Source organism: Microbulbifer maximicatervae (SeqCode) (genome assembly GCF_052467385.1).
Map to the genome: position 1 here is coordinate 956,362 of NZ_CP174311.1, position 57,671 is coordinate 1,014,032.

Below are 57,671 nucleotides of genomic sequence, written 5' to 3' on the forward strand. Positions count from 1 at the left end.
CCGAAGTGGAGTTTATCGAGCTGCGTTCAAAAGCCGAGGAGTCCCATTGGTATCGCTGGCATGCCCAATGGGTGGGTTCTGCGCCAATGGAGTGCCATGGCGACCTGGTGACCAGTGAATCTAGCCGACGCTACTTAGCCCAGGCACTCGAAAGCGATATGGCCGCCGCTTAAATTCATTTGTTCAGGCGCTGGCTTTAGTGGCAGCGCCGTCACCCTTGAGCAGGTCTGAGAGGGCCTGCTCCAGAGTTGGAAATTGGAAGGTATAGCCGGTTTCCAATGCTGTACAGGGCTCGACCCTATCACTGGCTAGCAGTAATTCATCAGCCATCTCTCCAAAAGCTATCTTTAAAGCCCAGGCCGGTGAGCGTAAAAACGCCGGGCGATGCAGCTCTTTGGCCAGGATCCGGGCAAAGCTGTTGTTGGTTACAGGTTCTGGTGCACTTCCGTTAAATGGACGGCAAAGTTGATTGTCGATGGCGTGTAATATCAGCCCGACTTCGTCTTCTTCGTGAATCCAGCTCATCCAGTGCTCGCCCGAGCCCATGGGGCCGCCAAGCCCGAGCCGAAATGGTGGCAGCATTTGGGGAAGGGCGCCACCGCGCATGGAGAGAACGATAGCTGTGCGGATAATGCCTACCTTAACGCCAGAGTGCTGCAGCGGGAGCGTGGCGGCCTCCCAGTCCCGACACAGCTGTGCGGCAAAGCCCCCCCCTGGAGCGCTGTCTTCTTTCAGTAACTCCCCTCCGCGATTGCCGTAATAGCCGATTGCGGAGCCGGACAAGAAGTAGGATGGCTTGTCTCTTTGGCCCAGGGTCCAGCGAACCAGCTTCTCTGTTGTGTCCAGGCGTGAACCGCGAATTTCAGTGCGATATTTTTCTGTCCAGCGACGGGAGATGGGGGCCCCGGCAAGGTTCACAATAACATCTACGGGCTGGTTTACCTCTGCGGGATCGCGGCAGGCGTTGGCTGATTCGCCACATAAGTTTCGAACCCTGTCCGGATGTCGGCTTAATACCGTAATAGTATGGCCTCGCTCCAGCCAGCGCCGACAAAAGAGTCTGCCTATAAGCCCGGTGCCACCGCTAATCAAGCAATGCATGGGGAATCACCTTGCCTTATATTCGCTAGAAAATTGAATGGAGCATAGCAGTGATATTCAGTGGCGGTAGCTTACCGATGGCCACCCCGGCAGGGAGTGGCCACAGGGCTTGTTTTAATCGGGTAGCTCGCCACTGAGAGGGGAGTTGGATTGGGGTTCCACCCTACGGCGTAAAAACAGGGCCAGGGCCAGCATTGGGAGCGCCAAGGCAAATACCAATGAGATGCCGGCTAGCATAAACGGAGTGGCGCCACTCATCGCTCTGATATCCCCGGTCATATTCGCGCGCTCGAATTGGGGGAGTTTTTTAATAATCCTCCCCTTGGGGTCCACAATTGCCGTCACACCAGTATTTGTCCCTCTCACCAGGTAGCGACCAGTTTCCAAAGCGCGCATCTGCGCCATTTGCATATGTTGTAAGGGGCCAATAGAGGTCCCGAACCATGCATCATTGCTAATGGTCAGCAAAACCTGGGAAGACAGTGCTGAGTCGGCAACCAGCCTGGGATAGACAACCTCATAGCAGATAAGCGGCGCCCAGCTTGCACCAGCAGCATTGAGCGGCGATTGTTCGTCCGGGCCTGAGCGGATAAAGGAAGTGGGGAGATTAAAAAACTCGATAGTGCCCCGAATAAAATCCTCCAGAGGTACATACTCACCAAAGGGGACCAGGTGGCGCTTGTGATACACGCTGGGGCTCTGGCCAAAAACTGCGGCGGAGTTGTGAATACTCCGCCCCTCCTGTGTCGAACTCCGGGTGTCATAGAGAATACCGGTGATCAAATCGATGTTGGTAGTCTCAGCATTGCGTTGCAGCGCCTGCATAAGGTTGGGGGCTTGCCCGTAGAGCATGGGCAGGGCGGCTTCGGGCCAGATAATAACGTCTACATCCTGATCGCTAAGGGCGCGAGTGCCCTCCTGGTAGCGACTGATAGTTTCCCCGCGAAACTCTGGCAACCACTTCTTTTCCTGAGGAATATTAGCCTGCACCAGCCCAACGCTGATAAGAGGACCTTTTGCGGAGGTCCACTCCACTTGGGAGAGGGCAGCTCCTATTGGCCAGGGGGCCAGTGCCGCAGTGAGTAGAATGATATGGCTGTGACGCTTGAGCGGGGATAGGCGGCCGCTGACAACCAGGGCCAGCACTGCGCCGGTAAATGCCAATAGCAGGCCTATGCCGTAGACACTCAACATCGGCGCCCAGCCCGCTAGCCAGGTTTCCGTATGGCCATAGCCGGCGAAGAGCCAGGGGAAACCGGTAAAGGCCCAGCTGCGCAGCCATTCACTGATAAACCACAGTGCGGCAAAAGCCAGGGCGAAGCTGAATTTATTATCTGTGAAGCGGCCCAGAATGTAGAAGGGCGCGGCTAACAGCAGCGCCATAATAACGACGAAGCTTCCGGTGAGGGCTAGTCCTAATGGCACCGATGAGTTGCCAAAACTTGTAATCGAAACGTAGACCCAGGAAGCCCCGCTGGCGAAGAGGCCCAATCCATAGCAGAGGGCGAGCCAGAAGCTTTTGCGGCCCGGTAGCACCTGCCCTTTGGCTGCGGAGAGCAGAATCCAGGCGAATAGTGTCAGGGACAGCAGGCCGCATACCCAATAGTTAAATGGGGCAAATGAAAGTGTCATCAACCCGCCAGCTACAACGCTGGCGAGAGGAGAAAATAATCTACGCATAAAGTTGTTGTCAGGATACCCCGTTCTCTAAGGGTATCAGTGTGTTAAAGCTTGCAGTGCTCAGCTGTCTTCTTCTGGCGGTTTGCGCATATGGGCAACCCGCAAAAGGTGTATCTGGCGGCTGTCTGCATAGAGTACCCGGAACATAAAGTCACCCAGTCGGGTGACTTCGTCGCGGCCTGGCAAATGGCCGAATGACTGCATAATAAGACCGCCGACAGTGTCGAATTCTTCATCACTAAAGGCGCTCTCGAAAAATTCATTGAACTCCTCAATGGGAGTCAGAGCTTTAACGATAAAATCGTTTTCCCCAACTTTACGGATATAGCTATCCGCTTCTTCCTCGTCGGTCTCGTCTTCGATTTCACCGACAATTTCCTCGAGGATATCTTCGATAGTCACAACACCGGATACACCGCCGTACTCGTCTATCACGACCGCCATATGGTAGCGGTTCTCACGGAACTCGCGCAGGAGGATATTGAGGCGCTTGCTCTCGGGAATAATATTGGCGGGGCGGATCAGGTCTTCGAGCTGAAATCCGTCGAAACCTTTCAACAGGAGAGGGAGCAGGTCTTTGGCGAGCAATATCCCGCGTATATCATCGACACTTTCGCCGACGACAGGGAATCGGGAGTGACCTGAATCAATAATTTTGGGGAGGAACTCTTCCGGCTTATCGTGAAGGCCTACCACAACCATTTGCGAGCGTGGAATCATAATCTCGCGGACTTGCTGGCTGGAAACGTCCAGTGCGCCTTCGATAATAGAGAGCGCTTCAGCATCTACCAGCTGATTTTCAGCGGCGTCCTTGATGATGTCCAATAATTCGTCGCGAGACTTGGGTTCAGCTGAAAAGGCGCTGAACAGCTTTTCCAGCCAGCTTTTTTCACTCGCGCGGGATTTGCTCGCTGAGTGACTACTTGGGGGCTCGTCTGTGGTCATGGAAGTGGCCATGCTCCGGGGTTCTCTCGTTTGTAGATAAAATTCAGTAGCAGTTTGCCATTACTTCGGTGGTACAGCGGCTATCATCCCACTTCATCCAGTGGGGCGTAGGGGTCTGCAATGCCGAGGTTGGCGAGCAACTTCGTTTCCAGGCTTTCCATAACCTGAGCGTCTGCATCTTCGATATGGTCATAACCTAGAAGGTGCAGTGTGCCATGGACCACCATATGTGCCCAGTGCGCCGATAGTGATTTGCTCTGTTGCTCCGCTTCCAGTTCAACTACTGGGGCACAGATCACAAGATCTCCAAGCATCGGGAGATCCAGCTCCGCAGGAAAATCTGTAGGGAAGGATAAAACGTTAGTGGGTTTATCCTTGCCACGATACTGGTGATTAAGTTCCTGGCTCTCACTTTCGTCCACGATTCGCACCGACAGTTCCGCTTCGTTGCGGTGGCCGGTCAAAGCCTTGGATACCCAGTTGCTGATAGCCTCATCGGAAGGGATGTCGTGGCAGCGGCTGACCCGCTGCACATCGAGTGTTAAATCAGTCATAACTCAGGTGCGGACTCTAAGCGGCATTCTCATCGGCTTTATTGGAAATTCGATCTGCCGAGGCCATTTCCAGCTCAGCTTCATGAATATCGTAGGCCTCCACAATGCGCTGCACGAGGGGGTGGCGAACCACATCCTTGGCTCCAAAGTGGGTAAAGCTGATTCCATTAACCCGTCCCAGTACTCCAACAGCATGGCGCAAACCGGAAGCTTGGCCACGGGGCAGGTCGACCTGGCTGGGGTCACCGGTAATTACGGCGGTTGAGCCAAAGCCAATCCGCGTGAGGAACATTTTCATCTGCTCGCGGGTGGTATTTTGACTCTCATCGAGAATAACAAAGGCGTTATTCAGGGTGCGCCCGCGCATATAGGCAAGGGGAGCCACTTCGATAACGTTGCGCTCGATCAGCTTGCCAACAGTTTCAAAACCGAGCATTTCGTAGAGGGCGTCGTAGAGTGGGCGGAGGTAAGGATCTACCTTTTGGCTTAAGTCACCGGGCAGGAAGCCCAATTTCTCGCCGGCTTCAACGGCGGGGCGGACCAGGAGGATTCGCTCAACTTCATCCTTGAGCAGAGACTCCACAGCACAGGCTACCGCCAGGTAGGTTTTACCGGTACCGGCGGGTCCGATACCGAAATTGATATCATTGGTCTGCACAGCGCGAACGTATTTACGCTGATTGAGCCCTCTGGGGCGTACCGAGCACTTCTTAGTGCGAATCAGTACTACTTGGTCAGCTTCGCTGGAGTCACCGCTACCATCTTGGCCGGTGAGTTCTTCGACCCCCGCTTGCTGCAGAGCCAGGTGAATCTCATCTGGAGTGAGATAGTCCTTGGTACCGGTTTCCTTGTAGAGCCTACTGAGTAGTTCGCCAGCGGCACGCGCCGATTTGGCATCGCCGAAAAATGAAAACTGGTTGCCGCGATTTCGAATTTCGATATCCAGGCGCTGTTCTATTTGGCGTAGGTGTTGGTCGAACTGACCGCAGAGATTGGCGAGACGGCGTGCGTCGTTGGGCTCGAGAGTGATGCTGTGAGCGAGGGTTTGTGTTTCCAAATTGGTTTCCGGCACCTTTAATCCAGGGGTTATATTGCTAGGGTATACCCATTTTCCCTAAAGGGGAAAGAGGTGATTCCTACAAATAGGTTCTAACTTTACCTGATTTTAATTACGGGGCGTAATTTGGGGGGTAAGTTGAGCCTAATTTGGCGGCAGGATGTGCTTTCGAAGTACATCTTGCCGCTATTTGAGGTAATCACAAAGTCTTAGAACAGGTCTTCTTCCAGCTCAGATGTGACTAAAGTACCGCGCAGGGAGTTTGGCAGGGCCTCTTCAATCACAACATCGGCAAATTTACCGATCAGGGCGAGGTCGTCCGCACGGAAGTTGACTACCCGGTTGTTCTCGGTGCGGCCTTGCAGCTGTCCGGGGTCCTTTTTGGAAACGCCGGTTACCAGTACACGCTCGGTGTTGCCAACCATGCGGCGGGCAATAGCTGCAGCCTGCTGGTTAATCCGCGCTTGCAGCAGCTGTAGGCGCTGCTTTTTCACCTCTTCCGGGGTGTCATCGGCCAAGTCGGCAGCCGGGGTGCCTGGGCGGGGGGAGTATATAAAGCTGAAGGAGATATCGAAGCCCACGTCCTGGATCAGGTTCATGGTCGCTTCAAAGTCCCTGTCAGTTTCGCCGGGGAAGCCGATAATAAAGTCTGAAGACAGGCAGATATCCGGGCGAATTTTCTTCAAGCGGCGGATCTTGGATTTGTATTCCAGGGCGGTGTGGCCGCGTTTCATTGCCATCAGAATGCGGTCGGAGCCACTTTGTACGGGCAGATGAAGGTGACTAACCAGTTCTGGCACCTGTCCGTAGACATCGATCAGCGCATCGGAGAACTCTACCGGGTGAGAGGTCGTATAGCGGATACGGTCGATTCCATCAATCGCTGCCACATAAGTGATCAGCTCGGCGAAATCCACTTCGTGGCCATCTTCTCCAGTAGCGCGGTAGGCGTTTACGTTTTGCCCAAGCAGGTTCACCTCGCGGACACCCTGGTCTGCCAGGTGGGCGATCTCTTCGAGTACATCGGCCACAGGGCGGCTGACTTCTTCGCCACGGGTGTAGGGAACCACGCAGAAAGTGCAGTACTTGGAGCAGCCCTCCATAATAGAGACAAATGCGGTGGCGCCGTCGGCCTCTGGCTGGGGCAGGCGATCAAACTTCTCGATCTCCGGGAAGCTCACATCGACGATAACTGCGCCGCTTTTTTGCTCTTTGGTCTCCATCATCTCCGGCAGGCGATGCAAGGTCTGGGGACCAAAGATCAAGTCTACATGGGGTGCGCGCTTGGCAATCGCCTCGCCTTCCTGACTGGCTACACAGCCGCCAACACCAATCACCAGGTCGGGATTTTTTTCCTTCAGGTGCTTCCAACGGCCCAGCTGGTGGAACAGCTTTTCCTGTGCTTTCTCGCGGATAGAACAGGTGTTGACCAATAGTACATCCGCCTCGTCGGGATCGTCGGTAGGTACCATGTCGTGGGACTCGCCGAGCAGATCGCGCATCCTCGCGGAATCGTACTCATTCATTTGGCAGCCGTGGGTCTTAATATATAGCTTTTTCACCGATGTTTCGGACATATCGCGCCTGGTTAAAAACTGGTCAACAATTAGGGTGGGGCATTATAGCGATACGACCCGGCACTGCATAGATGGCTATATTAGCTGTTGCGAACCTGTGCTATTCTTGCGCGCTTTTTCGGGCTTTGCCCGTTCTTTGATCAATTTGAGCTTCGGGGTCATCCCCATCCTGAGAGACTTATGGCCAACCCGATTTATAAAGTTATTTTCCACAATCAAAACCAAGTGTACGAACTCTACGCTCGGGCCATCTATCAAAGTGATATGTACGGCTTTATCGAGGTGGAGGAGTTTGTATTTGGGGAAAAGGCTCAGCTTGTGGTCGATCCCAGTGAGGAAAAGCTGAAAACCGAATTTGCTTCGGTAACCCGTTCCTATATTCCGATGCACAGCATCGTGCGTATCGATGAAGTGGAAAAAGAGGGCACCGGCAAGATTGTTGAAGTAAAGGGTGACAAAGTTGCCAAGTTTCCTTTTGCTCCGCCTATCCGTCATCCCCAGGACACAGAGTAAGCTTTATTTTTACTCTGAATCAGGCCGGGCTCTATGCCCGGTTTTTAGCGCCAAAATCATCCGCTGCACCTTTTTTTCCTCTGCAATATAAGCTTCAATAAAAATCCTCCTGACTGTCATCAAATCGCTGCAAAGTGGTTGCGCTGACGATCAACGACGTTCTGTATTTAGTTGATCTCAATTTGCTAGCAAGAGAGCAAATACGGATTTATCGATTTTTCTCAAGTTAGCTCAAGCGACGACCTACATTTTTGCCGCGTATCTGCCCTGATTTTTATGGGTTGATAACTGGTACAGACTGGAACTTTGCTATGAGCAATCGCTATCGCGCACTGTGGATTTCCGATGTCCATTTGGGCAGCAGAGACAGTGAGCCCCATCGACTTGCAGATTTTCTGGCTCAGAATCGCGCCGATACGGTCTATCTGGTTGGGGATATTTTTGATATGCAGGCACTCGCTCAAGGACGAGGTACATGGTGCCAGGCCTCTTCGCTGCTACTGGAAATGCTTTCCGAATTAAGTAGCCTGACGCCTGAAGTCATTTATATTCCTGGAAACCACGACGCTCCAATGCGCAGCTGGGCCGGAAAGCGGCTCGGCAATATCCGAATTGAAAAAGACTATATCCACACCGCTTCCAATGGGCGCCGCTTTTGGGTGACCCACGGCGATCAGTTTGAACACCGAATTAAAATAAATCCAATCAGTTACCATATCGGCGATCGCAGTTATTACCTGATGTTGCGCTTTAATCGCTGGATCAATTATTGGCGCAATCGATTTAATAAGCCTTGGTGGTCGCTGGCCAGCCAGATAAAAAATCGTGTGGGTGCAGCTCGACAAATGATGAGTGATTTTGAGGATGTCGCCACCCGTGAAGCGATATCGCGGGGATTTGATGGTGTTATTTGTGGCCATATCCATAGGCCTGCCCTTAGAAATAAAACAGTGTGTGGGGATGCTGTGACCTATGCGAATTGTGGTGATTGGGTCGACTCTATGAGTGCGGTTGTAGAACAACAAGATGGCAATTTAGATCTTTTACATTGGTATCGGACTCCAAAAATTGCCAGCATAATGACAGAGGTGGTTGCGGCATGATTCATCTTGAGACTCTTTTGCAGAAAAACGCCTGGTACAGCGCGGCACCACAAAAAACCACGCGAAAATTGGTTTCTGCCACAGTAAAGAAAATCTGTTGTGAGGAGCAGCTACAGGAATTTACCAGCAGTTACCCCCACCTTGGCGGCCTGGATTTTATTCGCCAGGTATTCGATGACTTGAATTTTCGCTACGAATTAAATCCATCAGAGTTGGCTCGGGTTCCCACTAGTGGGCCGCTGGTGATTGTGTCTAATCACCCCTTAGGAAGCCTGGATGGTCTCGCTCTGATCGATATGGTGGCGCGGGTACGGAAAGATGTTCGAGCTGTCGCAAGCCAATTATTATGGAACATAAAATCCCTGCGCCCCTGTTTATTGCCCGTAGATAACTTTAATGGGCGTACCCGTCGAGCCGATATTGAAGGTATCTATAGCCATTTAGGTGACGGGGGAGCGATTATCATTTTCCCGGCGGGCGAAGTATCCAGGCTCACCCCCCATGGGGTTCGGGATGGACGCTGGAATTCAGGCTTTGCTCGTTTTGCGGAAAAAACCAATGCGCCGATATTGCCGGTGCAGGTTTTAGGGAGGAATTCCTGGTGGTTCTATGGCCTCTCAATGTTGAACAAGCCTCTCTCGACTTTATGGTTGATTAGGGAGATGTTTAAACAGGCCAGCCGCAGTATCGATATTCGTATAGGACGCCCCCTGGAAGCGGAACACTTTCGTAGCTGGCCGCTAACACCCCGCGCCAAGGCTGCCCTGTGGCGTAAACATGTCTACCAATTACATCGTTCGCCCGCCCCTCTGGGGCCGGAATTAATTGTTGAAGCTGAGCCAAAAGTCGATGTAGCGCGAGTGGTTGAGTCCTGTGTATCACTCTCTGAACTGGGTAATTTTTCTGTGCGTTTATATCGGCAGAAAGCAGATTGCCCCGTCATGCGGGAATTGGCCAGAGTGAGGGAGATTGCCTTTCGCTCAGTGGGGGAGGGGACCGGCCAGAGTCGGGATTGGGATGCGTTTGATGCTCATTACGACCATCTATTGTTGTGGGATGCAGAAAATCGACAGATTGCAGGAGCTTACCGCATAGCAGCGACCGAGGCGCTCTCGGATGATCAGATATACAGCAGTACGCTATTTAATTACCCGCAGCCTCCTCGGCAGTGCCTGCCAGATTCTGCTGAGCTAGGGCGTAGCTTCCTACTGCCAGAATATTGGAGAGGGCGCGGGTTGGACCTGCTCTGGTGTGCTATTGGACAGTGGGTATTGCGCAATAAGGTACGCTACCTATTTGGCCCAGTGTCTATGCCCGGTACATTTTCCGTGAGAGCGAAGTCCGTTATTGTGCGCTATTTTTCCCATTATTTTGCTCCTGAAAACTCCTTGGGGGATGCTCGACTGCCATTTCCGGAAGCACAATCTGAACTGCCTGAATTACTTGGGGATTCGGTGTCAGATATGCGTCAATTGAAGCATATTTTGCGTGAGGAGGGCGTTATGCTACCTCCCCTATTTAAAAAGTATGCCTCTGTTACTAAAACGGGAGGGACCAGTTTCCACGCCTTTAATATTGACCCGGATTTTTGCGATGCTGTGGATGGGCTGGTCGTTGTTGATTTATCAAAAGTGGACGAGAAGTTTGCTAAACGTTATTTATCCAGCTGACTTAGAAGCGACTCTTTATGAAAAAGGCAGCGTAAAGCTGCCTTTTTTGATGATTCAGGAAATCTCACCTGGAATTTTTGGATGGTTAAATTTTGCCAAGCTTTTTACGTAGACTCACCAGTTTGACACAGAGGACGAAAACAGACATTGCGGTATCCAGTTCTTCCAGCGGTGGGAAACTGGGTGCAATACGAATATTGCTGTCCTCAGGGTCCTTACCATAAGGGAAGGTAGCGCCGGCAGGTGTTAATTTTACTCCTGCATCTGCAGCCATTTTAACCACTGCTTTTGCGCAACCGGGAAGGGTATTAAAGGAAACAAAATAACCCCCTTCAGGTTTTTCCCAAGTACCCATATCTGCATCGGTGAGGGCATTATGTAAATGCTCCAGAACACACTCGAACTTCGGGCGAAGAATATCTGCATGTTTATGCATGTGTTCTGTCAGACTGGTGTGTTCGGTAAAAAATCTCGAGTGACGCAATTGGTTGACTTTGTCAGGACCAATGGTCATTGCCTGCATTTGGCCTTTGAGGGAATCGAGATTTGCCTGGCTGGCGCTCACAAACGCAACGCCTGCGCCAGCGTGGGTGACTTTTGAAGTTGAGGCAAACTGTATTACGGAGTCTGCAGTATCATTTTCCAGGGTTGCTGTGCGAATATTTGGCAGATTTACATAGTTGCCAATGTCGTGCACCGAATAGGCATTGTCCCAAAATATCCGGAAGCTAGCGCCGGCAAATTGTCCCAACTGTGCCAATCTTTCTACAGTTTCCTTGCTGTAAGTGGCTCCTGTTGGATTTGAAAACTTGGGCACACACCAGATACCAACAATCTCTGCATCTTCGCGCACGAGCTTTTCCACAAGCTCCATGTCGGGCCCCTGCTCTCCCATGGGCACGTTAATCATCTCGATACCCAGCTGCTCACAGATCGTAAAATGGCGGTCATAGCCGGGAACAGGACAGAGAAATTTGGGAGCTTTTAATTCGCGCCAGGGGGTAGTGCCCGCAAAGCCGAACAGGTAACCGGTGACTAGGGCGTGATACATCAGTGTGAGAGAGCTGTTGCCTCCGGCAATCACTTCGTTGACCGGCACTTGAAGCATTTCGGCTCCCAGCTCCCTTGAGCAGGTCAGGCCGATTAAGCCACCGTAGTTGCGAGTGTCGGTACCGTCTGCCGCTCGATAGTCACCGGAGAGAATTCCATCAAGTTTATCGGAAAGTTTTAATTGCTCCGCCGAGGGCTTTCCACGTGTGATATCCAGGCTTAACTCGTGTTGACAGATCTTGTTGTAGTGAGCGCTTAATTCTTTTTCCCACTCGATCAATTGTTCCTGTGTGGCGGATTCGATATGCACTTGAATTCCCCTGGCTGGTAATGTGAGTTGGCGAGCTTATCAGCCTTAGGTCGCTTTCGTCAGCAGGAAATCACACATGATTATTAGTTTCTCTTGAATCTATTGGGTGGAATTTATCCTGGATACGCTAGATTTTTGAGGTGTCATGTCGTTCATTAGTTCGGCGGTGGTGTTGGGATCTGGGTGTCTGATTATTGGCTGGCTAGAGAGCGGAAGTCCTGGGCATAGTCGCGCAGAGTTTTGCTTAGATGACGGCGTTGTGTGGGGCTGGTACTGGATAGAATTTGTTCTCCCAGTTCGCGAGCTTGGGTTTTGCGCTGCTCTTGCGCCTTGCGATATTCGTCAGACCAAAGTTGGTCTGGGTTTTCCAGCAGACCGCGCAACTGTTGTTGGTATCCATCAGGCTTCTGTCGGAGAAGCTCAATGGCATGTTGCTGCCAAATCATATGTTGTTCGTTACGTAAAACAGGGTTGTACTCTACCTGCTTTACCCAGGCTGCGATCAGCTGCTTTTGTTGCTCGGTTAAACTTCCCAGCCATCGCCTGCTCTCCCGGCGAATTTGCCGATCGCGGTGTCGTTGTATTTTCCACGGCGAGCGCTGCCATTTTTCCAGTGTTTTCTGCTGCTTTTTGGCCAAGTTGTGTTGCAGGCGATCAATCTGTTGTGGCGTTAACTGCGCCACAATGGGAAGCATTAAGTTGAAGGCGTTGTTACTGGCGCTTTCGATGAAGTGGTACACCTCTTTTTCAACTGGGGCCAGCTGAGGATTCTCAAGTTGGCCTTGATCTACTTTATCTGCCAGTTGGCTCAGGAAATCGGCATATTTTGGTAGCTGTGTTTGGCGGTGCCAGTGAAAGAAGCTGTTTAGAGCCCCTTGAAACTCCAGCTCTTGCTGGGAATTTAAGTCGACATAGTCACGAAGCTTCCAGCGAATCCAATAGTCAATGTTGTTATAGGCGAATTGAATGCTGGAGCAGCTGCTAAGTAAGCTCGCAACTACAAGGAGAATGATTAAACGCCATTTTTGTGTGGTGCAACTGCCCGGGGTTTGGGGCATTGATCCTTCCTGTAGATATGGTCGGCAGCGACTGATAGGGGTGCCTTAAGCATAGATTAAAAAGGTATACCCAATTCCAGTTTTGTTGTGACAGTAATGGGGTTTCGGGTTGGCGAGCTAGTGGACGTTTGAAAACAAAGCAGGACGATTAATGGCGTCAATTAACCGAGGTGAAGTATTGCTGGGCATAGACTGATTGATGGAGCTCGGTATTAATGTGAGAACTGGGTTCATATTTTGAGTGAGTCAGGTAGGAAGTATTATGGTTACCACGGTCATGGAGGCTGAGGCTCGTGAGGCGCCGGATAGGATTGCTGAACAGCTGCATTCCAATGCCAATATAATGTCTCATCTGGGAGAGCGGCTGCGCCAGAAGCCTCCTCGTTTCGTGATGATTGTGGGGAGGGGGTCTTCTGATCATGCGGGCGTCTTTGCCAAGTATCTGATAGAGATTGAAACTGGTACCCCTACTTTTGCTGCCGCACCGTCGGTCTCCAGTGTTTATGGTCGCAAATTAAAGCTCGATGAGGCCCTGGTTATCGTCATTTCCCAGTCTGGGAGAAGCCCAGATATTCTGACCCAGGCCCGCATGGCGAGAGAGCAGGGGGCTTATACCGTCGCTTTACTTAACGATGAAGATGCGCCGATTAAAGATGTGGTTGACTTGGTAATTCCCTTAAAGGCTGGCCCGGAAAAAGCGGTTGCAGCTACTAAAAGTTACCTGGCGACCCTATCTGCGATACTGCAGATGGTCGCCAACTGGACGCAGGATCCCGCTCTTTGTAGTGCTCTGGAAAAGTTGCCGGAAACTTTGAGAACTGCGGTGCGGGCTGAAATTCAATTGCGTCCGGAAAACCTGGCCTCGGTACAAAATCTGGTAGTTTTGGGGCGGGGTCCCGGTTATGGGATTACCCGGGAACTGGCGCTGAAGTTAAAAGAAGTCTGCAATATCCATGCGGAGTCCTATTCCAGTGCGGAATTCTTGCATGGCCCCGTTACGCTGGTGGAAGGGAAATTGACAGTGGTGAATGTTCCAATCGAGGATGAGTCATTCCCCACACACAGCCAGCAGATCGATGAAATTCGACGGCGTGGGGCGGCTCTGATTAATTTGCATGTGCCGAGTAAGGGGGTTCACCCGAGGGTGGCTCCACTGGCGCTGTTGCAGCGTTTTTATATCGATGTGGCCCACGTGGCGGTAAGTCGGGGGATTAATCCCGATGAGCCGGCGGGTTTAAAGAAAGTTACTCAGACAGTCTGAATAAAACAGAAAATAATATTTGGGAGGGGGAAGTGGGGGTTATCCTGATTGCTGAAAAGCTATTTGATGGCGAGCGCATACTTGCAGATGTTGCTATCACCATTGGAGATAGCGGACTGATTTCCGCAGTGGGTGGGGGAGTGAGTTCCGATGCTGAGCGCTTACCGGGTTTGTTGGTGCCGGGCTTTATTGATATCCAGGTCAATGGTGGTGGTGGTGTACTGTTTAATCAGGAGCCCTCAGTTAATGCGCTTCAGAAAATAAGCGAAGCCCATAGTCAGTTTGGTACCAGTGCTTTCCTACCCACCTTGATTACGGATAGCTTTGCAGTGATGCAGCGGGCAGCCGATGCGGTAAGTGGGGCCTTGTCCAGCGGTGTTCCGGGTGTGATTGGAGTACATTTTGAGGGGCCGCATTTAAGTGAGGCCAAAAAGGGTACCCATGAAGGAGGGTTTATCCGCTCTTTGAGTCATGAGGAGCTTTCCCTCTACGCCCGGGAAGACCTGGGAATCCGCTTGGTCACTCTGGCGCCAGAGTGTGTATCGGTATCCGATATCCGAAAGTTGGTTTCCCTGGGGGTTCATGTTTGTCTCGGCCATTCGAATGCGAGTGCTGAAATTGTTGAAGCTGCGTTGGATGCTGGAGCGACAGGATTTACCCACTTATACAATGCAATGTCCCCGCTCCATTCGCGTGAGCCGGGTATGGTGGGGACAGCTCTGATCCGGGATGATGCCTGGTGTGGATTAATTGCCGATGGCCACCATGTCAGTACCGGCGCTATGGCGTTAGCTTTGAAAGCAAAACCTCGCGGTAAGTTGTTACTGGTAACCGATGCAATGTCGCTAGTGGGCAGTGATGCCACCAGTTTTCCCCTATTTGATCGAGTGGTTACACGAGAAGGGGATAAACTGACCTCCAGTACCGGAGAGTTAGCGGGTTCTCACTTGGATATGATCGGCGCGGTTAAAAATATCCGCGACTGGTGTGGGATTGAATTGCCGGAAGCACTGCGCATGGCAAGTTTGTATCCGGCGCAGTTCCTTGGTCTGGGAGCAGGTGTAATCACTGAAGGGGCCCGAGCGGATATGGTTTTATTAGGTGAGGATCTGCAAGTGAATAGGACCTGGAGCCTGGGGCGTGAAATTTATCGACGAAATTAACTTTCCAGATCTCTCTTAAGCTGAAGGGGTTATTTGGGTGCGGGGCCAGTGGATTGTCGAATAATTAACTCGGGGGTGAAGCTACGGTATGTTTCACTCTCTTGCCCAGAACCATTGAGTTCTTTTGAACTTTTACACTGAATTTTCTCAAGCAGTAATTCTGCTGCCGAGCGGGCGATTTCCTGGTTGGGTTGGTGTGCGGTTGTAAGTTTGGGCCAGGTTTGTCGAGAAAATGGGCTGTCTTCAAATCCTGCGATAGAGACTTGCCCGGGAACATCAATCTTTAACATACGGGCGGCAAATAGAGCGCCCGCTGCGATTTCGTCATTAGCGGCAAATATTGCTGAGGGAGGTTTGTCGCTGTCGAGGATCTTTCTCGCATTGATCTCGCCCGATTCAAATGAATATTTCCCTTCAACAATCAAATGTCGGTCTACTGCTATTCCTGCATCTTCGAGTGCCTGGCTGTATCCATTTTGACGCCCCAATGTGGAAAGGTGCTCCTCGCCTCCGCTTAAATAAGCGATACGTTTGTGCCCGAGTGAAAGTAGGTGCTGGGTAATATTGTAGGCGGCCTGGCGGTCATCAATCTGTATAGACTTTCCCTTTGCTTTCTCTGTATTGGTGGAGGAAATAATTCGCACAAATTCCACATTCATGGATTGGAGCGTATCGATAAAAGAAGGTGACTCTGAAAAAGGGGGGGTCAGGACCAATCCGGCTACTTTGCCGTGCTCGACCAGTTTATTCAGGTCGCTGTGGATAACTGGAGATTTCGAATTGCAAGGATGGATAAGTAGCTCATACCCTTTTGCTCTGCAGGCCTCCAATATGCCGTTTTGCATATCGATAACGTAGTGGGCATTAGGGTTGTCATAAATAAATGCGATGGAATAGGAGTGTGTCCCCGCCAGATTCCGCGCTGCCAGACTGGGTGTGTAGTTCAGGCTTTTGACTGCGTCGAGCACTTTTTGCCGAGTGGCTGCGCGTACAGAGGGCTCATTATTGATCACCCTGGACACTGTTTTGATAGATACGCCGGCGCGCTCGGCAACATCGTTAATTGTGACTTTCATGCATCAACTAGTTCTATCTGAGCCTTGGCCTTGCTGGCATCGACAAGTAAGTATTGCTGGAAGGTGGGATTTTAACAGTTATGAGTCTGCAATTAGCTTATGGGGTGCGCCTCCTTTCTTAATTTGTGGGTAATTTGTAGTTTTTTATCCCAATTCTTTGAGATTCCTAGACCTTATCATTTGTCTGTAAAAATCCTACACTTAAGTAAGGCCAATCTTTCACTTTGTGACTGAATGAAGGCATTAAGTTTCCCATTATTAAAGAAAATGATGGCTTTTACGCCAAATACTTCCTATATGCCTATCTCCTCTGGTCAACATCTTCAATCACTATTTGAAGCCTCTTGAAAATTTTTGTAGTTTTACTACATAATGCGCATCAATAAGATTGAGTGGCTACAGATTGGGTGAATTACTCAAGCCGGGCGTCCAAAGTCTCTACCACCTCAGTGGGGAGGAGGTTCCGGCATTGTTGGATCACTAATATTCAGCTCTAAGAGCGGGAAGAGGTTCGGAAGTGAGATTTCTACCCGATAACAGGATTTCCCATGAGTCTCCATAAGCAGTCTTGCCGTGGGCTGAAAGGTTGTCCGCTGGAATGATTGGGTTTCCAGCGATCTGATAAAAGCAACTTTGTTCCTCCTGCTTCAGATTTACGATTGGGCAATAGGACATTGATGGCACTACAACCAAAGGGTTGCAGTGGGAGCCATTCCGCCGAAAGGCGCTCCACGGAAAGATAATCACAGGTGGCTGATGCCACTGAAATGTGACCCTGGTGGTTTTTGTAACTAGAGACCACCTCAACAGAGTTATTACGGAATAGTCATGGTTCACAGCAAGCTTCAGACCGTTACCGAACGCATCATTAAGCGCAGCGAAGAAACTCGTGCAGAGTATCTGGCGCAGGTTGAGAAAGCGCATATTGAAGGGCGGGCAGCGGCACATGTGTCTTGCGGAAACTTAGCCCACGCAATAGCTGCATCTCCGGAAGGTGATAAGCAGTTGATCGCCTCTGGGCGGGGGCCGAACCTGGGTATCGTCAACGCCTACAACGATATGTTGTCCGCTCATCAGCCTTATGGTGCCTACCCTGCTCAATTGAAAGAGGCAGCTGCGCGCAATGGCGCAACGGCCCAGGTTGCCGGTGGCGTTCCGGCAATGTGCGATGGGGTGACTCAAGGGCGTGCAGGGATGGAACTCAGCCTGTTTTCGCGGGATGTGATTGCCATGTCTACAGCAATCGCGCTTTCGCATGATGTTTTCGAAGGAGCCATATTCCTGGGTATCTGCGACAAAATTGTCCCCGGCCTGGTTATTGGTGCTCTTTCTTTTGGCCACTTGCCTTCAATTTTTGTTCCTGCGGGTCCAATGCCCACAGGCCTGTCCAATGCGGAAAAAGTCCGGGTTCGCCAGCTGTATGCTGAAGGAAAAGTAGGGCGGTCTGAACTATTGGAAGCCGAGAGTGCTTCATACCATAGTGCCGGCACCTGCACCTTTTACGGCACTGCCAACAGTAACCAGATGTTGGTAGAAATTATGGGGCTGCAATTGCCCGGCAGTTCCTTCGTAAACCCCGGTACTGATTTGCGCTCGGCATTAAATGAAGCTGCCGTGGCGCAATTGGTAAAAATTACTGAACCTAGCCAGCACACTTCGGTAGCTAAAATTCTCACCGAAAAAGCATTCGTCAACGGAGTGGTGGGACTGCTCGCTACCGGCGGATCCACAAACCACACATTGCACCTTATTGCGATGGCGCGTGCAGCAGGTATTCAGTTGACTTGGCAGGATATGGCCGACCTCTCTGAAGTGGTGCCGTTGCTTTGTCATGTGTACCCGAACGGCACTGCGGATATCAACCACTTTGCCGCAGCCGGCGGTATGCAGTTCCTGATTCGCGAACTCCGCTCCGCTGGCCTTTTACACGATGATGTGCACACAGTACTCGGTAATTCCGGTCTCGAACCTTACTGTGAAGACCCCTTCCTCAACAGTGATGCTGGCGGTGGTGTGGTTTGGAAACCCACTCCAGAAGAGAGCGGTGATACGACGGTCATTCGTCCAGCCACAGACCCTTTCTCCCAGCATGGTGGTTTGCAGTTGCTCGAAGGAAATCTTGGGCGCAGTGTAATCAAAGTCTCTGCGGTTAAATCTGAGCACCTCAAAGTGAAGGCTCCGGCCATTGTTCTGGATAACCAGGACGACCTGCTCAAGCGATTCAAAGCCGGTGAGCTAGAGCGTGACTTTGTCGTTGTAGTGAGATTCCAGGGACCTCGTGCCAACGGTATGCCGGAACTGCACAAGTTAACACCGACGTTGGGGGTGCTGCAGGATCGTGGCTTTAAAGTGGCGTTAGTCACTGATGGGCGTATGTCCGGCGCTTCCGGGAAAGTCCCTGCTGCCATTCATATGTCACCGGAAGCCGTAGAAGGCGGTGCGATTGCCAAGGTGCAAGAGGGCGACATGATTGAGCTCGATTCAGAGGCCGGTATTTTACGCGTGCTGGTAGATGAAGCTGAATTTAATGCCCGCCAACCGGCCCAGTGTGATCTGTCTGAAAGTGCCCGTGGTACGGGCCGTGAACTTTTCGCTAATATGCGCGGGCTTGCCAGCGGTGCAGAGACCGGTGCAAGTATTCTTTATTGATTATTACGGAGCCAAACAGGCTCCGAGAAAAGAACGATCTCAGAGCAAAATTTATGATTAACCCTTTTGATATGGTGTTATTTGGTGGAGGCGGAGACCTTGCACTGCGCAAGTTACTACCGGCACTTTACCGAGCATTTAGAGAGGGCAGCTTGGTTGAGGGCTGTCGCATCCTTCCGGTGTGTCGCCGCCAATCAGATGTTGATCAATATATCGATACAGCCCACCAGGCACTGCAAAAATATCTCCGTGAGGGTGAGTACAGTGCTTCGAGCTGGGACCAATTTAGCCAATTACTTTGTCCGATCGCACTGGATATTGCCGTACCGGATAGCCAGTGGGATCACCTGGCAGAAATTCTCGGTTCCGACTCAGAGCGGGTTCGTATTTTCTATTTGGCAATACCGCCCGCGGTATTTGGCCCCTGCTGCGAAAACCTCTCCGTAAAAGGCCTTATCACTGGAAATTCCAGGGTCGTGGTAGAAAAACCGCTGGGCTATAACGCCCAAACCTCTGATGAAATTAACAGTAAAATTGCCAGTTACTTCCCGGAAGATAGTATCTTCCGTATCGATCACTACCTGGGTAAAGAAACTGTCCAAAACCTTCTTGCACTGCGTTTTAGCAATGTATTGTTTGAGCATCTTTGGGATGCAAAAACCATTGATCATATCCAGATCAGTATTTCAGAAACCGTAGGCCTGGAAGGGCGTGCGGGTTTTTATGATGAAACTGGTGCTATGCGGGATATGGTGCAAAACCATCTGCTGCAACTGCTGTGCCTTATCGCCATGGAATCTCCCAACAGTATGTCGGCGAAGAATATCCGTGCAGAAAAAATTAAGGTGCTTGAGGCTTTGCGCCCGCTTACCGGTAATTTGGTCGATAAAAACGTTGTGCGTGGCCAGTATATAGCTGGTCAAATAAATGGCAATGATGTTCCTGGTTACCTCGATGAACTCGACGGTGGAACCAGTTCAACCGAAACCTTCGTTGCCATTCGAGCACATATCGATAGTTGGCGTTGGGCAGGGGTGCCGTTTTACTTGCGTACCGGCAAGCGCATGGAGAAGCGTTGTGCCGAAATTGTAGTGCAGTACAAAAATGTTTCTCATCATGTATACGATGAGTCAGCCGGAAAGGTTGTTCCCAATCGCTTGGTTATTCGCTTACAGCCGGAAGAAAGTATCAAGCTGGTTTTGATGGCGAAAAAAATGGACAGTCTCACCACTGAGTTGCAACCGGCCGAATTGAATTTAACCCTTTCTGATACTTATGACAGTTTCCGCAGCGACGCTTATAAGCGCCTGATGTTGGATGCTGCAGCAAATAATCCCGCGCTTTTTATCCACCGTGACGAAGTTGCCGCTGCCTGGGCGTGGGTGGATCCAATTATTGAGCATTGGCGCGAAACGGCTAATCAGCCGCAGCCCTATCCTGCAGGTAGCTGGGGGCCAGAAGGGGCAGAAAAACTGCTGTCACGCAGTGATCGTCATTGGTTTAACGCTCAGTAATAATCTGGAAATCCGGCGCAGCTATTGAATTTACCGCGCCGGTTTCCACTAAGAGAAATGGAAGAATCCATGGCTGAAGAAAAATTTTTCCAAGATCGCGAGCGCCTGGTGCAGGCTCTAGCCCACGATTGTGCTTGTGAACTGCAAAAAGGTATTAAAGAAAAAAATCACGCAAGTTTCCTGGTATCTGGCGGCAGTACGCCGGAACCAGTTTATCGCGAGCTATCCAAACGCCCGCTTCCGTGGTCACAAATTACAGCTGCTCTCGTTGATGAGCGCTGGGTAGAAAAAACCGAAAGCGGTAGTAACGCAGCTTTCATTGAAACGTCGCTCTTACAGAACTTTGGCGCTGAAGCCAATTTCCTGGGTATGAAAAACTCACATGCAACAGCCGCTGAAGGTGAAGAGGCCTGTGAGCGCGCATATAGCGAGTTGCAGAAACCGTTTGATGTTTGTCTGCTGGGTATGGGCAGTGACGGCCACACCGCATCACTATTCCCCCATGCACAGGGCTTGCAGGATGCACTAAATCCTGAATCACAAAAGTTGTGCAAGGCAATTACTGCTAATCAAAGTGAAGTTACCGGCTCCAATACCGAGCGTATGACTTTGACCCTGAGTGCAATTTTGCAAGCGCGCAATATCAAGTTATTGATCACTGGCGAAGAGAAGCTAAAAGTTTATCGCGAGGCGTTGCTCGGCAGTGATGAGTTGGAAATGCCGGTGCGCAGTATTCTTAAGCAGGGGCTGAAACCAGTCACTGTTTACTGGGCGCCTTAACGAAAGATTTGGAATTATCTGATGCAGAAAAATATCGCCGAGATTTTGCAGGTAGCTGGCGTTGTCCCAGTACTGGTTGTAGATAAAGTTGAAGATGCCCTCCCTCTTGCCGGCGCTTTGATTGAAGGTGGCCTGAAAGTACTTGAGGTAACCCTGCGCACTGAGGCAGCTCTGGAAGTTGTTGAACAAATTGCAAAACACCTGCCGGAAGCCCATGTGGGAACTGGCACGGTGCTCAATGGTGATGATCTGCGTCGCTCTATCGAAGCCGGCGCTAGCTTTATGGTGAGCCCCGGCGCAACCGACCGCTTACTGGATGTTGCTGAAGGCAGTGAAGTACCGCTGCTGCCTGGTGCTGCCAGTGTTTCAGAAGTGATGCGCCTCTACGAGCGTGGTTATCGCTACCAGAAATTTTTCCCAGCCCAGGCGGCAGGGGGAGTGCCAATGTTGAAATCCATTGGCGGTCCGCTACAGGACGTTCGCTTTTGTCCCACCGGTGGTATAGGGCCTCAAAATGCCCCGGACTTTCTGGCTCTGAACAATGTGGTTTGTGTCGGTGGTTCCTGGATGGCGAGCAGCACTCTGGTTCGTGAAAAGAACTGGGCAGAGATTACTCGTCTGGCAAAACAAGCTGCGGAATTGAAATAACACACACTCGGTATGGTGCTCTCGCAAGCGGGTGCCACTTGAAAAACCAGAAGCATATAAAGAGGGTAAAGCGAGATGAAAATTAAAATTGCCATTAATGGTTACGGTCGTATCGGTAGAAATGTCACCCGAGCTATCTATGAATCAGGCTACAGCGATCGTGTTCAATTGGTTGCGATTAATGATCTCGCTCCGGTAGCTTCTAATGCTCACCTGACTCGCTTCGATACTATTCACGGTCGCTTTGGTACAGACGTCAAAGTCGATGGTGATGCTCTGGTTATTGGTGGTGATCGAGTTCAGGTTTGCCAGGAGCGCGATCCTTCTAAATTGCCTTGGAAGCAATTGGGTGTGGATTTAGTCCTGGAGTGTACTGGCCGCTTTACCGATCGCGCTTCCTCTTCTGCCCATATTGAAGCCGGTGCCGCTGCAGTGCTGATTTCTGCACCCTCAAAAGATGCGGATCTCACAGTTGTTTACGGTGTAAACGACAGCAATCTCACTGCGGATCACCGTGTGGTATCCAATGCATCCTGCACTACCAATTGTCTGGCACCTGTAGCTCAAGCACTGCATCGTGAATTGGGTATTGAGCGCGGCTTTATGACCACCGTGCATGCCTATACCAATGACCAGAATACCCAAGATGCAGTACACGCAGATATTTATCGTGCCCGTGCGGCGGCGGATAATATGATCCCTACCAAAACAGGTGCGGCTGCAGCGGTAGGTTTGGTATTGCCTGAGTTAAAAGGTCGCCTCGATGGTATGGCCGTCCGTGTACCGGTAAGCAATGTGTCTCTGGTGGACTGCCAGTTTATTGCCGGCCGTGACACCACCGCCGAAGAAGTTAACCGCATTATGCAGGAAGCTGCTCAGGCCAGTGGCGGTGTACTGACTTACTGCGATCAGCCCTTGGTATCTGTGGACTTCAATCACACCAGTGCCTCCAGTCACTTTGATGCGAATCACACCCGTGTGAATGGTAACTTGGTGAAGGTCATGGCTTGGTATGACAACGAGTGGGGCTTCTCCCACCGCATGTTGGATACCAGTTTGGCGATGGCTGAAACGCTTCAGTTGAACCAGCCTGTTGCTGAATCCGCCTGATTCCCCTCATTTACCATATTTTGGTAATTCAATTACTGAGGGCCATTAAATGGACATAGAATTCCTGTTTGATAGCCCTCTGAACCTCCTTCTCAAATTATTAGATGACGGGATCTTATGATTCGCCATACAAAAATCGTAGCAACCTTAGGCCCGGGTACGGACAAGCCTCGCGTAATCGATGAAATGATTCGCGCTGGGGTGAACGTTGTACGTCTGAACTTTTCTCACGGATCGGCAGAGGATCACCGACGCCGTGTTACAGAAGTGCGCAACGCCGCCGAAGCGCAGGGAAAAATTGTTGCGGTTTTGGGGGACTTGCAGGGCCCTAAAATCCGCATTGCCCGTTTTGCCAAGGGCAGTGTACAACTGGAAAACAATGACGAATTTACCCTCGACCTGGATTGCCCGGTTGAAGGGGGAGATGAACACCGCGTTGGAGTGGATTATCCAAGCCTGATCAGCGACTGCCAGTCCGGCAATATCCTGCTGTTGGATGATGGCAAGATTCGCCTTGAAGTAACCGGCACTACGCCAAGCAAGCTCTATTGCCGAGTTTTACAAGGCGGTAAGCTGTCGAATAACAAGGGTATCAACTTGTTGGGCGGGGGCCTGTCTGCACCGGCACTGACAGAAAAAGACTACCGGGATATCAAGCTGGCAGCAGATCTCGAAGTGGATTTCCTCGCGGTCAGTTTTCCGCGCTGTGCGGAAGACCTGGATACGGCTCGCAAAGCCATGGCAGAGGCTGGCAGCCAAGCGGCGATCGTTGCCAAAGTTGAAAGGGCCGAAGCTGTTGCCGATGATGAGCAAATGGACAGCCTAATCCTGGCTTCCGATGCGATTATGGTAGCTCGAGGTGACCTGGGGGTAGAGATCGGTGATCCAGCTCTGGTCGGGGTACAAAAAAAACTGATCAACCGCGCAAATGCTCTCAATCGCGCCGTAATCACTGCGACACAAATGATGGAGTCGATGATTACCAGCCCGACTCCCACCCGTGCCGAGGTGATGGATGTTGCCAATGCGGTGCTGGACGGTACCGATGCAGTTATGCTGTCGGCGGAAACAGCAGCGGGCGATTACCCGGTTGCCGCTGTGGAATCTATGAGTGAAGTGATTATCGGCGCTGAACAGTATTTGGGCAGTGTTCCCTATACTGCAGAGGACCACGGTTCTTCAGCTTTAATCGATACTGTGATTGCCCAAGCGGCGATTGATGTTGCAACGCGAGTGGAGAATCTCTGTGCTGTAGCCGCACTGACCGAGTCAGGCCGCACACCGAGAATGATGTCCCGTGCAAATACTCGCTTGCCGATCTATGCACTAACCCGGCATCCTAAGATCGCGCGCCAGCTGATGCTGTTACGGGGAGTAGAGACAGTGAGCTTTGATCCGGCTTCAGTTCCCCTGGGACATTTAACCGAAGCGGTTATCGAGGTATTAAGCTCTAGAATCGATTTGCAGAAAGGGCAGCGGGTACTGATTACCCAGGGGGAGCGCCTCAATATGGGTGGGCATACCAACTCCATGCGGATCAAAGAGATCGAATAGACTTTCTAAAAAGGCCCAGGCACCTGATCATGAGGTTACTGGGCCTACCTCAACCCATACCGCGCTTTAATTGCAGTTCCAGGCAATCCAGTCTGCTGACTTCCCCCGTTCACCCTGCTTGTAACTGGGATATCCTTGTGATGAATGTCACAATTTTAAAGATCCAATTTCGCAGCCTGCCAAAAGCTATTCAATTAGTTACTTTTATCAATTACGGAATATTGATACTCGCTGTAGAGAAATTATCCAATTACGGTAAACAAATGAATAATAATTGTTCATAGGATTTGTATTACGGGATATTTTTTTAATACACGGGTACTATTTTTATTGGTTTATCAAAAATTAATCGACGATAACTTTGGCTCGGTTTTGTGTTATCGAAGTTTTAATTTCTGCTACCGAAAGCTTCGCCACTCAGCTTAACACTTGCTATCTACCGTATTTACCTAATTTGCGGTAACCTCGCGAAGTAGATCTCAGTCCCATGTTTTATTTGGCGCCACCTAGATTCTTAATTTCTTAAGAGTGAAAAGGAAGATAAGAATCTAGTCGTTAGTATTCTTCTAGCACAGCAGCCCTTAAGCTCCCTTTTTTGGATAGAGAATGTTCTTCTCAGCGGCTTCGTTGTGTAATGGCGTGGTATTGGCTGGTCTTGCGATTTCGATTTTAATCGACGCCGACAAAGCTCGGAGGAATCACCAGTTGAAGTCTGGTTGACTTCAGCTTAAGGGTATTTTGCTCGAAAAATAGACGGAATCGAAAACTTACCGGAGTTCTTTGGGGGTTCCCTAATGTTCGCGGGTGAGAATTAACTGAATTAGGTCCCCACTAGGTCCAGATAGGCGTAAGTGTTTAAAGGATTATCATGCAGCTACGTGTTGAAAATAAGCAAGGCATCCAGTACGAAGTGAGAGTAGGGTGGACGTACCCGCTGGGGATCCCTATGCAGGTCGATGCCGGCCACTTGCTTTCGATGTTCGACGATGCGGTTATTGAGAAAATTTACCAGCACTTTTTCAGCCTGGGAGGTAGCTCCTGCAATTTGCTCAGTACCAGTATTCAAGCGGGTACCTCGGGCACAATCTTCCTGGGGCCCCTATCTGAGCCGCCCGGCCATTTGTCCTCTTCTGAACGAGAGATTTATCGCGCTTTAATCCAGAATCGTCTGATTATTGAAGAAGCTCCAACAGCAGCTACCGTAATTGCTGACAAACAGGCTGAGTTGATTGCCAAGATTCGTATTGGCCTACAGCAAATTATTGCCCAGGAGAGGGCAGAAGCGGCCCAAATCCAGCAGCAGCATGGGAAGCGCTCAACGCTGGAAAAAGTGGGTGCCTATATTGAAAGTGGCGCGACCGGTTTTGGCAATGCCGCCTGGGGCTTGGCGGTATGGACAAAAGATGTGCTTGAAGTGGCGCAAATGCTGAATCCCATGCGCCAGTCTCAAAGGCTGGGTGTTGCCACAGCAAATTACTTCTGGAATGACAAGAGCTTTACAGAATCTGGCCAGGAATACGTCACAGACTTACAAAAAGAAGTGGTGGATGTACTCGGTTTTGACCCTTCAAAGATCACGAAACAGCAACTGGATTTGGCATTTGACGTTGCTCAAATTATTTATGATGATCCGGCTCTGCGCGAGATTATTTTCCGCTTTGCCCAGGATTATGTAAAAGCACAGCACAGTCTGGAAATTACCGAAACAGCCGGCGGTGGTGCCTTTGAAATTATCCTCACTATCGTCCTAGCGGCGATTACGGGGGGCGTTGGCGCCGCTGTAGCTATGGCTAAAAATGCGCGCTTGCTGAAGTCCTTTAAAAATGTCGGCGAGCTGATGTTGGACTTGGCCAAACTGAAGAAGCAGCAACAGCTAGTTTCCAAGAAAAAGGGTGGCAACGCTAAAGGAGGGGAAAGTGCTAACTTCTCCGATTTGAGTTCCTCTGAAGCGGCGGCTCCGCCAGCCAGTTCTGGTGGCTCAGGGGCCAGCAGCACTGCCTCAAATTCCAATCAAAGCAATAGTGGTTCCAATAATAATTCAAGTGAGTCGCAAGGTAGCCAAGCGAATAATAGCAACGAGCCGGACAATACCAATAGCGACACCGGGGAAAACCAGAACGGTGACACCTCCCAGTGCAATGCCAGTGCCTGTGAAGGTGGTGAACCGATCAACTTAAAAACAGGTGAAGAGCGTCTGACTTTGGTGGATACGGTGCTGGATGGCCCGCTGCCACTAACTCTGGCGCGAACTTACCGCAGCAGTAACGCCAGGGATTTCGGTTTGGGCCACGGCTGGACCCACACGTTGAATGAGCGCCTGGTATGGCGTCCAGGCAAAGCGGTACAGTTTCATGATGCCGAGGGCCGGGTAATTAGCTTACTTGCACCGGGTAATAGCGGCCGCAGCCACAATGTGGTGGAAAATTTATCGTTAACTCGCGTTAACGATGAGCACTGGGTTGTAACTCCCTACGGAGCCCAAAATGGTGTGCAAAAACACTTCAAGGCGACAGGTACTAAAGGGGCTCTAAAACTCTCTGAAATCCGCGATGGCTACGGTAATTATTACCTCTTCCACTATATTGATGAGCGCCTGATTTGTATCGAGAGCAGCCTCGGTGAAGCTCTGCATATCAGCCCGCCCGAAGGACAGTCCAATAGCCTGCGTATTGGCGAGTTAAAGAAAGAAACTCGCGATGGTCGCATTAAAATACTGGCTCAGTACGAATACAGTGATGAAGGTGATCTGATAAAAGCCACCGATGCGGATGGCTACAGTGAGCAATATGAATATCACCAACATGTTATTTCCAAGCGCATCCTAAAAACCGGTTACCGCTTTTACTTTGAATGGGATAAAGAAGGCCCATCTGCCCGTTGCGTACGCCAATGGGGTGATGCTATCGACGGGCAGGCTACCTACAACTACAAATTTGCCTGGGATGAGGATGGCCACGGCGTTACCGTAACGGATACTCGTGGGGGACAGGAACGTTACCGCTTTAATGATCGCGCCCTACCGATTTATCACCGCGCTCCTGAAGGTGCAGAGACCCTCTACAGCTACAACGATCTGGGCCAAGTTACCAAAGTACAATTGCCCAGCGATGATGGCAGTCGGCGAGAAGAACTCTATAAGTATGATGACCAAGGTCGCTTGATACAAAAGACCGATGCCGCCGGCAATAGCCACCGTATCGAATACAATAGTGAAGGCCTGCCAGCCAAAGTCACAGACCCCAGTGGTAACACCTGGCAGCGTGAATACAACCAGAAAGGCCAGATCGTCACCACCAAAGACTCCCTTGGTAGTAGCACCCGATATAGCTATAACCCGGTGGGCTTGATAGGTAGTGTTACAGACCCATTAGGTAATGCCACCCGCTATCTATGGAACCCCGAGGGCAAGCTGGCAGCGGTCAAAGATCCCATGGGCCGTACCCAGCACTATCGCTATGACGATGCCCGTCGTCTGGAAGAAGTGCAGCATGCCCCAGGCCAGATTACTCGCTATGAATACGATGCCCAGGATCGTATCCACGCAGTTATTACCCCAGATGGAGCTAGGACTCAGTACAGCTATAACCCCCAAGGGTTGCTTGCGGAAGTTATGGACTCCGAAGGCCGCAGCACCTGCTACGCCTACGACGGCCTCAGCCAGGTTAAGACACGCACCAACCCGGATGGCTGCCGCCTGGAATACCACTACGACGGCGAGCGCAACCTGGTGGGCCTCACCAACGAAAATGGTGAGCGGTACCAGCTCAAATACGACCTGAACGAACGCCTGATTGAAGAAGTGGGCTTCGACGGACGTGTAACTCGCTACGCCTATAACCGCGCCGGGCACCTGATCAGTTCCAGGGCAGTCACGGATGCTGATACCGGCAAAGGTGTGGACACCATCTTTGAACGCGACCCCTTTGGCCGCCTGTTGGAAGAAGTCACCCCGGATGGTGTAACCAATTTTCGCTATAACCGCAGTGGCCAGTTAATCGAAGCGGAAAACACCCACCGTAAACTGCGCTGGGAATACGATGCTAATGGCCGTGTAACTGCGGATTGGCAGGGCAAAGATAAACTCACCCATAACTACGATGCCGCAGGCAACCGCATTGCCACCACCTTGCCTGATGGTGAAGTGCTCAACTTCGCCTTTAACCCCGCCGGCCAATTCGAGAGCCTGCACCGCCGCCCAGTAGGCAGCAACACCGATCAGCTGATTACCAATATCAATCATGATGAGCAGGGCAGGGAGAGTCAACGCCAGCACGGTAATGGACTGAAAAGCCAGCGGGACTATGACCCTCAAGGGCGCCTGCAAAAGCTGAGCCTGGGCAAGGCCGGTGGTCCGGTATCAGATCCAACCCAAAGTACAAACTCAATCCTAGAGCGCAGATACCAGTACAACAAAGCCGGCCAGATTGCCAAAATCGAGGACAGTCTACGTGGCACCCGCAGCTACCACTACGACGCTCTGGATCGCCTTACTCAGGTTGATGGGCCCAACCCCGAATATTTTGTGCACGACCCTGCCCACAATATTCTGGCCGCCGCTAGATCAGAAGATGAAGCCAAACAGCAGGCCAGTGCCACTCAAGTCAAGGGCAATCGCCTAGCCTTCCGTGGCGATACTCACTATCGCTACGATATCCACGGCAACCGTATCGCCGAGCTGCGTGGTAAAGGACAGAAGCTTCAAACTCGCTACCAGTACAACAGTCGCCAGCAGTTGGTGCGTGTTGAAAAGCTCAAGGTAGAAGAGGAGGTAGAACAGCTTCAACAAGGAATTCACTACCAGTACGATCCGCTCGGCCGTCGCATTGTTAAATCCACTAACAGTGAACAAACCAGCTTCCTCTGGGACGGTGATGTTCTGCTTCGTGAAAACAAGACTGATATCCACACCCAGCAGGACCTGAATACCCGCACCTACTACTTTGAGCCGAGTACTTTTAAACCGGTTGCGCTAAAGGAAGATGAGCAGGTTTACCATTACCACCTGGATCATCTGGGAACTCCTGATACTCTTACCAATCAGGAGGGTGAAGTGGTATGGAGCGTTGCTTATAAAAGCTATGGCAATATTGCTTTGGCCCATAAAAACCAGGTAGAGCAACCGATTCGCTTCCAGGGGCAGTACTTCGATGAGGAGACCGGGCTGCACTACAATCGGTTTAGGTATTATGATCCAGAGGTTGGGGAGTTTACTCAGCAGGATCCGATTGGGTTACTGGGTGGGTCGAATAATTACCAGTATGTTCCTAACCCTGTAACTTGGATTGATCCATTCGGGTTGACTTGTAAAGAAATACCGGAAAACTATGATTTGCTTACCGGTGAGTATATAGATCCAGTCAATAAGGTTCAAAAAAATCACAATGAACCAATCGTAACTTATCGTGGGGATGCTCGTGAGCCAGAAGTTATTTTTGAGGAAGGCTTCCAACCTAGGGGAACCAATACAGATCTTCAAAATTATGCTGCTACAAATACCCCCAGTATTTATGTGAGTACCTCTACAGACCCAGCGGTAGCAATTGAATTTGCTACTAACTATGGAACCAGAAGTGGAACGGTCTATTCGGTAAGAACTTCGAATGGAATAGATGTAAATGAAACTTTGGGTAGCAAATCTCCATTTCCTGAAGAGCAAGAAATTGCCGTCCCGGGTGGTGTTTTAGGCGACCAAGTTTTAGGGGCGACACCTGTGAATCCTGATGGGTCTTACGTAGGATATACGATACTTAATCCAAAGGTTTATAAATAATGGAAACCAAATCTGTCAAAGCAAAAATTAAAGGAAAACTTTTTTTTGCCGATTTTTATTATACGGCGAGCTCTCCTTGGAGATTAAAGATAGAGGTCCCCCAGATTTTTAATTTTTCAGTAGAGGCCGAAGATTTGTTTGAGGCGTTTAAGTTGGCTAGAGATGAGGCAGATAATATAGGTTTAAGGTTTGTTTGTAATGGATCAAGAAAAAACGTTTATCCCTCTCCAATGTCAAGAGATATGAGTGGTGGTATTGTCGCTTACGAATTGACTATGGGGCAACAGGCTCTCAGAAAAGATGTTGTTAGAATTTTTGATGAGACAGATGAAGAACTTTCAAGTACAACTGACCAAGAGAAATATTATAAGGATTGGCTAGCCTCCTTATGAAGCTGTGTTTCTAGATAACCAACGAAAAATCAAACAGATACGTTAAACAGTCGGCAGTTAGCAGCAATGAAGCTCTCATTGCGACTTTAACTCATGAAGCTTATGAGGTTGATTTTTTTCTGGACACCCACACTTTGAAAAAGAGTTCTGACTTTGTTATCAGTACTATAACTAATATAATTTCTAATCGATTTAGCACTTAGGTATAATGAAATACCGAAAATGTAATACTTGAGACGCATCCCACGTGGTTTTGGATAAAAGCGGGAAGAGGTAGTATCAAGAGATTGAATTGAAATTAGCAGTGTATAGTGGAAAGTAAGTGCCGACAGTCGCTGATGCCGTGTACCCAGCGCTTATTGAGCTGGGTACAGGCTTGCTGCACGCACCCTCTCGACTGATCCTACCAAGCCTTTAAAGCGACTTTCAAAGTTTCGATTGAAGTATAGCCAGTATTTTGGTGGGATATTCAGGCTCTTGGAGATGGGTGGAGTGTTTTCGGCAATACAACCCCGTTTTCTGGGATCAAAATTTCGGCCACTCCAGTCCACCTACTCCAAATAATAATCTAACTGAAAGGGCAGCCCTTCTGGCCTGTTCAGACGCTCGTTGCCTGTGAATTTCAGAAGCACTTTAGGTTATCGACCTGAGATTGCTGCGCGAATACGTTGTTGAACCGAAGTGTGGTCAGACTCTTCTGGGGCTTTCGGCAGGGATAGGGTTGAGATCGATATAGGCTATACAGGCGGTAATAGCTCTTGATACGACCTTTCCAGAAATAGCCTGTACAGTTATCTTCAGCGGGCGATAGATTCGTTTAAACAGCGCATAAACCAGCTGATATTCGTTAAGTGTTCCCGCTATTGGGACAAGAATTCTTTTAGTCTGTTTACTTCAGCGTGATTGAGGCTATCGCCTTGAATATAGCGCTGGGCAAAGCTAGAGGCTTTGAAGAGCTTTTGCCAACGAGTAATTACCTCTACGACCACTTATCATCACATTCTGTGTCGATGTATAGCATTGTGTGGTAGTGATTACTTATTACCGCATAGGCAGCAATATCTAGCGCAAACGCCTCGACCAACTTATGCATATGGCTTTCAATCCATTCGTGCCGATGCTCGTAATCTTTTCCGGATTCAGCATCTCTGACACAAAGAAATGCACGCAGCACACAGATGGCAACACTTAAAGATAGAAAAGTATCAGGAAGGAAAAACTTGTAACCTGAATTTGACCTGATGAGGCACCTTTTTAAAAGCTGATAACTGTCATAACAAGTCTGAACTACTACATTTTATACAGCCCCTTTAAGTCGATTTAAAGTCTCCGCTGCCTCCAAGTAATAAAGCAGTTTAGTGTGTCCCTGCCAAACAGTTTTGATGCCAGGCTCACCACCGCTTCTTCGCCCTAGAAAGCCTCCAGTTTCTACCTGCATACGATTTATATCTCTCATATTTGGAGGTCAATTTGGTGAGGAATTTTTATCCATGCCATATGCCACTCTTTTCAGAGTAGATATTCGTCCACAGCTCATCAATTCATTCTTTTCAGCTTAAAATAGTAATCCAACTGAGAGGGTGGGTTGTCAAGCTGTTCAAGTCTTAGTCGTCTGTGAGAGATTTCTCTCTAGTATATTTGTAAAAAAATAACTCTGTATTTCATATGGTGTTACTTATGTTAGCAATCTAGGCTTTTGTAGCTTATTGGTCTCTCTTCCTAGAGCAATGATGAGAGATGGTATACCTTTCATCTCAAATTTTAACCAAAAAAATTTAAATAAAGAGTTTGCTAGGTGTGCTTGACTGTATGATGGTTGCAATAGTCAATAATGTTGTCTTTTATCTGTAATAGAACTTTTTTTCATGCGAAATTGAGTCTCAGTTTCTCTAAGGTTACATAACCATTTTTTGTGAGATTGTTCATCAGGTTTTAAATCCATTTAATCCTGATTTGAAATGTGGATGAAAAATTCCTCAATTGAGATTTTGTGGTTTTTTTTGTGTTTTGTATGACGCTTGTTTCGCAGGCCATAGTTTTTTTACTTGTCTTGATTACGGTTTTGCTCGAATGAGAGGGTGGTAATGAAGATTGGATTTAAGTCGCTTAAATAGATTTTATTTTCGTTGATCTAATTTTATTTATCTGTAACCATTAAAAGCAGGTGGGTTTTATTTGAAAAGAATAATCTTAAATTTGTGACCGCATCTTGATGGTGTGGTCAAAAAAATAGATTCTCCAACCTTTGATCGATAAGGAATGTGATGAAAACTGTTCAGTTTGGAAAAGTGATAATTCATAAAAAAGAACAAGCCAGTGGTAATGAGGCGATCCTTTACGCACATGGTTCATTTGATAACGGCTCTTTTGGTAAGGCTGAATTGCCAGAGAATTTGGCTCTATACTTCTACTCATTTCATGGTTCGGCGTCTTCTGATCATGCAGTCAGGAGTTTGACAAAAACAGGTAAGCCTGCCAATGAGGAAAATAGTAAAGAAAAATTTGGAACTTTAGAGTTCCTAAATATGGGGTCAGGAAAAGTTCACTCGATAGCTGGTGGTGGTGCGAGTGTTTATAATTATAATCTCTCATATAATGAAAAAAGCCCTGGTCATGTGGATAATATTAAGAAGGCTTGGCAGAGTGGTCTTCATGATCATGATTTGATTTTGGTTGAAGAGGGGGCCCATATTCATTTAGATGATGTTCTAAAAGTTATTACTGAAAATAAGCTAGGTTATAACAAGCTTCACTTTACCGCCTGTCGCTCGCCGAGCAGTGGAAATGATCTTAGCTCTCAAAAACAGTGGGGTTAATTTAGGGTAGAGTGTTCACTCTAGTTTAAAAACTGTAGAACTTATAAAGGCCGCTTACCTCCATGGCCACAGAAGGTAAGTGGCCTTTGTTATTTGTGATTGGCCTTTTGAATTAGGTGCTCTAGTGGCTGGAATATCTTTTTATTGTTAACCCCAGTTGGCGCGAGCTGTTTTTGCGATGATGTATCATAAAAATATAACTGCCCGCTTTGTTGGAATAAAATTCGGTATTTTTTATTGGAATTTTACCTGTCAGTAATTTCAGATTTCTCAATTTTTTGTTCGTATTTTTAAGTGAGTCGCACCTTGTGTTTTTCGTGAATAAATTTCATATGTAACTAATTTCAGAGAGGAATGTATCTGCATTTTGTTTTTTTTTTTTGGGGGTTTTTATTTTTTTATATTTACATTTTTCTTGTTGAACGTTACGCCTTATTAAAGAGTTTGATGTCATTATCATCAATTTAAGAATTGGTGCTATTGACAAAAGTTTATGGAAGCGTGGAAAGTTGGCGGGCTCTTATGGGAGTGTAAATAAATAATAAAATTAAGGCTTAGGTTATGAGAAAGACTGTTTCCAATATCTCGATAAAAACTGCTCTATCATTGTGCGTGCTTGCGTCATCAACTATAGGTTTTGCTCAAAGTGTTTCTTCGATTGAGGCTGCCAACAATAGCGTTGGGCTGAAGCGCTGCGGTACAGACCACCCATCAGTTCAGGAAGCTGCATTAAAAGAGCAGCATTTTTCTACTCTGCGTGGTATATCAAGTGATAGAAGTGTGGCGCACACATTGCGCCCCGCAGGTTCTGTAGAAGTTGATGTTTACTTTCATGTAATTACTGACACTGCTAATAATGGAGCGCTTTCTAATAGTGAGATTAATGCGCAAATGGATGTATTGAATGATGCTTACGCAAATACTCCATTTACCTTTAATTTAGTTACAGCCACTGTTACAGCAAATAATTCTTGGTATAACGTTGGTTACAATTCTTCGGCTGAGCAGTCAATGAAATCTTCCTTGCGAGTTGGCGATGCCGGGGATTTGAATATCTATGTAGCTGAAATTAGTGATGGCCTACTTGGGTGGGCTACATTCCCAAGTAGTTACTCCTCTGATCCACTTGATGACGGCGTGGTAATTTTAACTGGTTCTGTGCCTGGAGGTGATGCTGCGCCCTACAATGAGGGGGACACTTTAACTCACGAGGTTGGCCACTGGTTGGGTCTTTATCACACATTCCAAGGAGGATGTTTTGGCCGGGGGGACTACGTCTCAGATACCCCTGCGGAGAGATCGGCTGCTTATGGCTGCCCTGTTGGTCGGGATACCTGTACCAGGGGAAGAAATGCTGAAGGGGAAGATCCGGTAACTAACTTTATGGATTACACTGACGACAGTTGTATGTACGAGTTCACTGAAGGTCAAGCCACTCGCGCGGATGAACAAAGCGCGACTTATCGTGGTCTTTAATGGTTAAGGGGGGCTTGCCCCCCTTCTTTAATTATGAATAAAGAACATTATTTATTTTTAGTGCTGAGCTTATTTGTTTTTGCTAGCCCGAATCTTTTGGCTCAAAGGCTAGCTGTTCCAGAGTACGTAACTTGTGATCGAAACCAATTAACTTCATGGCAGGGGGAGATTACAAAACTTGTGCGGGTGAAAGATGGAGTTAAGCTTTGGGTTGCTACTGACCATGGAACAAATGAGTTTCTAAACCTGACTATGGCAAATTGGAAGGAGGTTCTCGGGCAGTTCCGCATCCATGGCTGTTCTTTTCATTCCAGCGATTGGGAAAAACTCATTGATACTAAGGGGAAGCTTAAGGTTGGCATAAAAGCGATTGTTTGGTTATGTAATACTGAAGGAGTAAGCCCGGTAATCAATTGGCAGCCACCCTCAGGGTGAAATCTTACTATAGGCGGAGAAAGAAATTTTTTGAATCTTATGCTTAAGCGATTATTTTGAGTGCATAAAGTTCTGAGATCAAAAGTATATTGGTGTGATTTTATCTGTGACATAAATTGCAAGAAAAAGAGCTATAAAAGTGCCCATTATCCATATACTCGATTCCATTAAAGATAAAGAATACATCTCCATTTTAGGCGTTTCTGCTTGTGAGATAGCCTGGATGTGCGGTGCTGAATTTGAGGCGCATTCATGAGAGCAATGACCAAAATTGGGCGCGACTCCATCTTTTCCCGGGAGGGTCATACAGCCATGTTTTAAGTGATTTTTTACCAGCCAATAGTTAATAGGGTAAGCAATGATGCCCCCAACAATGGTTGCCAAGCTCATACGAAACCAAAAGGTAGCATTTGTTGGGTCTTCAGAATTTGGCCATATGGAAGTCAGTATTACCATAGCGGGTATCATGCCAGCCATAACTATATTCATAGATACAGTTTCAGCAAAGAAAGTTTTACCCACTGCTTTTAAGTAGTTTCCCTGATACATACTTCGCATCATCAATGCCTGAAAAATAAACAAACCACAAACAAAGCCAGCCAAGTACTCAATTATGGAATCCCATCCATTGGTGAGGCCCAGTGTGGGTACAATAGATGCTGCGATAAGGATCCCAGTTGCATCACCTGCAAGACAATGCATTTCGCTATTTACACTTTGCTTCCATGTCGCTCGAGTGAATTGATCGTGGCCGCCTGGAAAGGGGCGGCGACAGGTGAGCAGGTAGAAGATTAAGCCGATAACACCGGTATAAAGAATCACTAATATCCAAGCCAGGCGCTGAACCCAGCTGGTTGGCGCATTAGTGATTGAGTCCCAAATAACAAAAACTAGGCTGAGACCGGTAAGAATAAACCAAACAAGCATTGCTCCGGTTAACATATAGGCTACCCATGATTGAGGGGGCGGGGTCCGTGTATATAAAATAATTATATCTTCTGAGCAATCAAGTAGGCGTGTAATTCTGACGGTTGATCGTACTCCAGATGTCTACAAATACAACCAGATGAAATAAGGAGTTGTACAAATTTATTTGTGCCTAAGGTGGAGTAATATAATTTCGGTCCCATCGCATCATTCGTATGATAGTCCTCTTTATCTGTTCCACCAAAGGAAAATAATAGAACGCCTTCCTTGTTTAAGTAAGACGCTAGATTCCTTATTGTTTCCTCTTGTTTTTCAATTGGTATATGCCAGATGCTATCCCACGCACTTATAAAGTCATATTTTCTTGTGGCTTTCCACTTACATATATCCTCTAGATAGAAGTTGACATTAGGGTGCTTATCCCTGGCGATCTCTATCATTTTCTCAGAAACATCAATTCCCTCGGGAGAAAATCCTTCAGTTAGCAGAAGCTCGATATGCCTTCCTGTGCAGCCACACCCTACATCTAGTGCGGAGCCTCTATTTTTTACAAAGCCAAGTGCCCGCTTATACTGGCTAATACCGTTGTTCCTGTTGAACTCTTTACGTTCCCATAGATGTGTGATGGTATCGTATGCTATCCCGGTTTGTTTCGGTTCCATAATTGTAAATTCTGTTTATGAGTTTTATTTAATGATTGCTGCACGCTTTTTGTTTTGTAGATTCGTTAGAGTTTGATTTATTTGAGGCGAATACTTCAACACCTATAATTATAACGGTCGCCACGAGTATCCACACGAGCCACTTTATGCCATTTTAAGCTAGTGTAACTTGTAGTGGGTTGCCAATAAGGTGATCCATCAATGCTTGCCTCATTAGGGCGCCGTGAATGGCTGTTAGTAGAGCTGAAAAAATTAGAATTCTAAATGGAAGTCTGTATTTGAATAGTTTGTCCTGTATCAGGATATATAGAGCTATTGCAGTGACGCCATACATCGATTGATATCAATAGAGCTATATATACTTCTATTTTGGTATTCCCTGGTCGATAAATCCAGAATCAACACCAAACCAAAAGCTTCCATCCATATTGTTAAAATACATATATCTTATATTTCCACCACTTGGAACTGGGGTCTTGCTTGTAAATTTCTCTTTTTCTGTGTTAAAGGAAAAAATGATATTTGGAATCTCTCCAGTATCAGCGAGCCAAAGTTGGTTATTGTTGTCCAGTGCTGTTCCGTAGGGGCGTGGATTCTTACTGGGTAGCTTCCACTCTTTAAACTCCTTGGTCGTCGGAGTATAACGCCCCAAATAGCCTTCTGGATAATCAACGTACCAAATATTGCCGGTAGGATCGATTTCCAGTCTGCGAGGGCGAGCATTTGGGCGTGGCAGGTTAACCTCATTTATGGTCATGGTTTTTGCGTCTACGCGAGCTAACTTATTGGTGCCGAATAGCGCTACCCAGGGGTTTCCCTGGGCATCAATCTTAATACCATAGGGGCGGGCATTAGGGGTTGTTGGGGTGACACTTAGAACTTTGCCACTCTGTACATTTAGCAGGCCTATGCGGTTACTTTGCTGGGCTGTGAACCAGATATTTCCCTCTCGATTGAAGACTAGCGTATGTGGGTCTTTGATACCTTCAGGCATTGGATATTGTTTAATTTGTCCATTATTGGTGTCTAATCGCCCAATATGCGCATTTCGATTACCTGCATACCAAACAATATCGTTTGAATTCACAATCAGGTTATGAGGGTGAGTACCTTCAGGTATTTCATACTGCTTAAACTCTTCAGAGGTGGGTGTAAACTTCCCGATGTAGTTACCCGCTTGTCCACAGAACCAGACGTTACCTCTACTGTCTACATGCGGGTCTCTGGGGAGTCCCTCCCAGGGCACCTTCCATTCGTTTAATTTAAGTTTGTCAGGTAAGTTATCTTCTTGAGCAACGGCGTCCACCAGTAGAAAAGGGAGTGTGGTAAATAGCATGACTAAAGTAAGATGATAAATTCGCCAGGAATGAATACGCATTTTTCTCTCCAAGAGTTATCTATGTCGGTAATCAGCCATGCTGTGGTGTAAGGCGCCTAGCTATATAGCAGTTAAAGCATAGGTGAGTTTAGATTAGAATTGTCTGATTCTAGTCGTTATAGATAGTCAACTAAGCTTCCTCATCTCATTCAAAATACATGATCAGCGGGAATTTATACACAAGTAGATTGCTTGCTACTTTTCCAATTGGTACGTCTTGTTCACCAATTTCTCGGGCAGTTGAGCAAGTGGTTGGTCGGTGTTACCACTATTTAATGGTTTAATTAGTATTTGATTTATGAGCTGCAATATTCTCGATGAAAAGAGATATTTATCGGTACTATTTATATGATTTTACAGTTGGATATTGAGGGCGTATATTGCGGGCCTTAGCTATAGGAGGTCATTTATGCTACAACGTCTTCGCCGGCCTGAAATTCTTTTGCTTATTCTGCCAGCTTCGATGCCGCTCTCATTTGCTGTTTGGAATACGCTACTTAATAACTTTGTCATTGAAAAGGCAGCATTTACCGGTGCAGATATTGGTTTGTTGCAAAGTGTGCGTGAGATACCTGGCTTTTTAGCCTTCCTGGTAGTCTTTGTTTTGCTTTTTGTCAGGGAGCAGAGGCTGGCGATAATCTCCCTAGTAGCAACTGGCCTTGGAGTGATGCTAACGGGGCTGTATCCATCATTGACCGGGTTGTTACTCACTACACTTTTAATGTCTACCGGATTTCATTTTTATGAGACCTTGCAGACTTCCCTGGCACTCCAGTGGTTTCCCAAACAAACAGCAGCAGTTTGGATGGGGCGCATGGCTGCCGCAGGTTCCTTTGCTGCGCTTCTGGCTTATGGTTTGGTGTGGGGTTTAATGAACTTCGCAGGTTTGGATTATTCCTGGGTTTATCTAATTGGTGGTGGCATGACAATAGTCATTGCCTTAGGAGCCTGGGTCCTTTTCCCTCAGTTTGCTCAGCCCCACAGCCAGCATAAGAAGCTTATTCTGCGAAAACGCTATTGGCTCTATTATGCGCTCACGATGATGAGTGGGGCTCGCAGGCAAATCTTTATAGTATTCGCTGGTTTTTTGATGGTGGAGAAATTTGGATACAGCGTGGGGGAGGTTGCTGCTCTCTATACGGTAAACCATTTACTTAATTTGTATATCGCACCGAAGATCGGACAGTTTATCGTTCGGTTTGGCGAGCGCCGTATCCTCACTTTGGAATATGTTGGCCTGATACTGGTATTTGCGGGTTATGCGCTGGTAGAAAGTGCTGCGCTGGCAGCGGCATTATATATTGTTGACCATTTATTCTTTTCTATGGCAATTGCGATTAAAACCTACTTCCAGAAGATAGTCGACGAGCGGGATATCGCGGCTTCGGCTGGAGTCAGCTTTACTATCAATCATATTGCCGCAGTGGTTATCCCTGTAGTATTTGGCTTGCTGTGGCTTGTCTCTCCGCCAATGGTATTCTTTGCCGGGTCTTTAATGGCCTTAATTTCTCTTGGGTTGGCACAGCTGGTTCCAGAGCAGCCGTTGCCCGGTAATGAGGTTAGGGTTGGGCAGTATTCTGAGGCTACCTAGAAAGAGTTGAAATGGGGTTTTTGTTACATTATCCTTGGCGGCAAATTAAACAAGACTGTTTACTATGAAATACGCGCAAGAACTTCTTTCTATATGTTGCTGCCAGGCAACCTGCGTGCTTCTGTAAATTTATTCGGAAGCGTTTTTTGCTTCCGGAGAGTCAAAGAACCCGGAGCGGAAGCGCCGGGTTTTTTTATGGCCAGGTGGCAGAGAGGAAATGCGACGGTCTGCAACACCGTTTTTCACCGGTTCGAATCCGGTCCTGGCCTCCATCTATTCTGTTGATCTATGGATATATGCTTGGCAAGCTGTCTTTTGTATAGCCATACCCCTTTTCTTTTCTCAGCTTGCTTTTAAATTCCGTCGATAGCGCCAAAGAGCCAATATTTGTCTGGATTATCCGGGCAGGCAGTAGGTCCACACTCTGCGAAAGTTATAAATATATTAAGTGCGGTAATTGAAAATGCAGCCACTATGGCTGTTTTTCCGAGAGCTCCCTGATCGCGGAAACTGATAAATATGGGTTTTCCATATTGCTTATCAAATGCACCGATAATCGCGATGCCAATAATTGTCATGTAGAAGATAATTAGTGCCCAGGTGTAATAGTGATATCCCATTAATGGATCGCCATAACCTGGTGTTCCGGGAATAACATGTAGGCTGACTTGGCGCAATGCGGTAGCGGCGCCAAATAGCGCTGACAGTGTAGCCAGGCTGTAGTGTAGAGGGCGGTTGCCATAGAGTACATTTAGCATCAGGCCAAATAAGACTCCTGTGAGCCCAATTCGTTGAAGTAAACAGAGAGGGCAAGGCATTTCTCCATTCACTAATTGAAAGTACTCTGCGGCGACGAGTACGGCACATACGGCAAGTATGCCCAGTGCATTAAGCTCTCGAAATATTTGCCCCATTCACCCTCCCTTACAAGGCTAAGTTGAGATTGTCGCCGGTGTGATAGCCCAGCCAGGCGATGCTTGATATCAAGGCAAAAATGAATGTTGCGGTTGCTAGGGTGTGGTAATTCTTCACGGCTAGAGACATTGCTAGGAGGTAAAAAATGAATAGTAGGCTCATCATAGTGAGGCGCCCCTCGGTTTTTGCATCGAACTCACTCCAACCACTTTCAATCGTATAAAAAAGCACCACTTGTTACGATAGCTGTAGAGGTGGGGGAGGGGTGATACAGGTAATGCGCTACCTGTCATGGTTGGCTAGCTAATACTCGATTCGTTGAGTTTGAAGGTTGCCCGGTCATTTTAAGGGGGGAGTAGTGAATTTAATTGGTGCGATAGTCTTGAATAGTATTAACCTAATCAAATAAATTTGTCTTTAGGTTAATGTTGGTGGACTTTGTTTGCCAGTTGGGCTTCTTCCCTGTTTAATGCTGGCTTTGGTTTCCGGCGACTGTCGGGAAGCACTTGTCATCGTAGATGCGTAGAAGAGTGGTACGTTAGGGTATCTCTGAAAATTTAGTAACTATAAAAGTAGCTAGGAGTTGTACTTATGGCACAGATCAAAGCTTTGGACAAAAAGGCACATGCCAACCTGAAACTCACCCAAGACATTACTTTTGACCATGTAAGCGGTAATCACATTTTGCCGCTGGTGGTTCAGGAAATCGTACAGGCAGCCCAGAGCTACCCGATCCTGTTCGTTAAAGACCAGAATACTGACCAGTTTAAAGTTGTGGCGCTTACCGGTCTGCGCCCCGGTGAAAACCTGTTCTCTGGCGCTGATGGCTGGAATGGCAGCTACATTCCTGTACAAGTGCGCACTTACCCGTTTGTTTTGGTGAAGAATCCAGACAACGCTGATCAGGCTGTTCTGTGCATCGACGAAGACTCCAAGATGCTGAGCGACTCTGAAGGTGAAGCGCTGTTCGATGGGGAAGGCGAGCAAACTGACTTCCTGAAGAATCGCGCTCAGGCAGTGGTTGAAACTGCACAGCGTGTTGCAGTGACTGAGTCTTTTATCGAGTTCCTGGTCTCCAAGGACTTGCTGACCCAGAAGAAGCTGACTTTGCGTGTTAGCGAAGATGACAAGCCTTACGATCTGACAGGTTTCTTTGTTATCGATGAAGAGAAGCTTAACAAGCTTTCTGATGAAGACTTCCTGGAACTGCGTAAACGTGGCGCCCTGCCGGCAATCTACGCCTCTATGATGTCCTCTATGCAGGTTCAAAACCTGATTCGCAAGAAGCGCTTGAACTAATCGCGCTTTGCCCGGCAGCTGCGGCTGTCGGGCGACCCTCCTGACCGGAATAGGCGAACTAGCCAAATCTTGTCTTGATCCCATCTCACACTCGTACCACTATTGTCTCCCTCTGACGCTTTAGCTCACAAATAATAAGATGAAAAACGTGGCGCGATTCTCTCTTCGCTATTGGCTCGCTTGGTTGGTTCTGTTTTACGGTGTTTGGTTGTTCCTGATTTTACAGGGCGAGAACCTAGCCCTGGCGCTCGAGCATTGGTCTATGGCGATGGCGATGGCGCTGGGTAGCTATGCCGCAGGTTCTACGCCGATGGGCGGCGGGACAGTTGGGTTTCCCGTGTTGGTGCTGTTTTTTGATATGCCGGCAAGTCTGGGTCGCGACTTTAGTTTTGCGGTTCAGTCGATAGGTATGGTCAGTGCCAGCTTGTTTATTCTCTGCCGGCGCCAGCAGTTGGCCTGGTCGATGTTGCGGGGGGCGCTGCTGGGCTCTCTTCTGGCGACTCCCGCCGGTATCCTACTGTTTGCCCCTCTGATACCCGAACTCTGGGTGAAGCTTTCCTTTGCCGTCCTCTGGGGCAGTTTTGGCATTTTTCATTTGTATCGCCTCAGCGAAATTACTGATTGTGAGCACGCGGGGGACCCTCAGTGCCCAACAGATTTTCGTGTCGGCTTGCTATTGGGCGCTTTTGCCGGCTTTTGCGTGGTGGCAGTTACCGGTGTGGGTGTGGACATGCTGGTGTATGCGGCTCTTGTGTTGTTGAGCAGGGTGGATCTCAAGGTGGCGATCCCTACATCCGTGGTGATCATGGCATTTTGTTCGGTACTCGGAGTAATAGTGAAGTCGCTGGCGGGAGATTGGCAGCCTGGGGTGTTTGGGAATTGGCTGGCGGCAGCACCGGTAGTGGCCCTTGGGGCGCCCCTGGGCGTTTTTGTCGTTAGCTTGCTGGGACGCAAGCCGACCCTGTTGATTGTGGCCTTCCTGTGCGTTGTGCAGCTTGTGTGGACTTGTATGTCCGAGAGTGAGGCTATGAAGGGATATGGCGGTCTGCTAGTGCTGCTGGCATTGCTGTGCTGCCTGGCGGGGTTCGAGTGGCTGCGAGCCCTGGGTTTGCGCAGGGAACAAGTGCGAACGCCTGTAGCAACTTCAGGAACTGCTGACCTGGAGCCCGATAGCGCCGAAGTGACAGTTATGGAAGCTAATGGTGTGGTGCTGCCGGAGTAGTTGATTTTTGGATTGCGTTCGCCGGACGAACTCTGGCGAACTATTCGCAGAATCAGATAAAAAACGGTTGGGGTTTTGATTGCTGCCCAGACTTGGGCCTGCTAGATAATTTGGGAAGATGGCTGGGGCGGAAGGATTCGAACCTTCGCATGACGGGATCAAAACCCGCTGCCTTACCGCTTGGCTACGCCCCAGTTTCAAGTTTCACAAAGAATAGTCTCTGTGATTTGAAATGGTAGCAAGGGGGAGACTCGAACTCCCGACCTCAGCATTATGAGTGCTGCGCTCTAACCGGCTGAGCTACCTTGCCATTTCTTTTGTTGTCTCGGCTGTCCCGAGGGCGCGCATTATTAAACGATGGGCCGGGGGTGTCAACACTTTTTTTGTATTCTTTTCAGATAGTTAGCGATTTTTTTCATCTGATGCCCGGGACTGCTCAGAACCGCGCCTGGAACTGATTGCGGCGAGGGCGGAACCGAGTACTACGGCGCCGGCGCCGGCCCAGCTGATCCAGTTGAGCGGCTCAACTGCAATATAGTTGGGCCAGATAGAGCTGATCAGCGTACTGAGCAATAGGGTGATGACTGGCACCAATGACAGGGTTGCGCTGACACTGGATGCCTCCCAGTGCGCTAGTGCCTTGCTAAAAGCCCCATAGGCGATCAGCGTATTGGCGGTGAGAAACGCTAAAAGCGCCCACTCGAGCCAGCCCAGGTGGGAAACCTTCATTGGCTCCGCCATGGGCAGGAAGAACAGGGTCCCTGCGATATAAATTACTACCAGTAGATCCTGGGGTGTTGCGCGGCTCAATATTGTTTTCTGGAAAAAGCCGTAAATCGCCCAAGTGACAGCGGCGATCAGGATATAGCCGAGCCCCAGCAGGTATTCGCCGCCGGCGCCACTGGTCAGCTCTTCCAGGCGCTGGTTAAAAAATAGCAGCAGCCCAACTACTACCAGTACCACGCCGCTCCACTGACGCGGCGAGAAGCTCTCTCCCAGCCAAAGCACGCTGGATATCAGCAGAAGCAGGGGGGCCAGCTGGATCACAACCTGGGCAGCACCAGGGGTAATGTAATTGAGCCCACTGGCGTAGGCGAGGTAGTTCACAAGAAGGCCGGCAACAGCGAGGAAGGTGAAAAGCAGCAAGCCGCGACTGAATAGGGGCTTGAGCTGTAATTTACGCGCTTGTCCGTAGTAGACACCCGCTAACAGTGCTGCACCGGCGAAGCGATACCAGGTGGCGGTACCGGGACTGATGTATTCGAGAAGCCCTTTGAGAGCGATGGGCAGGGTTGCCCACATAAATACGGTAATCAGTGCCAGGGGCAGGCCGACTTTCCAGTTTGATTGAGCCATGGAATTTACACGGGTGGGCGCGCCTCCCCGGGGTGGGGAGGCAAAAAAGGAGAGGCGGTTAGACGTTAAAGCGGAAGTGGATTACGTCGCCGTCGGCGACAATGTAGTCCTTGCCTTCCAGGCGCCATTTACCAGCGTCTTTAGCACCGGCCTCACCGTTGTTGTCAATGTAATCGCTGTAGCTGATCACTTCTGCGCGAATAAAACCCTTTTCAAAATCGGTGTGGATTTTACCGGCAGCGTTGGGAGCGGTAGCGCCCAGTGGAATGGTCCAGGCGCGAACTTCCTTCACGCCAGCGGTGAAATAGGTGTGCAGGCCCAGCAGTTGGTAGCCGGCGCGGATCACGCGGTTCAGCCCCGGCTCTTCCATACCCAGCTCTTCCAGGAACTCCTGCTTTTCTTCGTCGTCCAGCTCGGCAATTTCCGCTTCGAGTTTGTTGCAGATAGGTACCAGTACCGCGTTCTCTTCAGCGGCGATGGCAGCTACAGCATCCAGGTGCGGATTGTTCTCGAAGCCATCTTCGTCCACGTTGGCGATATACATGGTGGGCTTGATAGTGAGCAGGCTCAGTTCGCGCAGGTCTGCCAGTTCGTCTTCTGAAAGCTCGAAAGAGCGCAGCGGCTTGGCTTCATCCAGGTGTGGCTGGATTTTTTCCAGCAGCGCTTTCATCTTGATCGCGTGCTTGTCCTGCCCCTTGGCGGCACGGGTAAAGCGCTGTAGGGCCTTTTCCACAGTGTCCAGGTCGGCCAGGGCTAACTCGGTGTTGATTACCTCGATATCCGCTACCGGGTGTACCTGGTTGGCGACGTGGATAACGTTATCGTCTTCGAAGCAGCGAACAACGTGGGCGATAGCGTCGGTCTCGCGGATATTGGCGAGGAACTTGTTACCCAGCCCTTCCCCCTTGGAGGCGCCTGCAACCAGGCCGGCGATATCGGTAAATTCCATGGTGGTGGGAATTACCTTTTCCGGTTTGACGATCTCAGCCAGCTTGTCGATGCGGGGATCTGGTACCGGCACGACACCGGCATTGGGCTCGATGGTACAGAAGGGGAAGTTTTCCGCATCGATACCCGCTTTGGTTAATGCGTTGAATAGGGTGGATTTGCCCACATTAGGTAGGCCGACAATACCGCAAGTAAAACCCATGGTGATATTTTTCCGTTTGCCCGAGGCGCATACAGCGCGCTCTGCTAATTGCGTTTGAGGTCCGGTAGTGATTGCGCTGGCGGGATTTTGGATGGGCGGGGTGTCTCGGCCACCACAGGGTCCGGGCCAGCCGGGAAAATACCGGCAATTTAGCGCAGCACACTATCGAGATTTCCGCGGCAAAAGGCAAGCCGGCGGGTGGGATCTATTTGTTGGTGTGCAGCGTTTTCATGGCTGCGCCCCAGTCGCCGGAAGCGGCGGTGGGCAGAACGTCGATCGAGCGATCGATCGCATCAGCCAGTGTTTCCTGTTCCGCCCTGGGGGCTCGCTGGAGTACAAACCGGGCCACTTCGCTCGAGCTGCCGGGGTGGCCAATGCCGAGTCGCAGGCGCATAAAGTTTCGGTTGTTGCCCAGTGCGGCAATGATATCCCGCAGGCCGTTGTGTCCGCCGTGACCGCCGCCGGCTTTCAGGCGCGCGATACCGGGGGCCAGGTCCAGCTCATCGTGAGCGACCAGAATGGCTTCCGGGGGAATCTTGAAGAAGTTCGCCAGTGGGCCGACAGATTGGCCACTGCGATTCATGTAGGTGGTGGGAATCAGCAGCCGGATATCCTGGCTGCCGACTCGCACACGGCCAGTGAGGCCGTGATATTTGCTGTCGAGGCTGAGCTGGGTGCCTTGTTGGCGGGCCAGCTCGACAACAAAGTCGGCACCGGCGTTGTGTCGCGTCCGATCGTATTCCGGTCCGGGGTTTCCCAGGCCGACAATCAACTGGATCGGAGTATCCGGTGCCGCAGCCAAGGCGATTACTCTTCGCCTTCGCCAGCTTCGGCTTCAGCTTCCACAGCGCCTCGAGGCTTGTGGATAGAAGCTACAACCAGATCGTGGTCTGCACCGTGGCTCAGTGCCACAGACTCAACACCTTCCGGCAGTTTCAGGTCGGAGATGTGCAGTACGCCGTCCATTTCCAGGTCGGCCAGGTCCACTTCGATGAACTCAGGCAGCTTGCCGGCAGGAGCGTTAACTTCCAGCTCGGTCAGGGTGTGGGAAACGATACCGCCAGCCTTAACACCTTTGCTGCTGTCTTCGTTCAGGAAGTGCAGAGGTACTTTAACGTGTACTTTGGTGTTGGCAGATACGCGCTGGAAGTCGATGTGCAGCAGCAGGGCTTTAGCCGGGTGACGCTGCAGGTCGCGCAGGATAACTTTCTCTTCTTTGCCGTCTACGTCAACAGTCAGCATGGAGGAGAAGAAAGCTTCGTTTTCCAGAGCTTTGGTCAGGTCTTTGTGCAGTACGGAGATAGAAGCAGGCTCTGCTTCACCGCCGTAGATGATGCCGGGTACACGGCCTTCCAGGCGACGCAGGCGGCGGCTCGCACCTTTCCCTTCATCGCTGCGGGCAATGGCGTTCAATTTAATATCAGACATGGGGTAAACCTCGGGTTGTCTGTCCAGAGTGACCTGCGACCGGACCGCTCTGGCATGGATGTTAAATGGGCATTGGGCCCAAAAGTAATCGCCCGGCAGTGCCGGGCGGGCGCGTATTCTACGGGAATCAGCGCTAAAGGCAAAGTGCCCCGGCATGCGGGGCGCGGGGATACCTTGACCGGCAAGCTCCTAGCGGAACATTGCGGACAGGGATTCCTCATTGCTGATACGGCGCATGGACTCGGCCAGCATTGCAGACAGGGTCAGCTGGCGAATTTTTGGTGCCTTCTCCATTTTGTCACCCAGGGGGATGGAGTCGGTAACCACCAGCTCATCCAGAACGGAGTTGTTCAGGTTGGTGATGGCGTTGCCGGACAGTACCGGGTGGGTACAGTAGGCGACAACTTTCTCGGCGCCGTGCTCTTTCAGGGCGTTGGCGGCGTTACACAGGGTGCCGGCGGTGTCGACCATATCGTCTACCAGCAGGCAGGTGCGGCCGCTGACTTCACCGATAATGTTCATCACTTCGGCAACGTTGGCGGCCGGGCGGCGCTTGTCGATGATAGCCAGTTCGCAGTCGAGGCTCTTGGCCACGGCGCGGGCGCGCACAACACCGCCGATATCCGGGGATACCACCACCAGGTTCTGGTATTTTTGGCGCTCGATATCGTCGAGCAGGACCGAGGAGCCGTAAACGTTATCCACAGGAACGTCGAAGAAACCCTGGATCTGTTCCGCGTGCAGATCGACAGTCAGTACGCGGTCGATACCTACGCTCACCATCATATCGGCAACCACTTTTGCGGAAATCGGCACGCGCTGGGATCTTACGCGGCGATCCTGGCGGGCGTAGCCAAAGTAGGGGACCACTGCGGTAACGCGGCCGGCGGAGGCGCGGCGCAGGGCGTCTACCAGCAGGATCAGTTCCATCAGGTTGCGGTTGGTAGGTTGGCAGGTGGATTGCACCACGAAAACGTCGCGGCCGCGTACGTTATCGGTAATTTCTACTGCAATCTCGCCGTCGGAGAAGCGCTTGACCGTGGCTTCACCCAGGGGGATCGCCATATGGTCGACAACCTTCTGTGCCAGTTCCGGGTTTGCGTTGCCGGTAAAGACCATTAAGTCAGCCACTGCGAGTTCCTTTAATTCTGTCTTGAAGTGAATTGAAGTGTAGATGCCTGCATATTTGCTAGCAGTCAGGGTTTTTGCTGCAACACTTTTGCGTTGAGCGGCGCACTGTTGCGCGGATAAAAACAGGGTTTTGGCCACAGTTTTTTTCCTTGCTCAACGGGTTGCTATGGGTGCGTGCTCGCACAACCATCGGGCGCTTGCACTCAAGTCTGCCTTCAGGATTCTTTAAAAATTGGGGGGTGGCTCTGTAAAGCCCTGTGCGAATGGCCTGGGCCGGCTGGATCAGCGTAGACTGAATCATGTCGGAACCGGTTTTTGACTGTGCCATTGCATATAAAGAAAGTGGCTGGGGCGGAAGGATTCGAACCTTCGCATGACGGGATCAAAACCCGCTGCCTTACCGCTTGGCTACGCCCCAGTAATGTTTCCTCAAAAATCTGAGGAGATTTTCGCTAGCGCTTGATGTGTCGGTGAAACCAATACACCCGCTGCTGTAAAACCCTGCCACGCTTCAGGCAGTTTGGCGTGTGCCTCAGTGGCCGCCTCTGCCGTAGGGAATGCTGCAAAAACGCAGCCCCCGGTGCCGGTGAGTTGTGCTGGAGCAAATTGCTCGAGCCATTCTCTGGCATCGCGTATTTCAGGGTAGAGCTTCTCAACTAATGGTTGGCAGTCATTACCGGAAAATGTTTCCAGTTTTTCGCTGCCGAGTCGCATCTCGTTGGCCTGCTCCTCGCGAAGGGCCGCTAATGTAATTGCGACTGAATCTCTTGTCAAACGTGAATCGCGAAAAATTTTTGCAGTGCTCACTTCGCAACCAGTTGAGACAACCAGGTAGTGGTGTTGCTCGGTGGTTATTGGGGTTAATTTTTCACCAACCCCTTCCGCCCAAGCGGTGCGCCCCCGCACAAAAACTGGAATATCGGCACCCAATTGCCGCCCCAGCTCCGCCAGTTTATCGATCGATAAATTGCACTGCCATAAGTGGTTGAGCCCGAGCAAAGTGGTGGCGGCATCGCTACTGCCTCCACCGATGCCGCCGCCGTGAGGTAACTTCTTTATCAACCGAATAGAGGCGCCGAGAGAATTTTGTCGGTCCGGCTCAGCTTGTTTGCGCAGTAATTGGGCTGCGCGATAAACCAGGTTGTCCTCTTCAGCTACATCCAGCTGGCCGGCATCGACACTGACAATGCCGTCGCTGCGCTCACTGAATTCTAATAAGTCGCCGAAATCGAGCAGTTGGAACAGGGTTTGTAACTCGTGATAGCCATCCGGGCGACGGCCGAGAATGCGCAGAATCAGGTTGAGTTTTGCTGGAGCGGGCAGGGTTAGCAGCATGAGGCAAAAAGGAGTCAATCAATTACAGGATCGCCATAATACCTGCATGCTGCGATTTGGGCATTGGCAGAGTTATGTGAAACTCTCTACAACCCCCAGTCTTTAATCACCAGGGTGACGGATACCGGGCCAGCGGGGCTGTTGGTTTGTGCTTTGATCCGGGTTGGCAGGATAAAGGGGCCTTCGCTGCGATATTCACTAAAACTCAAGGCCCAGCCGGATTGTTGCAGGCTTTGCAGCTGGCCCTGGGCGTTGCGCTGCTCGCCACTTTTGGCGCCGGGCGCGGGAAGACCGCGCACCCAGTAGAACATCTCCCGGGCGGGCAGGGGCCAGCCCAGTGCTTCCTGGGTCAGCTGTGCCGCATTGCGTGCATAAATTGGTGGCTCGCTACCGCGCACCAAACTGACGCCACCAGCTGAGCCGGTGATGACGGTAGTGCCGGCTCCGAGCGGACCGCTGAGATGAAGGCGAAAATTCTCTGCGCCGCCCTGAAGCCAAGCCAGGTTAGCACTGCCATTTTCCTTGGGAGAGCGAACCCCCAGCTTGCCCTTGAGATTCCACTGGGTAAATTCAGCTACCGTTTTAGGTACTGGATTTTCGGTGGGGGAACCTGGCTCCGGTTCCTGTTTGGTTTTTTGTCCGGCACAGGCGGAAATCATTATTGCCAGGCATGCCAGCAATAACAGATAGAATCTTCGCGCGGTTGTTTTGTCAGCTATCTGATGCATGTTGTTCCAGTGACTCTTTGATTTGTAGGCGCTTCATGGCAGCCGGAATAATTTTGCTGTGGGGATTCAGCAGAAGACCTTTTCTCCACATTTCCATGGCGGCTTCTCTGTTTCCCTGAACCCAGAGCACTTCGCCGAGGTGTGCGGCAATTTCGTGATCGGGTAACTTTTCCATCGCTTGCCGCAGGTACTTTTCCGCAGCTTCGTGATTGCCGAGACGGTATTCTATCCATCCCATGCTGTCGATAATGGCCGGGTCCTCCGGCTCGAGTTCCAAAGCACGGCTGATCAATTGGTAGGCTTCTGTGTGCCGGGATTTGTCTTCAATCAGTTTATAGCCGAGCGCGTTGAGAACTGTGGCGTTATCGGGATTTCTTTCCAGCAGGTTTCTCAAGTCCTTTTCGAATTGTTGTGCGTTGCCGAGTTGGTCATGCAGCAGCGCGCGGGTGTACATCAAGCGACCGCTGGTGCTGTTGGTTTGTAGTGCCTCGTCTACTCGCTGCAAAGCCATACTGGCTTCACCACTTTTGCGAAGTAATTCGACCTCCATCAAGTAAAAATGTTCTTCCTGAGTGGGGTGTTTTTTTCTCAGTTCAGCAAACCATTCCCGGTTAGTGCTGTACTGTCCGAGGCTCGACAGCAATTCTGTACCGCGAGTAATGGCTTCTACGTAATCACTGCCGGGGCCCACTTTGCGGAAATATTTAATTGCATTGGAAAAATCTCCAGATTTTTCTGCAATGCTGCCCAGGTAAAAATAAGCAGCGGATTCGTGCTGCTGTAATTCAAGTAGTTGGGTAAAGAGGACTTTGGCCTCGTCAGTTTGCTCGGTCTCGTACTGAATTAGGGCCAACGACAAAATCAGGTTGCCATCTTCAGGGCGCTGCTTAACCAGTTCGGCAAACTGCTTGCGTGCCAGGGCCAGGTCCTCCCGAATTAACAGGCGGGCGTACTGAAGGCGCAAGCGACTCTCGGAGGGATGGATGCCGACGAGTCGTTCGAGTAGGGAAATGGCTTCCTTGCGCTTGCCCTGATCAACCAACAGGTGACTTTCCAGCAGTGGTGCATCCAGTTGGTCTGGATGGTGCTCTTGGACGCGGCGCACCAGGGACAGGGCGCGGGCGAATTCTCTTTCGGTGCGCAGTACCATGGCGTAGGCGAGCACGACCTCGTCATCGAGGGGGTAGACTTTTGCCAGCCGGGCAAACTCCCGCTTGGCTTGTTCCGTGAGTTGCTCGTGCCCGATTGCGGTTGCCGCGAGAGATTGCATGGGCGGGTTGCCGCCGAGTTCCAGGGTTTTACTGGCGTGAATCAGGGCTGTGTGCAAGTCGCCGGACAAAGTCAGCTCGGCTGTGAGGGCCAGCTGTGCATCGGCGTTTTGTGGCTCAAGCTCTACCCATAGCCGGGCCGAATCCAAGGCGGCCTGGCGGGCATTTAAAAAGCGGGCAATGCGTGTAGCGCGGGCGGCGACCCCGGGGTCTTTGGTAACCTCCGCCTGGTGGTAGTAATTGGCCAGTGCGACATCGTACTGTTCGCGGATACCGGCGACTTCGGCCACCAGAAGGGTGTAGAAGGTATCAATTGGGAAGGTTTTAGCTTCCGGCTCTTCTGACTCAGTGGTTTCCTTACCCTTAAGGTTGCTCGGCTCCAGTGTTGTGCTCGCGATTTCTGTAGAGGGGGTGGCCGGCGTCTGGTGCTGGGTGCAAGAAACAAGTATTACGGATGCTACAAGGAAAGCGGCAAGCTTGAGCAGGTGGCTGGAAATTCGGGCTGGAAGCTGATGTGCGCGAGGTGGGAGCATAGATCGTGTCCATACGTTACGTTGTCGCTGAAAGCGGGGTGTTACTGGCGTGTTTTAAACGATTATCGCCATATAATTCTAGTCGTGAATCGGGTTTGGAACGGTAGTGGGCAGGGGCTCTTGCCAAATCGGCGGGCAATTTTACTGCCTCATACGCTTGCAAGGGAGGCGGCTGCCTATGAAAATGCGCTCCCAGTGCGGTTTCCGCCTTTTAAGATTTAATGCTAACGGAAGTCTATGCCAATTCTTACCCTGGGTATCAACCACGATAGCGCGTCGGTCGAAGTGCGCGAGCGGGTGGCCTTTGCCCCCGAGGTGATGCCCGGCGCACTGGGAGATGCGCGAAAAGCACTGGGGTGCCGCGAGCTGGCCATCCTGTCTACCTGCAATCGCACCGAAATATACGGAAATGTGGAGTCAGAAGCCCTGTTGCAATGGCTGTCTGAATACCACCAGGTGCCCCTGGAGCAGCTCAAGGGCTGTGCCTATGTGTACAGCGATGAAGAAGCGGTACGCCATATGATGCGCGTTGCCTGTGGTCTCGATTCCCTGGTGTTGGGTGAGCCGCAGATCCTCGGCCAGATCAAGTCCGCCTATGCGGTGGCGCGGGAATCCGGCAGTGTGGGCAGTGAACTACACCGGGTTTTCCAGCGGGTGTTTACCGTCGCCAAGAAGGTTCGCACCGAAACTGCAATCGGTGAAAACCCGGTTTCTGTTGCCTACGCTGCTGTTTCTCTGGCTTCGCGTATCTTCACCGACCTGAAAAAGCAGACTGCCCTGTTGATCGGTGCGGGAGAGACTGTGGAGCTGGTTGCCCGCCATTTGCTCGATCAGGGAATCAAGCAGGTCATTGTTGCCAACCGCACATTGAGCCGGGCCCAGTTGCTCGCAGAGAGCTTTGGTGCCGAGGCAATCCTGCTTGCGGATATCCCAGAGCATCTGGCGCGTGCGGATATCGTTATCAGTTCCACCGCGAGCCAGCTGCCGATCCTGGGTAAGGGAGCGGTCGAATCGGCGCTGCGCAAGCGTCGGCACAGCCCCATGTTTATGGTGGATATTGCGGTACCCCGTGATATCGAATCGGAAGTTGGCGAGCTGGATGATGTTTATCTGTATACAGTGGACGATCTGCGCGGGGTTATTGATGAGGGCAAGCGCTCCCGTGAGAAAGCGGCGGAGGCCGCTCAGGAAATCGTAAATGCTGCTGCGGCTGAATTTACCAAAGAGAGCCGCTCTTTGGAGGCTGTGGATAGTATTCGCAGTTACCGGCAGCGAGCCCAGGAAGTGAGCACTTCCGAACTTGAACGGGTACTTTTGCAGCTGGAGAAAGGCGAGGACCCTCGTCGACTGATGGAGCAGCTCGCTCGCTCTCTCACCAATAAATTAATTCATGCACCCACCGTCAGTCTGAAAAAAGCCACGGCGGAGGGTGATATTGAGCGTTTGCGTATCGCTCGCGAGGTCGTTGGGTTGGATGATCTCATCGATATCGATTTAGAGAAAAAGCATCAATGAAAGAATCGTTACTGAATAAACTGGAAACCTTGCTTGAGCGCCACGAGGAAGTATCTGCGCTGTTGGGCGACGCCAACGTAATTGCTGATCAGGATCAATTCCGCGATCTTTCCCGCGAGTATTCTGAGCTGGAAGAAGTGGTTAAATGCTACGGCGCTTACAAACAGTTGCAGGAAGATATGGTCGCGGCTCGGGAGATGCTGGAGGAAGATGACCCGGAAATGCGCGAAATGGCTCAGGAAGAGCTGCGCGAGGCTGAAGGTCAAGTGGAGCCGCTGGAGCGAGAGCTACAGACTTTGCTGTTGCCGCGCGATCCTAACGACAGAAAAAATGTCTTTCTGGAAATTCGCGCAGGAACCGGTGGTGATGAAGCAGCTATTTTCTCCGGTGATCTGTTCCGCATGTACTCTCGCTATGCGGAGAAGCAGGGATGGCGAATAGAAATTGTCAGCGAAAATTTCGGTGAGCATGGGGGTTACAAGGAGATTATCACTCGCGTCGCCGGTGAAGATGTCTACGCAAAATTAAAATTTGAGTCCGGTGCGCACCGGGTACAAAGGGTTCCTGAAACAGAATCCCAGGGTCGTATCCACACTTCGGCTTGTACGGTCGCGGTGATGCCGGAGCCGGATGAGCGCGATGCGATTGAAATTAATAAAGCGGATTTACGTGTGGATACCTACCGTGCATCCGGTGCCGGTGGTCAGCACGTTAACAAAACTGATTCCGCTGTGCGCTTAACCCATATTCCCACGGGGATTGTGGTGGAGTGTCAGGACGAGCGCTCCCAGCACAAAAACAAAGCCAAGGCGATGGCACTGTTGCAAGCGAAGCTCAATACTGCGCAGGAAACGGCGGCGGCCCAGGAAATTTCCGATGCCCGCCGCAGCCTGGTGGGCAGCGGTGATCGCTCTGAGCGAATCCGTACCTACAACTATCCCCAGGGCCGGGTTACCGATCACCGTATCGGCCTCACTCTCTATAAACTCGATGAGATTATGCAGGGGTCTCTGGGGGAGGTGATCGGGCCATTGCGCACGGAATACCAGGCCGATCAGTTGGCAGCCCTGGCCCAATAAATCCAGATTTTTACGCCGCCTCGAGCGGCGTTTTTATAGGTTTTTCTCCATGACCAGCGTCAAGGAAAATATCGCACGCTGTGCCCAATTAACCGATAGCGATAGCGCGCGCCTGGATGCAGAGCTTCTGCTCGGCAGTGTGTTGGGGCGCGAGCGCACCTGGCTCTATACCTGGCCGGAATACGAATTGAGTGAAGCTGAGCAAGTGCACTATGAGCAGTTGCTCCAGCGCCGGCAAGCGGGAGAGCCGGTGGCACACCTTATCGGTGAGCGCGAATTTTGGTCCCTGCCGCTAAAGGTGGATTCCTCCACCCTGATCCCCCGCCCGGACACTGAATTATTGGTGGAGACGGCGCTGGAGTTTTTCCCCCAGGGCAGGTTGCGAGCATTGGACCTGGGCACTGGCACTGGTGCTATTGCACTGGCTCTGGCGTCGGAGCGACCGGGATGGGAAATTATTGCAGCGGAGAAATCACCCGCTGCGGTAGCACTGGCAGAGGAAAACCGGCGCTCCCTCAAGCTGCAAAATGTGCAAGTTATCCAGAGCGATTGGTTTTCCAGTTTGGAGCCACAGCTGTTTTCCCTGATCGTCAGCAACCCTCCCTATATCGATGCATCTGACCCGCACTTGGTGCAGGGCGATGTGCGCTTTGAGCCCCGCACTGCGTTGGTGGCGGAGCGACAGGGTTTGGCAGATATTGAGCATATCGCCACAACCGCTAGCGATTACCTGGAAAACGATGGCTGGCTAATGGTGGAGCACGGTTGGCAGCAAGCTGAGAGCGTGCGGGATATTTTTTCTGCGGCGGGATTGAATAAAGTTTCAAGTCGCAGGGATTATTCCGGTTGGGAGCGAATTACCTTAGGGCAAAAATAGTTATACCTGCGGAGCTGCCACAGGGATTTGAGGAGGGAGCCTATGCATGATCATGTCCACCACCGAACCGGCAATGGGGCTTTGCGCCCATTAATTATTGCACTGGTTCTCACTCTCAGTTTTTCCATAGTTGAAGCCATAGGTGGTTGGCTATCTGGCTCACTGGCATTGCTCGGTGATGCCGCCCATATGCTGACCGATACTTTTGCCTTGGCACTGGGGGCTATTGCCGCAGTACTGGCGAAAAAACCCGCTGATCGGGAATTGTCGTTTGGCTGGGGGCGAGCGGAGGTCTTAGCTGCGGTAACCAACGGCCTGATTATGCTACTGATCGTGGTCGGTATTTCTTTTATGGCTATTGATAGGTTGCGCAATCCCCAGCCGGTGCACGGCAGTACGGTGATGTTGATTGCGGCCATGGGGTTGCTGATTAATATTCTGGCGGCCTGGGTTTTATTAAAAGGCGAGCGCACGCTCAATATTCGCGGTGCGCTTTTGCATGTGATGGGCGATATGCTGGGCTCTGTCGCAGCACTGGCTTCCGGAGCTGTGATTTATTTTACCGGTTGGGTACCCATCGACCCCCTGCTTTCACTGCTTATTTGTCTGTTAATCCTGGTTTCCTGCGTGCGACTGCTCAGGGATGCAATCGATGTATTGATGGAGCGGGTGCCCAGGGAGTTGAGCCTTCCGGTTGTGGGCGAGACTCTGGCGGCGGTAACCGGGGTGCGCTCTGTGCACGATCTCCATATTTGGCGCTTGGATTCCAGCACTATTTCCCTGTCGGCCCATATTGTGGTGGATGACTTGCAGGCTTGGCCCAGCGTACTGGAGCGCTTGCGGGAAACCCTGGTCAAGCGCTTCGATATCGACCATATCACCCTTCAACCGGAACCTTTGGCAATGCCCGAAGTGACGGTGATCGATAAAGTCAGTGATTAACAGGTGAGGATTTACTCCTCACCTTCTGTCGGCGGTTGGCGGTTTTCTGGAGTGGCCGGGACTTTGCTCTCTGATTTGTCAGCGACCGACTCTTCCGCTACTACTTCCTGGGGCTGGCTGATTTGTTCCTGGGGAGCCTGGATGCCGATATGGTAGGCGGCAAATCCCGGTTGCACGACCTGGTTTAATGCCATGCCGAGAATACGGCCGTTGTGCTCGGAGCGAATTTCTGTGCGTACATTGGTAATAGGGTTGGTTACTGTTCCCAGTAAGTCGCCTTTACGCACAAACTCGCCGAGCTGGACTTCACTAAAGATAACCCCGCCAGTCGATGTCCGCTGCCAGGTGGAGGTGTAGTAAACCGGTTCGGGATCGCCCCAGAGGCGGAATTTACTCACCATACCCAGCTGGTTGAGCAGAGTGCGTATACCTTTCACACTGTGACTTACCGATAGCTCATCCAGCACCATCGGTGCTCCGGCTTCCAGAGTGACGGTGGGGATACCTGCCTCCACAGCGGCGCGGCGCAGGGTACCCTTGGCTCCGGCGCTGTGCAGCACCACAGTGGAGCCAAAACCCTGGGTCATTTTCACTACCTTGGGATTGGTTAAGTCGCCGCGCAACTGTGGCAAGTTGGTGCGATAAAAAGAACCCGTATGTAAGTCCACCACGGCGTTACAGTGGCTGATCACTTCGTGGAAAAATGAATTGGCAATTCGCGAGGCCGAAGAGCCATTGGGATCGCCGGGGAAGTGCCGGTTCAGGTCGCGTCGATCAGTCAGGTAGCGGGAGCCTCGATGGAAGCCTTGCAGATTGACGATGGGTACGCCAATTACCGCACCGCTTAAATGGTCTGCGTCCAGGTCGTACATAACCCGCCGCACGGTTTCCACACCGTTCAGCTCATCACCGTGCACTGCCGCAGTAAGGCAGAGAACCGGCCCTGGCTTGGCGCCGTTAACCACCAATACAGCGGTGGGGCTATAGACCCCTTCGAAGTGTTGGCTGGGAGACCAGGCCAGGCGCGTAGAGGTCGCGGGGGGAACCTCTGAGCCTAATAATCGCAGAGGCTT

At 50.4% G+C, this 57,671-nt stretch carries 49 protein-coding genes and 4 tRNA genes (2 of these 53 only partly in view); 25 read left to right on the plus strand and 28 right to left on the minus strand.

Annotation, left to right across the window (positions count from 1 at the left end):
• Window positions 1–173 carry the 3' end of a hypothetical protein gene (locus ACJJIR_RS04155; protein ID WP_413663111.1) on the plus strand. 241 nt of this gene lie to the left of the window's left edge, so the window shows 173 of its 414 coding nt (coding positions 242–414); the start codon falls outside the window, past its left edge; its stop codon occupies window positions 171–173.
• 10 nt (window positions 174–183) lie between these two features.
• Here ACJJIR_RS04155 and ACJJIR_RS04160 read toward each other — a convergent pair whose 3' ends face one another.
• The 6 genes from ACJJIR_RS04160 to miaB form a co-directional block, all read right to left on the minus strand.
• Complete coding sequence (locus ACJJIR_RS04160) at window positions 184–1,101, minus strand: TIGR01777 family oxidoreductase (protein WP_444907434.1); 918 nt, start codon at window positions 1,099–1,101, stop codon at window positions 184–186.
• A gap of 114 nt (window positions 1,102–1,215) precedes the next feature.
• Window positions 1,216–2,781: an apolipoprotein N-acyltransferase gene (gene lnt, locus ACJJIR_RS04165; protein WP_444907435.1), complete on the minus strand. Its 1,566-nt coding sequence runs from the start codon at window positions 2,779–2,781 to the stop codon at window positions 1,216–1,218.
• Between the two features lie 60 nt (window positions 2,782–2,841).
• Complete coding sequence (locus ACJJIR_RS04170) at window positions 2,842–3,738, minus strand: CorC family transporter (protein ID WP_413663108.1); 897 nt, start codon at window positions 3,736–3,738, stop codon at window positions 2,842–2,844.
• 71 nt (window positions 3,739–3,809) lie between these two features.
• On the minus strand, window positions 3,810–4,280 hold the full coding sequence (gene ybeY / locus ACJJIR_RS04175) for an rRNA maturation RNase YbeY (RefSeq protein ID WP_444891860.1): 471 nt from the start codon (window positions 4,278–4,280) through the stop codon (window positions 3,810–3,812).
• A gap of 16 nt (window positions 4,281–4,296) precedes the next feature.
• Complete coding sequence (locus ACJJIR_RS04180) at window positions 4,297–5,352, minus strand: PhoH family protein (protein WP_413663106.1); 1,056 nt, start codon at window positions 5,350–5,352, stop codon at window positions 4,297–4,299.
• 194 nt (window positions 5,353–5,546) lie between these two features.
• Window positions 5,547–6,914 (minus strand): tRNA (N6-isopentenyl adenosine(37)-C2)-methylthiotransferase MiaB, encoded by a 1,368-nt coding sequence (miaB, locus tag ACJJIR_RS04185; protein ID WP_413663105.1) that lies wholly within the window; start codon window positions 6,912–6,914, stop codon window positions 5,547–5,549.
• A gap of 180 nt (window positions 6,915–7,094) precedes the next feature.
• Here miaB and ACJJIR_RS04190 point away from each other — a divergent pair, with 180 nt between their 5' ends.
• The 3 genes from ACJJIR_RS04190 to olsF all read left to right on the plus strand — a co-directional run bounded on the left by ACJJIR_RS04190 (window position 7,095) and on the right by olsF (window position 10,200).
• Window positions 7,095–7,427 (plus strand): DUF1820 family protein, encoded by a 333-nt coding sequence (locus ACJJIR_RS04190; RefSeq protein ID WP_172975496.1) that lies wholly within the window; start codon window positions 7,095–7,097, stop codon window positions 7,425–7,427.
• A gap of 311 nt (window positions 7,428–7,738) precedes the next feature.
• Complete coding sequence (locus ACJJIR_RS04195; protein ID WP_444896292.1) at window positions 7,739–8,530, plus strand: UDP-2,3-diacylglucosamine diphosphatase; 792 nt, start codon at window positions 7,739–7,741, stop codon at window positions 8,528–8,530.
• Entirely contained in the window at window positions 8,527–10,200 is a 1,674-nt protein-coding gene (gene olsF / locus ACJJIR_RS04200; RefSeq protein WP_444907436.1) for a bifunctional ornithine lipid synthase OlsF, read from the plus strand. Before ACJJIR_RS04195 ends, olsF begins: the two co-directional genes overlap by 4 nt.
• A gap of 85 nt (window positions 10,201–10,285) precedes the next feature.
• Here olsF and ACJJIR_RS04205 read toward each other — a convergent pair whose 3' ends face one another.
• On the minus strand, window positions 10,286–11,560 hold the full coding sequence (locus ACJJIR_RS04205) for an aspartate aminotransferase type Ic (RefSeq protein WP_444907437.1): 1,275 nt from the start codon (window positions 11,558–11,560) through the stop codon (window positions 10,286–10,288).
• A gap of 191 nt (window positions 11,561–11,751) precedes the next feature.
• Window positions 11,752–12,618 carry a DUF6279 family lipoprotein gene (locus tag ACJJIR_RS04210; protein ID WP_413663101.1) on the minus strand — a complete coding sequence of 289 codons (867 nt, stop codon included), beginning with the start codon at window positions 12,616–12,618 and terminating at the stop codon, window positions 11,752–11,754.
• 262 nt (window positions 12,619–12,880) lie between these two features.
• Between ACJJIR_RS04210 and nagB-II the strand changes: the two genes are divergently transcribed.
• Both nagB-II and nagA read left to right on the plus strand, forming a co-directional pair.
• Window positions 12,881–13,879: a glucosamine-6-phosphate deaminase NagB-II gene (gene nagB-II / locus ACJJIR_RS04215; RefSeq protein ID WP_444907438.1), complete on the plus strand. Its 999-nt coding sequence runs from the start codon at window positions 12,881–12,883 to the stop codon at window positions 13,877–13,879.
• Between the two features lie 32 nt (window positions 13,880–13,911).
• Entirely contained in the window at window positions 13,912–15,042 is a 1,131-nt protein-coding gene (nagA, locus tag ACJJIR_RS04220) for an N-acetylglucosamine-6-phosphate deacetylase (RefSeq protein ID WP_444907439.1), read from the plus strand.
• A gap of 29 nt (window positions 15,043–15,071) precedes the next feature.
• Here the strand turns inward: nagA and ACJJIR_RS04225 are convergent, their stop codons facing one another.
• The gene (locus tag ACJJIR_RS04225) at window positions 15,072–16,118 is read right to left on the minus strand and encodes a LacI family DNA-binding transcriptional regulator (protein WP_444907440.1); all 1,047 of its coding nucleotides are present in this window, start codon (window positions 16,116–16,118) and stop codon (window positions 15,072–15,074) included.
• Window positions 16,119–16,946: 828 nt separating this feature from the next.
• Between ACJJIR_RS04225 and edd the strand changes: the two genes are divergently transcribed.
• The 8 genes from edd (at window position 16,947) to ACJJIR_RS04265 (ending at window position 30,535) form a co-directional block, all read left to right on the plus strand.
• Window positions 16,947–18,767 carry a phosphogluconate dehydratase gene (gene edd / locus ACJJIR_RS04230; RefSeq protein WP_444907441.1) on the plus strand — a complete coding sequence of 607 codons (1,821 nt, stop codon included), beginning with the start codon at window positions 16,947–16,949 and terminating at the stop codon, window positions 18,765–18,767.
• Window positions 18,768–18,820: 53 nt separating this feature from the next.
• A complete protein-coding gene (gene zwf, locus ACJJIR_RS04235; RefSeq protein ID WP_444907442.1) occupies window positions 18,821–20,281 on the plus strand; it encodes a glucose-6-phosphate dehydrogenase in 1,461 nt (486 codons plus the stop codon).
• Between the two features lie 69 nt (window positions 20,282–20,350).
• Window positions 20,351–21,061, plus strand: coding sequence for a 6-phosphogluconolactonase (gene pgl, locus ACJJIR_RS04240; RefSeq protein WP_444907443.1), 711 nt, complete (start codon window positions 20,351–20,353; stop codon window positions 21,059–21,061).
• A gap of 21 nt (window positions 21,062–21,082) precedes the next feature.
• On the plus strand, window positions 21,083–21,709 hold the full coding sequence (eda, locus tag ACJJIR_RS04245) for a bifunctional 4-hydroxy-2-oxoglutarate aldolase/2-dehydro-3-deoxy-phosphogluconate aldolase (RefSeq protein ID WP_444907444.1): 627 nt from the start codon (window positions 21,083–21,085) through the stop codon (window positions 21,707–21,709).
• A 75-nt stretch (window positions 21,710–21,784) separates the two neighbouring features.
• Window positions 21,785–22,819 (plus strand): type I glyceraldehyde-3-phosphate dehydrogenase, encoded by a 1,035-nt coding sequence (gene gap / locus ACJJIR_RS04250; RefSeq protein WP_444907445.1) that lies wholly within the window; start codon window positions 21,785–21,787, stop codon window positions 22,817–22,819.
• Between the two features lie 117 nt (window positions 22,820–22,936).
• Entirely contained in the window at window positions 22,937–24,373 is a 1,437-nt protein-coding gene (pyk, locus tag ACJJIR_RS04255; RefSeq protein WP_444907446.1) for a pyruvate kinase, read from the plus strand.
• Window positions 24,374–25,241: 868 nt separating this feature from the next.
• Window positions 25,242–30,143, plus strand: coding sequence for an RHS repeat-associated core domain-containing protein (locus ACJJIR_RS04260; protein ID WP_444907447.1), 4,902 nt, complete (start codon window positions 25,242–25,244; stop codon window positions 30,141–30,143).
• Entirely contained in the window at window positions 30,143–30,535 is a 393-nt protein-coding gene (locus ACJJIR_RS04265) for a hypothetical protein (RefSeq protein ID WP_444907448.1), read from the plus strand. The genes ACJJIR_RS04260 and ACJJIR_RS04265 overlap by 1 nt, the downstream gene beginning before the upstream one ends.
• Before the next feature lie 979 nt (window positions 30,536–31,514).
• On the opposite strand, the gene ACJJIR_RS04270 is transcribed toward ACJJIR_RS04265, so the two are convergent.
• Window positions 31,515–31,709: a hypothetical protein gene (locus ACJJIR_RS04270; protein ID WP_444907449.1), complete on the minus strand. Its 195-nt coding sequence runs from the start codon at window positions 31,707–31,709 to the stop codon at window positions 31,515–31,517.
• 123 nt (window positions 31,710–31,832) lie between these two features.
• A complete protein-coding gene (locus ACJJIR_RS04275) occupies window positions 31,833–31,991 on the minus strand; it encodes an IS4 family transposase (protein WP_444907450.1) in 159 nt (52 codons plus the stop codon).
• Window positions 31,992–32,799: 808 nt separating this feature from the next.
• Here ACJJIR_RS04275 and ACJJIR_RS04280 point away from each other — a divergent pair.
• The 3 genes from ACJJIR_RS04280 (at window position 32,800) to ACJJIR_RS04290 (ending at window position 35,262) form a co-directional block, all read left to right on the plus strand.
• Window positions 32,800–33,351, plus strand: a complete 552-nt coding sequence (locus ACJJIR_RS04280) for a putative adhesin (protein ID WP_444907451.1) — start codon at window positions 32,800–32,802, stop codon at window positions 33,349–33,351.
• A gap of 561 nt (window positions 33,352–33,912) precedes the next feature.
• On the plus strand, window positions 33,913–34,827 hold the full coding sequence (locus ACJJIR_RS04285; protein WP_444907452.1) for a zinc metalloprotease: 915 nt from the start codon (window positions 33,913–33,915) through the stop codon (window positions 34,825–34,827).
• Between the two features lie 33 nt (window positions 34,828–34,860).
• Window positions 34,861–35,262, plus strand: coding sequence for a hypothetical protein (locus tag ACJJIR_RS04290; protein ID WP_444907453.1), 402 nt, complete (start codon window positions 34,861–34,863; stop codon window positions 35,260–35,262).
• A gap of 78 nt (window positions 35,263–35,340) precedes the next feature.
• On the opposite strand, the gene ACJJIR_RS04295 is transcribed toward ACJJIR_RS04290, so the two are convergent.
• From ACJJIR_RS04295 to ACJJIR_RS04305, 3 genes are all read right to left on the minus strand, one after another.
• Window positions 35,341–36,204: a DUF4396 domain-containing protein gene (locus ACJJIR_RS04295; protein WP_444907454.1), complete on the minus strand. Its 864-nt coding sequence runs from the start codon at window positions 36,202–36,204 to the stop codon at window positions 35,341–35,343.
• A gap of 47 nt (window positions 36,205–36,251) precedes the next feature.
• On the minus strand, window positions 36,252–36,851 hold the full coding sequence (locus ACJJIR_RS04300) for a class I SAM-dependent methyltransferase (RefSeq protein WP_444907455.1): 600 nt from the start codon (window positions 36,849–36,851) through the stop codon (window positions 36,252–36,254).
• A 364-nt stretch (window positions 36,852–37,215) separates the two neighbouring features.
• The gene (locus ACJJIR_RS04305) at window positions 37,216–38,229 is read right to left on the minus strand and encodes a Vgb family protein (RefSeq protein ID WP_444907456.1); all 1,014 of its coding nucleotides are present in this window, start codon (window positions 38,227–38,229) and stop codon (window positions 37,216–37,218) included.
• Window positions 38,230–38,638: 409 nt separating this feature from the next.
• On the opposite strand from ACJJIR_RS04305, the gene ACJJIR_RS04310 reads away from it, so the two are divergent.
• Together ACJJIR_RS04310 and ACJJIR_RS04315 are read left to right on the plus strand one after the other, a co-directional pair.
• Entirely contained in the window at window positions 38,639–39,820 is a 1,182-nt protein-coding gene (locus ACJJIR_RS04310) for an MFS transporter (RefSeq protein WP_444907457.1), read from the plus strand.
• A gap of 197 nt (window positions 39,821–40,017) precedes the next feature.
• A tRNA-Cys gene (locus ACJJIR_RS04315) sits at window positions 40,018–40,092 on the plus strand.
• An 81-nt stretch (window positions 40,093–40,173) separates the two neighbouring features.
• On the opposite strand, the gene ACJJIR_RS04320 is transcribed toward ACJJIR_RS04315, so the two are convergent.
• Complete coding sequence (locus tag ACJJIR_RS04320) at window positions 40,174–40,734, minus strand: disulfide bond formation protein B (protein ID WP_444907458.1); 561 nt, start codon at window positions 40,732–40,734, stop codon at window positions 40,174–40,176.
• A 10-nt stretch (window positions 40,735–40,744) separates the two neighbouring features.
• On the minus strand, window positions 40,745–40,900 hold the full coding sequence (locus ACJJIR_RS04325; protein ID WP_444896318.1) for a DUF5993 family protein: 156 nt from the start codon (window positions 40,898–40,900) through the stop codon (window positions 40,745–40,747).
• 426 nt (window positions 40,901–41,326) lie between these two features.
• Here ACJJIR_RS04325 and ACJJIR_RS04330 point away from each other — a divergent pair, with 426 nt between their 5' ends.
• Both ACJJIR_RS04330 and ACJJIR_RS04335 read left to right on the plus strand, forming a co-directional pair.
• Entirely contained in the window at window positions 41,327–42,034 is a 708-nt protein-coding gene (locus ACJJIR_RS04330; RefSeq protein ID WP_444907459.1) for a SapC family protein, read from the plus strand.
• 139 nt (window positions 42,035–42,173) lie between these two features.
• Window positions 42,174–43,256: a sulfite exporter TauE/SafE family protein gene (locus ACJJIR_RS04335; protein ID WP_444907460.1), complete on the plus strand. Its 1,083-nt coding sequence runs from the start codon at window positions 42,174–42,176 to the stop codon at window positions 43,254–43,256.
• Between the two features lie 119 nt (window positions 43,257–43,375).
• Here the strand turns inward: ACJJIR_RS04335 and ACJJIR_RS04340 are convergent.
• The 11 genes from ACJJIR_RS04340 to ACJJIR_RS04390 all read right to left on the minus strand — a co-directional run bounded on the left by ACJJIR_RS04340 (window position 43,376) and on the right by ACJJIR_RS04390 (window position 52,185).
• A tRNA-Gln gene (locus ACJJIR_RS04340) sits at window positions 43,376–43,450 on the minus strand.
• Window positions 43,451–43,489: 39 nt separating this feature from the next.
• A tRNA-Met gene (locus tag ACJJIR_RS04345) sits at window positions 43,490–43,566 on the minus strand.
• A gap of 92 nt (window positions 43,567–43,658) precedes the next feature.
• On the minus strand, window positions 43,659–44,612 hold the full coding sequence (locus ACJJIR_RS04350; protein ID WP_444907461.1) for a DMT family transporter: 954 nt from the start codon (window positions 44,610–44,612) through the stop codon (window positions 43,659–43,661).
• Between the two features lie 58 nt (window positions 44,613–44,670).
• Complete coding sequence (ychF, locus tag ACJJIR_RS04355; protein WP_413663075.1) at window positions 44,671–45,762, minus strand: redox-regulated ATPase YchF; 1,092 nt, start codon at window positions 45,760–45,762, stop codon at window positions 44,671–44,673.
• Between the two features lie 205 nt (window positions 45,763–45,967).
• Window positions 45,968–46,564: an aminoacyl-tRNA hydrolase gene (gene pth, locus ACJJIR_RS04360; RefSeq protein ID WP_444892988.1), complete on the minus strand. Its 597-nt coding sequence runs from the start codon at window positions 46,562–46,564 to the stop codon at window positions 45,968–45,970.
• A gap of 5 nt (window positions 46,565–46,569) precedes the next feature.
• Window positions 46,570–47,190, minus strand: a complete 621-nt coding sequence (locus tag ACJJIR_RS04365) for a 50S ribosomal protein L25/general stress protein Ctc (RefSeq protein ID WP_282933942.1) — start codon at window positions 47,188–47,190, stop codon at window positions 46,570–46,572.
• A gap of 189 nt (window positions 47,191–47,379) precedes the next feature.
• A complete protein-coding gene (locus ACJJIR_RS04370; RefSeq protein ID WP_282934570.1) occupies window positions 47,380–48,309 on the minus strand; it encodes a ribose-phosphate pyrophosphokinase in 930 nt (309 codons plus the stop codon).
• A gap of 355 nt (window positions 48,310–48,664) precedes the next feature.
• Window positions 48,665–48,739: transfer RNA gene (locus ACJJIR_RS04375), tRNA-Gln, on the minus strand.
• 11 nt (window positions 48,740–48,750) lie between these two features.
• A complete protein-coding gene (gene ispE / locus ACJJIR_RS04380; RefSeq protein WP_444907462.1) occupies window positions 48,751–49,656 on the minus strand; it encodes a 4-(cytidine 5'-diphospho)-2-C-methyl-D-erythritol kinase in 906 nt (301 codons plus the stop codon).
• Window positions 49,657–49,742: 86 nt separating this feature from the next.
• Window positions 49,743–50,384, minus strand: coding sequence for a lipoprotein insertase outer membrane protein LolB (gene lolB, locus ACJJIR_RS04385; RefSeq protein WP_444907463.1), 642 nt, complete (start codon window positions 50,382–50,384; stop codon window positions 49,743–49,745).
• Complete coding sequence (locus ACJJIR_RS04390) at window positions 50,368–52,185, minus strand: tetratricopeptide repeat protein (protein WP_444907464.1); 1,818 nt, start codon at window positions 52,183–52,185, stop codon at window positions 50,368–50,370. Before ACJJIR_RS04390 ends, lolB begins: the two co-directional genes overlap by 17 nt.
• 237 nt (window positions 52,186–52,422) lie before the next feature.
• Between ACJJIR_RS04390 and hemA the strand changes: the two genes are divergently transcribed.
• Genes hemA through ACJJIR_RS04410 form a run of 4 tightly spaced genes read left to right on the plus strand, consistent with a single transcriptional unit; the run spans window position 52,423 to window position 56,598 of the window.
• Window positions 52,423–53,700, plus strand: coding sequence for a glutamyl-tRNA reductase (gene hemA / locus ACJJIR_RS04395; RefSeq protein WP_444907465.1), 1,278 nt, complete (start codon window positions 52,423–52,425; stop codon window positions 53,698–53,700).
• On the plus strand, window positions 53,697–54,779 hold the full coding sequence (prfA, locus tag ACJJIR_RS04400) for a peptide chain release factor 1 (protein ID WP_444907466.1): 1,083 nt from the start codon (window positions 53,697–53,699) through the stop codon (window positions 54,777–54,779). The genes hemA and prfA overlap by 4 nt, the downstream gene beginning before the upstream one ends.
• A gap of 49 nt (window positions 54,780–54,828) precedes the next feature.
• Window positions 54,829–55,656, plus strand: a complete 828-nt coding sequence (gene prmC, locus ACJJIR_RS04405; protein ID WP_444907467.1) for a peptide chain release factor N(5)-glutamine methyltransferase — start codon at window positions 54,829–54,831, stop codon at window positions 55,654–55,656.
• A gap of 42 nt (window positions 55,657–55,698) precedes the next feature.
• A complete protein-coding gene (locus ACJJIR_RS04410; RefSeq protein ID WP_444892994.1) occupies window positions 55,699–56,598 on the plus strand; it encodes a cation diffusion facilitator family transporter in 900 nt (299 codons plus the stop codon).
• Window positions 56,599–56,609: 11 nt separating this feature from the next.
• On the opposite strand, the gene ACJJIR_RS04415 is transcribed toward ACJJIR_RS04410, so the two are convergent.
• On the minus strand, window positions 56,610–57,671 hold the 3' portion of the coding sequence (locus ACJJIR_RS04415; protein WP_444907468.1) for a succinylglutamate desuccinylase/aspartoacylase family protein. It continues 405 nt past the right edge of the window; only the last 1,062 of its 1,467 coding nucleotides appear in the window; the start codon falls outside the window, past its right edge; it ends in the stop codon at window positions 56,610–56,612.

Bases quoted from the DNA above. Each gene is read 5' to 3' on its own strand.
- ybeY (WP_444891860.1), bottom strand. From the start codon at position 4,280: ATGACTGATTTAACACTCGATGTGCAGCGGGTCAGCCGCTGCCACGAC.
- ACJJIR_RS04285 (WP_444907452.1), top strand. From the start codon at position 33,913: ATGAGAAAGACTGTTTCCAATATCTCGATAAAAACTGCTCTATCATTG.
- ACJJIR_RS04275 (WP_444907450.1), bottom strand. From the start codon at position 31,991: ATGAGAGATATAAATCGTATGCAGGTAGAAACTGGAGGCTTTCTAGGG.
- nagB-II (WP_444907438.1), top strand. From the start codon at position 12,881: ATGGTTACCACGGTCATGGAGGCTGAGGCTCGTGAGGCGCCGGATAGG.
- ACJJIR_RS04225 (WP_444907440.1), bottom strand. From the start codon at position 16,118: ATGAAAGTCACAATTAACGATGTTGCCGAGCGCGCCGGCGTATCTATC.
- pyk (WP_444907446.1), top strand. From the start codon at position 22,937: ATGATTCGCCATACAAAAATCGTAGCAACCTTAGGCCCGGGTACGGAC.
- ACJJIR_RS04305 (WP_444907456.1), bottom strand. From the start codon at position 38,229: ATGCGTATTCATTCCTGGCGAATTTATCATCTTACTTTAGTCATGCTA.
- ACJJIR_RS04370 (WP_282934570.1), bottom strand. From the start codon at position 48,309: ATGGTCTTTACCGGCAACGCAAACCCGGAACTGGCACAGAAGGTTGTC.
- prfA (WP_444907466.1), top strand. From the start codon at position 53,697: ATGAAAGAATCGTTACTGAATAAACTGGAAACCTTGCTTGAGCGCCAC.
- olsF (WP_444907436.1), top strand. From the start codon at position 8,527: ATGATTCATCTTGAGACTCTTTTGCAGAAAAACGCCTGGTACAGCGCG.
- ACJJIR_RS04300 (WP_444907455.1), bottom strand. From the start codon at position 36,851: ATGGAACCGAAACAAACCGGGATAGCATACGATACCATCACACATCTA.
- ACJJIR_RS04190 (WP_172975496.1), top strand. From the start codon at position 7,095: ATGGCCAACCCGATTTATAAAGTTATTTTCCACAATCAAAACCAAGTG.
- ACJJIR_RS04280 (WP_444907451.1), top strand. From the start codon at position 32,800: ATGAAAACTGTTCAGTTTGGAAAAGTGATAATTCATAAAAAAGAACAA.
- eda (WP_444907444.1), top strand. From the start codon at position 21,083: ATGCAGAAAAATATCGCCGAGATTTTGCAGGTAGCTGGCGTTGTCCCA.
- ACJJIR_RS04195 (WP_444896292.1), top strand. From the start codon at position 7,739: ATGAGCAATCGCTATCGCGCACTGTGGATTTCCGATGTCCATTTGGGC.
- ACJJIR_RS04310 (WP_444907457.1), top strand. From the start codon at position 38,639: ATGCTACAACGTCTTCGCCGGCCTGAAATTCTTTTGCTTATTCTGCCA.
- lnt (WP_444907435.1), bottom strand. From the start codon at position 2,781: ATGCGTAGATTATTTTCTCCTCTCGCCAGCGTTGTAGCTGGCGGGTTG.
- ispE (WP_444907462.1), bottom strand. From the start codon at position 49,656: ATGCTGCTAACCCTGCCCGCTCCAGCAAAACTCAACCTGATTCTGCGC.
- ACJJIR_RS04410 (WP_444892994.1), top strand. From the start codon at position 55,699: ATGCATGATCATGTCCACCACCGAACCGGCAATGGGGCTTTGCGCCCA.
- ACJJIR_RS04260 (WP_444907447.1), top strand. From the start codon at position 25,242: ATGCAGCTACGTGTTGAAAATAAGCAAGGCATCCAGTACGAAGTGAGA.
- ACJJIR_RS04390 (WP_444907464.1), bottom strand. From the start codon at position 52,185: ATGCTCCCACCTCGCGCACATCAGCTTCCAGCCCGAATTTCCAGCCAC.
- ACJJIR_RS04335 (WP_444907460.1), top strand. From the start codon at position 42,174: ATGAAAAACGTGGCGCGATTCTCTCTTCGCTATTGGCTCGCTTGGTTG.
- ACJJIR_RS04170 (WP_413663108.1), bottom strand. From the start codon at position 3,738: ATGGCCACTTCCATGACCACAGACGAGCCCCCAAGTAGTCACTCAGCG.
- zwf (WP_444907442.1), top strand. From the start codon at position 18,821: ATGATTAACCCTTTTGATATGGTGTTATTTGGTGGAGGCGGAGACCTT.
- prmC (WP_444907467.1), top strand. From the start codon at position 54,829: ATGACCAGCGTCAAGGAAAATATCGCACGCTGTGCCCAATTAACCGAT.
- gap (WP_444907445.1), top strand. From the start codon at position 21,785: ATGAAAATTAAAATTGCCATTAATGGTTACGGTCGTATCGGTAGAAAT.
- ACJJIR_RS04160 (WP_444907434.1), bottom strand. From the start codon at position 1,101: ATGCATTGCTTGATTAGCGGTGGCACCGGGCTTATAGGCAGACTCTTT.
- hemA (WP_444907465.1), top strand. From the start codon at position 52,423: ATGCCAATTCTTACCCTGGGTATCAACCACGATAGCGCGTCGGTCGAA.
- ACJJIR_RS04320 (WP_444907458.1), bottom strand. From the start codon at position 40,734: ATGGGGCAAATATTTCGAGAGCTTAATGCACTGGGCATACTTGCCGTA.
- lolB (WP_444907463.1), bottom strand. From the start codon at position 50,384: ATGCATCAGATAGCTGACAAAACAACCGCGCGAAGATTCTATCTGTTA.
- ACJJIR_RS04265 (WP_444907448.1), top strand. From the start codon at position 30,143: ATGGAAACCAAATCTGTCAAAGCAAAAATTAAAGGAAAACTTTTTTTT.
- pgl (WP_444907443.1), top strand. From the start codon at position 20,351: ATGGCTGAAGAAAAATTTTTCCAAGATCGCGAGCGCCTGGTGCAGGCT.
- ACJJIR_RS04330 (WP_444907459.1), top strand. From the start codon at position 41,327: ATGGCACAGATCAAAGCTTTGGACAAAAAGGCACATGCCAACCTGAAA.
- ACJJIR_RS04290 (WP_444907453.1), top strand. From the start codon at position 34,861: ATGAATAAAGAACATTATTTATTTTTAGTGCTGAGCTTATTTGTTTTT.
- ACJJIR_RS04210 (WP_413663101.1), bottom strand. From the start codon at position 12,618: ATGCCCCAAACCCCGGGCAGTTGCACCACACAAAAATGGCGTTTAATC.
- ychF (WP_413663075.1), bottom strand. From the start codon at position 45,762: ATGGGTTTTACTTGCGGTATTGTCGGCCTACCTAATGTGGGCAAATCC.
- ACJJIR_RS04365 (WP_282933942.1), bottom strand. From the start codon at position 47,190: ATGTCTGATATTAAATTGAACGCCATTGCCCGCAGCGATGAAGGGAAA.
- ACJJIR_RS04325 (WP_444896318.1), bottom strand. From the start codon at position 40,900: ATGATGAGCCTACTATTCATTTTTTACCTCCTAGCAATGTCTCTAGCC.
- ACJJIR_RS04295 (WP_444907454.1), bottom strand. From the start codon at position 36,204: ATGTTAACCGGAGCAATGCTTGTTTGGTTTATTCTTACCGGTCTCAGC.
- ACJJIR_RS04350 (WP_444907461.1), bottom strand. From the start codon at position 44,612: ATGGCTCAATCAAACTGGAAAGTCGGCCTGCCCCTGGCACTGATTACC.
- edd (WP_444907441.1), top strand. From the start codon at position 16,947: ATGGTTCACAGCAAGCTTCAGACCGTTACCGAACGCATCATTAAGCGC.
- miaB (WP_413663105.1), bottom strand. From the start codon at position 6,914: ATGTCCGAAACATCGGTGAAAAAGCTATATATTAAGACCCACGGCTGC.